Annotated in this window: 49 protein-coding genes, 3 tRNA genes and 2 pseudogenes (2 of these 54 running past the window's edge); 36 read left to right on the forward strand and 18 right to left on the reverse strand. The window is 66.8% G+C overall.

Features of this window, described 5'->3' with window-relative positions; genetic code table 11:
* Positions 1-599, forward strand: the 3' portion of a protein-coding gene (locus tag J7I92_RS02295; protein ID WP_214836805.1) for a 3-hydroxybutyrate dehydrogenase. Its footprint begins 151 nt before the window's first position; 599 of the gene's 750 nt are visible here — the last part of the coding sequence; its start codon lies beyond the left edge, outside the window; it ends in the stop codon at positions 597-599.
* 209 nt (positions 600-808) lie between these two features.
* Here J7I92_RS02295 and J7I92_RS02300 read toward each other — a convergent pair whose 3' ends face one another.
* The 3 genes from J7I92_RS02300 to J7I92_RS02310 all read right to left on the reverse strand — a co-directional run bounded on the left by J7I92_RS02300 (position 809) and on the right by J7I92_RS02310 (position 3471).
* Complete coding sequence (locus J7I92_RS02300; RefSeq protein ID WP_214836808.1) at positions 809-1444, reverse strand: LysE family translocator; 636 nt, start codon at positions 1442-1444, stop codon at positions 809-811.
* 60 nt (positions 1445-1504) lie between these two features.
* A complete protein-coding gene (locus J7I92_RS02305; protein WP_214836811.1) occupies positions 1505-1783 on the reverse strand; it encodes a hypothetical protein in 279 nt (92 codons plus the stop codon).
* 179 nt (positions 1784-1962) lie between these two features.
* Positions 1963-3471 carry an amino acid permease gene (locus tag J7I92_RS02310; RefSeq protein ID WP_214836814.1) on the reverse strand — a complete coding sequence of 503 codons (1509 nt, stop codon included), beginning with the start codon at positions 3469-3471 and terminating at the stop codon, positions 1963-1965.
* Between the two features lie 235 nt (positions 3472-3706).
* Between J7I92_RS02310 and J7I92_RS02315 the strand changes: the two genes are divergently transcribed.
* The 7 genes from J7I92_RS02315 (at position 3707) to J7I92_RS23695 (ending at position 10317) form a co-directional block, all read left to right on the forward strand.
* On the forward strand, positions 3707-4135 hold the full coding sequence (locus tag J7I92_RS02315; RefSeq protein ID WP_214836817.1) for a hypothetical protein: 429 nt from the start codon (positions 3707-3709) through the stop codon (positions 4133-4135).
* A complete protein-coding gene (locus J7I92_RS02320) occupies positions 4129-4362 on the forward strand; it encodes a helix-turn-helix transcriptional regulator (RefSeq protein ID WP_214836820.1) in 234 nt (77 codons plus the stop codon). The genes J7I92_RS02315 and J7I92_RS02320 overlap by 7 nt, the downstream gene beginning before the upstream one ends.
* Positions 4359-5330: an NAD(P)-dependent alcohol dehydrogenase gene (locus J7I92_RS02325; RefSeq protein WP_214836823.1), complete on the forward strand. Its 972-nt coding sequence runs from the start codon at positions 4359-4361 to the stop codon at positions 5328-5330. Before J7I92_RS02320 ends, J7I92_RS02325 begins: the two co-directional genes overlap by 4 nt.
* Before the next feature lie 224 nt (positions 5331-5554).
* Positions 5555-6391, forward strand: coding sequence for an IclR family transcriptional regulator (locus J7I92_RS02330; protein WP_214836826.1), 837 nt, complete (start codon positions 5555-5557; stop codon positions 6389-6391).
* Positions 6392-6607: 216 nt separating this feature from the next.
* Complete coding sequence (gene hutU, locus J7I92_RS02335) at positions 6608-8305, forward strand: urocanate hydratase (RefSeq protein WP_214836829.1); 1698 nt, start codon at positions 6608-6610, stop codon at positions 8303-8305.
* 3 nt (positions 8306-8308) lie between these two features.
* The gene (gene hutH, locus J7I92_RS02340) at positions 8309-9901 is read left to right on the forward strand and encodes a histidine ammonia-lyase (protein WP_214836833.1); all 1593 of its coding nucleotides are present in this window, start codon (positions 8309-8311) and stop codon (positions 9899-9901) included.
* Between the two features lie 164 nt (positions 9902-10065).
* Positions 10066-10317 carry a hypothetical protein gene (locus tag J7I92_RS23695; RefSeq protein ID WP_251039370.1) on the forward strand — a complete coding sequence of 84 codons (252 nt, stop codon included), beginning with the start codon at positions 10066-10068 and terminating at the stop codon, positions 10315-10317.
* Here the strand turns inward: J7I92_RS23695 and J7I92_RS02345 are convergent.
* The 5 genes from J7I92_RS02345 to J7I92_RS02365 all read right to left on the reverse strand — a co-directional run bounded on the left by J7I92_RS02345 (position 10314) and on the right by J7I92_RS02365 (position 15001).
* On the reverse strand, positions 10314-10550 hold the full coding sequence (locus J7I92_RS02345; protein ID WP_214836836.1) for a hypothetical protein: 237 nt from the start codon (positions 10548-10550) through the stop codon (positions 10314-10316). The genes J7I92_RS23695 and J7I92_RS02345 overlap by 4 nt on opposite strands.
* A 131-nt stretch (positions 10551-10681) precedes the next feature.
* A complete protein-coding gene (locus tag J7I92_RS02350) occupies positions 10682-11695 on the reverse strand; it encodes a cation transporter (protein WP_311380046.1) in 1014 nt (337 codons plus the stop codon).
* Positions 11692-12165: a transporter substrate-binding domain-containing protein gene (locus J7I92_RS02355; RefSeq protein ID WP_214836839.1), complete on the reverse strand. Its 474-nt coding sequence runs from the start codon at positions 12163-12165 to the stop codon at positions 11692-11694. The genes J7I92_RS02350 and J7I92_RS02355 overlap by 4 nt, the downstream gene beginning before the upstream one ends.
* Positions 12158-12334 (reverse strand): hypothetical protein, encoded by a 177-nt coding sequence (locus J7I92_RS02360; RefSeq protein ID WP_214836842.1) that lies wholly within the window; start codon positions 12332-12334, stop codon positions 12158-12160. Before J7I92_RS02360 ends, J7I92_RS02355 begins: the two co-directional genes overlap by 8 nt.
* 138 nt (positions 12335-12472) lie before the next feature.
* The gene (locus tag J7I92_RS02365) at positions 12473-15001 is read right to left on the reverse strand and encodes an AMP-binding protein (RefSeq protein ID WP_214836845.1); all 2529 of its coding nucleotides are present in this window, start codon (positions 14999-15001) and stop codon (positions 12473-12475) included.
* A 230-nt stretch (positions 15002-15231) separates the two neighbouring features.
* Between J7I92_RS02365 and J7I92_RS02370 the strand changes: the two genes are divergently transcribed.
* Positions 15232-17139, forward strand: a complete 1908-nt coding sequence (locus J7I92_RS02370; RefSeq protein ID WP_214836848.1) for a hypothetical protein — start codon at positions 15232-15234, stop codon at positions 17137-17139.
* A 27-nt stretch (positions 17140-17166) separates the two neighbouring features.
* On the opposite strand, the gene hutG is transcribed toward J7I92_RS02370, so the two are convergent.
* Positions 17167-18165 (reverse strand): formimidoylglutamase, encoded by a 999-nt coding sequence (gene hutG / locus J7I92_RS02375; protein ID WP_214836850.1) that lies wholly within the window; start codon positions 18163-18165, stop codon positions 17167-17169.
* 178 nt (positions 18166-18343) lie between these two features.
* On the opposite strand from hutG, the pseudogene J7I92_RS02380 reads away from it, so the two are divergent.
* Positions 18344-19647 (forward strand): annotated as a pseudogene (locus tag J7I92_RS02380) (cation:proton antiporter).
* An 11-nt stretch (positions 19648-19658) separates the two neighbouring features.
* Here the strand turns inward: J7I92_RS02380 and J7I92_RS02385 are convergent.
* On the reverse strand, positions 19659-21101 hold the full coding sequence (locus J7I92_RS02385) for an NCS2 family permease (RefSeq protein WP_214836853.1): 1443 nt from the start codon (positions 21099-21101) through the stop codon (positions 19659-19661).
* Between the two features lie 113 nt (positions 21102-21214).
* On the opposite strand from J7I92_RS02385, the gene J7I92_RS02390 reads away from it, so the two are divergent.
* Positions 21215-21838 carry a copper resistance CopC family protein gene (locus J7I92_RS02390; RefSeq protein WP_214836856.1) on the forward strand — a complete coding sequence of 208 codons (624 nt, stop codon included), beginning with the start codon at positions 21215-21217 and terminating at the stop codon, positions 21836-21838.
* 46 nt (positions 21839-21884) lie between these two features.
* Here the strand turns inward: J7I92_RS02390 and J7I92_RS02395 are convergent, their stop codons facing one another.
* Positions 21885-22517, reverse strand: a complete 633-nt coding sequence (locus tag J7I92_RS02395) for an FAD-dependent monooxygenase (protein ID WP_214837097.1) — start codon at positions 22515-22517, stop codon at positions 21885-21887.
* A gap of 460 nt (positions 22518-22977) precedes the next feature.
* Here J7I92_RS02395 and J7I92_RS02400 point away from each other — a divergent pair, with 460 nt between their 5' ends.
* The 5 genes from J7I92_RS02400 (at position 22978) to J7I92_RS02420 (ending at position 30013) form a co-directional block, all read left to right on the forward strand.
* On the forward strand, positions 22978-24009 hold the full coding sequence (locus J7I92_RS02400) for a universal stress protein (RefSeq protein WP_214836858.1): 1032 nt from the start codon (positions 22978-22980) through the stop codon (positions 24007-24009).
* A 161-nt stretch (positions 24010-24170) separates the two neighbouring features.
* A complete protein-coding gene (locus J7I92_RS02405; protein ID WP_214837099.1) occupies positions 24171-26834 on the forward strand; it encodes a PEP/pyruvate-binding domain-containing protein in 2664 nt (887 codons plus the stop codon).
* Positions 26835-26962: 128 nt separating this feature from the next.
* On the forward strand, positions 26963-28102 hold the full coding sequence (locus tag J7I92_RS02410) for a hypothetical protein (protein ID WP_214836860.1): 1140 nt from the start codon (positions 26963-26965) through the stop codon (positions 28100-28102).
* Positions 28099-29082 (forward strand): ABC transporter ATP-binding protein, encoded by a 984-nt coding sequence (locus J7I92_RS02415; protein WP_214836863.1) that lies wholly within the window; start codon positions 28099-28101, stop codon positions 29080-29082. The genes J7I92_RS02410 and J7I92_RS02415 overlap by 4 nt, the downstream gene beginning before the upstream one ends.
* A gap of 106 nt (positions 29083-29188) precedes the next feature.
* On the forward strand, positions 29189-30013 hold the full coding sequence (locus J7I92_RS02420; protein WP_214837101.1) for an ABC transporter permease: 825 nt from the start codon (positions 29189-29191) through the stop codon (positions 30011-30013).
* A 51-nt stretch (positions 30014-30064) separates the two neighbouring features.
* Here the strand turns inward: J7I92_RS02420 and J7I92_RS02425 are convergent, their stop codons facing one another.
* The 5 genes from J7I92_RS02425 to J7I92_RS02445 all read right to left on the reverse strand — a co-directional run bounded on the left by J7I92_RS02425 (position 30065) and on the right by J7I92_RS02445 (position 35110).
* On the reverse strand, positions 30065-31507 hold the full coding sequence (locus J7I92_RS02425) for a C40 family peptidase (protein WP_214836866.1): 1443 nt from the start codon (positions 31505-31507) through the stop codon (positions 30065-30067).
* 212 nt (positions 31508-31719) lie between these two features.
* Positions 31720-32652: a cation diffusion facilitator family transporter gene (locus J7I92_RS02430; RefSeq protein ID WP_214836869.1), complete on the reverse strand. Its 933-nt coding sequence runs from the start codon at positions 32650-32652 to the stop codon at positions 31720-31722.
* A gap of 14 nt (positions 32653-32666) precedes the next feature.
* Positions 32667-33098, reverse strand: a complete 432-nt coding sequence (locus J7I92_RS02435; RefSeq protein ID WP_214836871.1) for a metallopeptidase family protein — start codon at positions 33096-33098, stop codon at positions 32667-32669.
* Positions 33099-33107: 9 nt separating this feature from the next.
* A complete protein-coding gene (locus J7I92_RS02440; protein ID WP_214836874.1) occupies positions 33108-34103 on the reverse strand; it encodes a DMT family transporter in 996 nt (331 codons plus the stop codon).
* Between the two features lie 125 nt (positions 34104-34228).
* Positions 34229-35110 (reverse strand): ArgP/LysG family DNA-binding transcriptional regulator, encoded by an 882-nt coding sequence (locus J7I92_RS02445; protein WP_214836877.1) that lies wholly within the window; start codon positions 35108-35110, stop codon positions 34229-34231.
* 69 nt (positions 35111-35179) lie between these two features.
* Between J7I92_RS02445 and J7I92_RS02450 the strand changes: the two genes are divergently transcribed.
* Both J7I92_RS02450 and J7I92_RS02455 read left to right on the forward strand, forming a co-directional pair.
* Positions 35180-35782 (forward strand): LysE/ArgO family amino acid transporter, encoded by a 603-nt coding sequence (locus J7I92_RS02450; protein ID WP_311380047.1) that lies wholly within the window; start codon positions 35180-35182, stop codon positions 35780-35782.
* A 65-nt stretch (positions 35783-35847) separates the two neighbouring features.
* On the forward strand, positions 35848-36393 hold the full coding sequence (locus J7I92_RS02455; RefSeq protein ID WP_214836883.1) for an isoprenylcysteine carboxylmethyltransferase family protein: 546 nt from the start codon (positions 35848-35850) through the stop codon (positions 36391-36393).
* 32 nt (positions 36394-36425) lie between these two features.
* On the opposite strand, the gene J7I92_RS02460 is transcribed toward J7I92_RS02455, so the two are convergent.
* Positions 36426-37445, reverse strand: coding sequence for a PHP domain-containing protein (locus tag J7I92_RS02460; RefSeq protein ID WP_214836886.1), 1020 nt, complete (start codon positions 37443-37445; stop codon positions 36426-36428).
* Positions 37446-37608: 163 nt separating this feature from the next.
* Here J7I92_RS02460 and J7I92_RS02465 point away from each other — a divergent pair.
* The 18 genes and pseudogenes from J7I92_RS02465 (at position 37609) to J7I92_RS02550 (ending at position 56009) form a co-directional block, all read left to right on the forward strand.
* Positions 37609-37681, forward strand: a tRNA-Glu gene (locus J7I92_RS02465).
* Between the two features lie 95 nt (positions 37682-37776).
* A tRNA-Asp gene (locus J7I92_RS02470) sits at positions 37777-37850 on the forward strand.
* A gap of 48 nt (positions 37851-37898) precedes the next feature.
* Positions 37899-37974: transfer RNA gene (locus J7I92_RS02475), tRNA-Phe, on the forward strand.
* Between the two features lie 341 nt (positions 37975-38315).
* Positions 38316-39398: a LacI family DNA-binding transcriptional regulator gene (locus tag J7I92_RS02480; RefSeq protein WP_214836889.1), complete on the forward strand. Its 1083-nt coding sequence runs from the start codon at positions 38316-38318 to the stop codon at positions 39396-39398.
* Positions 39399-39475: 77 nt separating this feature from the next.
* Complete coding sequence (locus J7I92_RS02485; RefSeq protein WP_214836891.1) at positions 39476-41155, forward strand: ABC transporter substrate-binding protein; 1680 nt, start codon at positions 39476-39478, stop codon at positions 41153-41155.
* Positions 41156-41292: 137 nt separating this feature from the next.
* Positions 41293-42270 carry an ABC transporter permease gene (locus J7I92_RS02490; RefSeq protein ID WP_214836894.1) on the forward strand — a complete coding sequence of 326 codons (978 nt, stop codon included), beginning with the start codon at positions 41293-41295 and terminating at the stop codon, positions 42268-42270.
* Between the two features lie 12 nt (positions 42271-42282).
* Positions 42283-43316: pseudogene (locus J7I92_RS02495) on the forward strand (ABC transporter permease).
* The gene (locus tag J7I92_RS02500) at positions 43313-44248 is read left to right on the forward strand and encodes an ABC transporter ATP-binding protein (RefSeq protein ID WP_214836897.1); all 936 of its coding nucleotides are present in this window, start codon (positions 43313-43315) and stop codon (positions 44246-44248) included. The pseudogene J7I92_RS02495 and the gene J7I92_RS02500 overlap by 4 nt, the downstream one beginning before the upstream one ends.
* The gene (locus J7I92_RS02505; RefSeq protein ID WP_214836900.1) at positions 44245-45366 is read left to right on the forward strand and encodes an ABC transporter ATP-binding protein; all 1122 of its coding nucleotides are present in this window, start codon (positions 44245-44247) and stop codon (positions 45364-45366) included. Before J7I92_RS02500 ends, J7I92_RS02505 begins: the two co-directional genes overlap by 4 nt.
* Positions 45363-46985: a glycoside hydrolase family 32 protein gene (locus J7I92_RS02510; RefSeq protein WP_214836901.1), complete on the forward strand. Its 1623-nt coding sequence runs from the start codon at positions 45363-45365 to the stop codon at positions 46983-46985. Before J7I92_RS02505 ends, J7I92_RS02510 begins: the two co-directional genes overlap by 4 nt.
* Positions 46986-47091: 106 nt before the next feature.
* Positions 47092-50886 carry a glycoside hydrolase family 32 protein gene (locus tag J7I92_RS02515; protein WP_214836904.1) on the forward strand — a complete coding sequence of 1265 codons (3795 nt, stop codon included), beginning with the start codon at positions 47092-47094 and terminating at the stop codon, positions 50884-50886.
* Between the two features lie 394 nt (positions 50887-51280).
* Complete coding sequence (locus J7I92_RS02520; protein ID WP_214836907.1) at positions 51281-52876, forward strand: glycoside hydrolase family 68 protein; 1596 nt, start codon at positions 51281-51283, stop codon at positions 52874-52876.
* A gap of 282 nt (positions 52877-53158) precedes the next feature.
* Entirely contained in the window at positions 53159-53608 is a 450-nt protein-coding gene (locus tag J7I92_RS02525) for a hypothetical protein (RefSeq protein ID WP_214836910.1), read from the forward strand.
* 116 nt (positions 53609-53724) lie between these two features.
* Complete coding sequence (locus J7I92_RS02530; protein WP_214836912.1) at positions 53725-54186, forward strand: Asp23/Gls24 family envelope stress response protein; 462 nt, start codon at positions 53725-53727, stop codon at positions 54184-54186.
* On the forward strand, positions 54183-54374 hold the full coding sequence (locus J7I92_RS02535; RefSeq protein ID WP_214836914.1) for a hypothetical protein: 192 nt from the start codon (positions 54183-54185) through the stop codon (positions 54372-54374). Before J7I92_RS02530 ends, J7I92_RS02535 begins: the two co-directional genes overlap by 4 nt.
* Positions 54371-54751: a hypothetical protein gene (locus J7I92_RS02540; RefSeq protein ID WP_214836916.1), complete on the forward strand. Its 381-nt coding sequence runs from the start codon at positions 54371-54373 to the stop codon at positions 54749-54751. Before J7I92_RS02535 ends, J7I92_RS02540 begins: the two co-directional genes overlap by 4 nt.
* Positions 54748-55401, forward strand: a complete 654-nt coding sequence (locus J7I92_RS02545; protein WP_214836918.1) for a DUF6286 domain-containing protein — start codon at positions 54748-54750, stop codon at positions 55399-55401. Before J7I92_RS02540 ends, J7I92_RS02545 begins: the two co-directional genes overlap by 4 nt.
* A complete protein-coding gene (locus tag J7I92_RS02550) occupies positions 55398-56009 on the forward strand; it encodes a hypothetical protein (RefSeq protein WP_214836920.1) in 612 nt (203 codons plus the stop codon). Before J7I92_RS02545 ends, J7I92_RS02550 begins: the two co-directional genes overlap by 4 nt.
* Positions 56010-56030: 21 nt before the next feature.
* Here J7I92_RS02550 and J7I92_RS02555 read toward each other — a convergent pair whose 3' ends face one another.
* Positions 56031-57438: the 3' portion of an alpha-amylase family glycosyl hydrolase gene (locus J7I92_RS02555; protein WP_396020344.1), read on the reverse strand. 485 nt of this gene lie beyond the right edge of the window; 1408 of the gene's 1893 nt are visible here — the last part of the coding sequence; its start codon lies off the right edge, out of view; its stop codon occupies positions 56031-56033.

The raw sequence follows: 57438 nt of genomic DNA on the forward strand, positions 1-57438 counted from the left end.
TGGGCGGAACGGTGTGGACCGTGGACCTGCTAGACGTCGATGCCCTGGCAGCGCTTAGCCTGGACTGCGACATCCTGGTCAACAACGCCGGGATCCAGCGCATCAACCCCATTGAGGACTTCGAGCCGGTCGATTTCCGCAAGCTCATCACCCTGATGCTTGAGGCGCCGTTCCTGCTGATACGCGCCGCGCTGCCGCACATGTATGCGAACAACTTCGGACGGATCATCAACCTCTCCTCGGTGCACGGACTCCGGGCCTCCCCGTTCAAGAGCGCGTACGTTTCCGCCAAGCACGGCCTGGAAGGGCTCAGCAAGGTGACGGCACTTGAGGGCGGGGAGCATGGCGTCACGTCCAACTGCATCAACCCGGGCTACGTGCGCACGCCCCTGGTGGAGGCGCAGATCGCGGACCAGGCCAAGGTCCACGGCATTCCCGAGGACGAGGTGCTGGCCAGGATCATGCTCACGGAATCGGCCATCAAACGGCTGGTGGAGCCAGAGGAAGTTGCCTCGCTGGTGGCCTGGCTCGCCTCGAACGACGCCGGCATGGTCACCGGCGCGAGTTACACCATGGACGGCGGCTGGTCGGCCCGCTAGCCCCGCCTCCCGATCCAAGGCGGGGCCCACCCCCCGCCCCCTCCCGATCCAAGGCGGGGCCCACCCCCCCCGCCCCCTCCCGGGAGAGTTTTTGTCCAGATAACGTGCCCAAAAAGCTCTCCAGCCCGCGATATCTGGACAAAAACTCCCACGGTTGGGGGCAGCGTGCGCCGGTTAGTTACAGGTGCCCGTTAGTTCTTAGTACCCGCTTAGTTCTTGGTGCCCGTCAGGGCCAGGGTGCCGCCGAGGGCGATCATCATTGCCCCGCCCGTGGTGCTGAGCGTGGAGATGCGCTTGGGGGAGCGGGCAAACCACTGGCGGGCCGTTCCCGCTGCCAGTGCCCAGACGCTGTCCGAGACCAGGGCAATCAGCAGGAACACTGCACCCAGGGCTGCCAGCTGCAGCGGGATTCCGCCGGCAGAGTACTCCACGAACTGCGGAAGCACGGCAACGAAGAACACCAGAGACTTCGGGTTGGTGGCGCCCACAATGACGCCTTGCCGGAGGACACGGAAGGCGGAGGCGGAACGCGACGGGTCGGCCGCCGTCGTATTTCTTCCGCGGTGCCTGATCGCCTGGAAACCGAGGAACACGAGGTAGGCGGCGCCGGCGAATTTCACGATGGTGAAGAGCAGGACCGACTGCGCCAATGCAACACCGACGCCGAGCGCCACCGCTGCGATCTGTGGCACCATCCCCAGCGCATTTCCGAGTACGCTCAGCAGCCCGCCCTTGCGGCCCAGGGCGAGACTCCGTCCAATCACGAACAGGACGCTCGGCCCCGGGACGGCAATCAGGACGGCGGCGGCCACGGCGAAGGCCAGCAGATTACTGAGCGGAACCATGCCTGATTTTAGCCCCGGGCCCCGTGGTTGGGCCCCCGAACCCTTAGTCCCGCCGAATTCCTAGTCCGGCGTCCTCACCTGACGGTAGTCGTAGTAGACCACTTCGGGTACAAGGTCCGGGTGGGCGTCGGCCGCCGTCCGCAGGCCGAGCGAGGAGCCGCGGATCACCGCCACCACACCGAGCCGGCGGCCGTTGAAGGGGTCGTCGCCGAGCACAACATCGCCCACCCTGAACGGCACGGCGGCCGTGCGCACTTTCTCTGCCGCATCGCTTAGCCAGGAGATCAGTCGGCGTCGGTCGCGGGGGAAGGCGGGCCGGGAGGCTGGAAGATCCTTCATCAAAACCACTCCTTTGCAGTGCCAGGACCGGCAAGGACTTGCAGGCGGCCCGGAAGCTGCAATATGGGTCTCAATTCGTCCGGTCTGCGCCTTCCACCAATCTAGAGCCCAAACCCCATGCGTCGCATGCGTAACATATACCCCTTCTGTCCCGCCGGACACTCGCAATTTTTGCGGGACTACTTGCTTCGTTCCACCACCGGGATCGCCGCCGTCTCATCGACCAGCTGGGCACGGGAGCGGCCGTGCCCGCGGACCCACAGGCGATAGGCCACAACCAGCACGCCCAGCCACACAGCGCCGACGTAGAGGGCGACGCGGGAGTCTTCGAATGCCCCCAGCACTGCAATGACCAAGGCCATGAATGCAATGGTCAGGATCGATGCGGCGGGCCACCATGGGGACGGGAATTCCGATGCCGGCAGCCCCTTCCGTGCTATCTCCCGCTTCATTGCCACGTGGGACGCCAGGATCATCACCCATACCCAGACCGTGGCGAAGGTTGCGATCGAGGCGATCAGCAGGAAGACGTCCTTTGGCATGACGGCGTTCAGGACCACGCCGACCAACAGGACCACTGCCATCATCACCACTGTCATCCACGGCACCCCGTGGCGGGAGACTTTTCCGAAGCTGGCGGGGGCGTGGCCCTGCTTGGCCAGGCCGAAGAGGATCCGTCCGGCGCCGAAGATGTCGCTGTTGATGGCCGACAGGGCGGCGGTGATCACCACGGCGTTGAGGATGTGCGGGGCGGCGGGAATGCCGAGGCCGCTGAAGATCTGGACAAACGGGCTGCCGTTGGTGCCCACTTCGTTCCACGGGAACAGGCTCATCAGGACGGCAAGGGTCAACACGTAAAACAGCAGCACGCGCACGGGCACGGTGTTGACTGCCTTGGGAATGACCTTCTTGGGGTCGGCCGCTTCACCGGCCGTAACGCCGATGGTTTCGATCCCGCCGAAGGCGAACATCACGACGGCGAACGAGGCCAGGAGCCCTTCGAAGCCGTTGGGGAACATGCCGCCGTGCTCGACGAGGTTGCCGATGCCCGGCGCCACGGTGGCCCCGCCGGCCTGGAAGCCGAAGATGATGATGGCCGCACCGCCGGCGATCATGGCGATGATGGCCACCACCTTGATCAGCGAGAACCAGAATTCGAGCTCTCCGAACACCTTGACGCTGAGCAGGTTCAGCGCGGCCAGGAAGAAGATGATGGCCAGGACCCAGATCCAGCGCTCTACCTCCGGGAACCAGAACCCCATATAGATGCTGAAGGCCGTGACGTCCGCGATGGCGACGATTGCCATCTCGAACACGTACGTCCAGCCGGTGACGAAGCCCGCGAGAGGGCCGAGGTAGCGGCTGGCGTACTGGCCGAAGGAGCCGGAAACGGGATGGCGGACGGCCATCTCGCCGAGGGCGCGCATCACCATGAACACGGCGGCGCCGCCGATCATGTAGGCGAGGAGGACGGCCGGGCCGGCCTTCTGGATGGCGGAGGCTGAGCCGTAGAAGAGCCCCGTGCCGATGGCAGAGCCAAGGGCCATGAAGCGGATGTGGCGGACGTTCAATCCGCGGTTCAGGACGGTGTCGACGGCGGTGCCGACGGCGCCGCCGATCGATCCGGCGGACGTTCCGGCAGGTTTTCCGGCACGGTCCGTCTGAGGTGCTGTTGGGGCTTGTTGCATGCGAATACCTTCTCGTCATTGGGAGGGGGATCGCTATCCAGCAGACCACTTTGGCGCCACGCGTGAGGAGGCTCACGCTGCTTTGGTGTCTTTCATCTCAGACTGTGGCGGTACCGCAGGGTGCTGGCCGGCCGGGCCCCTCCGTCTGAGTACGTTTAGCACTATTGACGTCATGTAAAACTTTCTTTACTTTGAGCATGTCAGGTTTGTTTTACAACGCAGCCGGGGAGCGGATATGCCGTTTGAGGAAAAGAGCGCCTGGATCATGGGAGGGCTCGCCGTTGTGAGCTACGCCGTGTATCTGGCCATCGTTCTGGGATTGTCCGGTTCGATGCCCCTCACCGAAGTGCCGTACACCGGACCCCTGCCGTGGACGGTCGGGGGATCGATCGTGGCGTCGATCCTGCTCCATATCGTTGTCCGCGCGTTCTCTGCGGATGATGCCGGGAGGAAGGATCAGCGGGACCGTGAGATCTACCGTTTCGGCGAGTACGTCGGCCAGTCGTTCCTGGTGATCGGGGGTGTGTCAGCCCTGGTCATGGCAATGGCAGAGGTGGAGCATTTCTGGATCGCGAACGCCATCTACCTCTCCTTCTTCCTTTCGGCGATCCTGGGCTCCGTTGCGAAGATCATTGCCTACCGCAGGGGCTTCCAGCCATGGTGAAGCCTACGCGCGTCACCAACTCGATCCGCCGCCTCCGGTTTGAACGGGGCGAAATGACCCAAGCCGAACTCGCGGAGCGGACCGGCGTCACCCGCCAGACCATCATCGCCATCGAACAAGGCCGCTACTCGCCGTCCCTGGAGATGGCATTCCAGATTGCCCACGTCCTGGGCGTGCCGCTCGATGACGTGTTCCAGTACCCCGGCAGTGAAGAAGGAGCATCATGAAAGCGGTCATGCAGGATGTTTATGGTTCCGCGGATGTACTGGAACTGCGGGACATTCCCCGGCCCGTGCCCGGCGACGGCGAGGTGCTCATCCGGGTCCGCGCCGCCGGCGTGGAGCAGGGAGTCTGGCACCTCATGACGGGGCGGCCGTACCTCATCAGGCTGTTCGGCTTCGGCCTGACCAGGCCCAAAGTGCACGTCCGGGGCCGCGAGGTGGCCGGTGTCGTGGAAGCTGTGGGGGCGAACGTGTCCCGCTTCCAGCCCGGTGACGAGGTGTTCGGTACCTGCGATGGATCCTTTGCGGAGTTTGCCTGTGCCAAGGAGGGCAAAGTGGCGCGGAAACCTCGAGCGGCCACCTTTGAGGAAGCCTCGGCCGCACCGATTTCAGGCGTGACGGCGCTCCAGGGCCTTCGGGATGCCGGCAAGGTGCGACCTGGCCAGAAGGTGCTGGTGATCGGTGCCGGCGGAGGAGTCGGGACCTACGCCGTGCAGCTGGCGAAGGCCTTCGGAGCGGAAGTCACCGGCGTCTGCAGCAGCGGCAAGGTGGAGCTGGTCCGCCGGCTAGGCGCGGACCACGTGATCGACTACGCCGTGGAGGACTTTGCCCGGCAGGGAGTGTTCTACGACGTCATCCTGGATACTGCCGGCAACCGCCCGCTGTCGGTCATGCGCCGGGCGCTCGCGCCCACGGGCAGGCTGGTGATCGTGGGCGGTGAAGCCGGCGGAAAGCTGACCGGCGGTTTTGAGCGCTCACTCGGTGCGCCGCTGGCTTCCCTGTTCTCCGGCCGGAAATTCACAGGGCTCGTCTCCACGGAAAATCATCAGGATCTGGAGGCCCTCGCAGGCCTGATCGACGCCGGGAGCGTGACCCCCGCCGTCGACCGGGTCTTCCCGCTGGCCGAAGTCCCGGCAGCGATCGCCTACATGCGTGCGGGGCGGGCGCAGGGCAAGGTTGTTATCAGGATCTGACTGCTTGCCGGCTTTCCATGCCGTTTAAGCCTCCGCAAGCTGCCGGACCGCCGGCTCTCGTCTGTCCGCCTAACGCAGCTCCAAGGGGCTATGTCTGGTATACCGTACAGTAGTGTGCTTCGATTGCCTCCCGATGTCCCTATCAGGGCTCACGCTTAAGTACGGGATACCGGACACTTTCGGAACACCAGGCCGGGGGCCGGCTAGCGAACTATGGAGGACACATGGCGAACGGCGACGCCGCCGCACGGACGGCAGCAAAGACGGCGGCAACGGCAGTAAAGGTGGCGTCGAAAGTTCCGGCGGCAGAAAACACCCTGCGCATCCTCAAACTGCTGGCGTCCAAGCGTGGTCCCATGGCGGCGTCGAACATTGCCACCGCACTGGGCCTGCCGCGCTCCAGCGTTTACCACCTGCTGGGCGTTATGGAGTCAAACGGCTTCGTGATGCATCTGCACGAGGAGCAGCGGTACGGGCTGGGTATCAGCGCCTTCGAGCTCAGTTCCGCGTATTCACGCCAGGAGCCGCTGTCCCGGCTTGGCCGGCCGATGCTCGCCTCGCTCGTGGACGTCATCGGCGAAAGCGCGCACCTGGCGGTGCTCCACGGCCGCGATGTCCTGTACATCGTGGAGGAGCGTGCCAAGAACAGGCCCTCCCTGGTGACCGACGTCGGTGTGCGGCTGCCTAGCCATCTCACCGCCAGCGGTCGGGCGATCCTCGCGGCGCTGCCGAAGTCGCAGGTCCGCGCGCTGTACCCGAACGCCGCGGCGTTCACGGCCCGGCATGAGGTGGAGGGCGCCATCATGAAGTACTCGGCGCTGTCCTCCCACCTGGACCAGGTCCGGCAGCGCGGCTACGCCACCGAACACGGCGAGGTGACCCCCGGCTTCGGCTCGATTGCCGCCGCTGTGACGGACCATGTGGGATGGCCGACGGCGGCGGTCGCCGTGACGTTCCTGGAGGACAAGCTCGAGGCGGACCAGTGGCCTGCCCTGGCGGCCCGCGTCCAGAAAGTGGCGGACGAACTCTCCGTGCGCATCCACGGCCGCCCCGCCAAGTAAATCGAGCCCCATCAACACAACCCAGCAGCAGGTGTCGTTTTAAGCACCCAAAACGACACCTGCTGGTACCTGGTTGGGGGACGGGAGCACGTCTGGAATCCCGGACAACACCCTTCCGAAAGCCCTGTCCGGCCAGTCCTGGACAGGCTTTAGTTGATACAGAACTTCAATCACAAATTATCAAGCACGAACCACAAAGCACACGAAGGAGCCCCCATGGCACCCGCCGATTTCACCACCGGTGCCCGCCCGGTCAAAGCAGCCCGCGGCACCGAGCTCACGGCCAAGAGCTGGCAGACCGAAGCCCCGCTGCGCATGCTCATGAACAACCTGGACCCCGAGGTCGCCGAACGCCCCGATGACCTGGTGGTCTACGGCGGCACCGGGCGCGCAGTCCGGTCCTGGGCCGCGTTTGACGCGATCACCCGCACCCTGGAAACCATGGAAAAGGACGAGACCCTGCTGGTCCAGTCGGGCAAGCCCGTGGGCGTCTTCCGCACCAACGAATGGGCGCCCCGGGTCCTGCTGGCCAACTCCAACCTCGTCGGTGACTGGGCGAACTGGCCCGAGTTCCGCCGGCTCGAGGCCGAAGGCCTGATGATGTACGGCCAGATGACCGCCGGCTCCTGGATCTACATAGGCACCCAGGGCATCCTGCAGGGCACCTTCGAAACCTTCGCAGCGATCGCCCGCAAGCTCACCGGGGACGAGAACGGCACCCTCGCCGGCACCCTGACCCTCACCGGCGGCTGCGGCGGCATGGGCGGCGCGCAGCCGCTCGCCGTCACCCTGAACGAGGGCGCCTGCCTGATTGTCGACGTCGACGAAACCCGCCTGCGCCGCCGCGCCGGCAAACGCTACCTTGATGAGGTCGAAACCGACCTCGACGCCGCCATCGCCAAGGTCCTGGCGGCCAAGGAGGAACGCCGCGGCTGGTCCGTTGGCTACGTCGGCAACGCCGCCGAGGTCTTCCCCGAAATCCTGCGCCGCCACAACGCCGGCGAACTGAGCGTGGACATCGTCACCGACCAGACCTCCGCACACGATCCCCTGTCCTACCTTCCCGAGGGCATCAGCGTGGCCGAATGGCACCGCGAAGCCGAGGCCGACCCGGACGGCTTCACCAAGAAGGCCCAGGCCTCGATGGCCAAGCACGTCCAGGCCATGGTGGAATTCCAGGACGCCGGCGCCGAAGTCTTCGACTACGGCAACTCGATCCGCGACGAGGCCCGCAAGGGCGGCTACACCCGGGCCTTCGAATTCCCCGGCTTCGTCCCGGCCTACATCCGCCCGCTGTTCTGCGAGGGCCTGGGCCCGTTCCGCTGGGTCGCACTCTCCGGGGACCCCGAGGACATTGCCGTCACGGACAAGGCCATCAAGGAGCTCTTCCCCGAGAACAAGCACCTGCACCGCTGGATCGACGCCGCGCAGGAACGGGTCGAGTTCGAAGGCCTGCCGGCACGCATCTGCTGGCTGGGCTACGGCGAACGCGCCAAGGCCGGGCTGCTGTTCAACCAGCTCGTCAAGGAAGGCAAGGTCAAGGCACCCATCGTCATCGGCCGCGACCACCTCGATTCCGGCTCCGTCGCCTCGCCCTACCGCGAGACCGAAGCCATGGCCGACGGCTCCGACGCCATCGCCGACTGGCCCATGCTCAACGCCCTGCTCAACACCGCCTCCGGCGCCACCTGGGTCTCCCTGCACCACGGCGGCGGCGTCGGCATCGGCCGGTCCATCCACGCCGGCCAGGTCTCCGTGGCCGACGGCACCGACCTCGCCGCGGAAAAGCTCGAACGCCTCCTCACCAACGACCCCGGCATGGGCGTCATCCGCCACGCCGACGCCGGCTACGACCGCGCCCTCGAAGTCGCCAAAGAACGCGGCGTCCGCATCCCGATGAATGAGAGTAAGTAAGACATGACCGCCATAACCCACGAACCACTGACCGTCACCCTCGGCTCCAGCGGCGTAACGCCCGAAGACGTCGTCGCCGTCGCCCGCCACGACGCCAAGGTGGCCATCTCCCGGGAAGCCCTGGACACGGTGGCGAAGGTCCGCGCCCACATCGACAGCCTGGCCACGAGCGAGGTCCCGGCCTACGGCATCTCCACCGGCTTCGGCGCCCTGGCCAACCGGCACATCCCCAACGAGCTGCGCACCCAGCTGCAGAAGTCGCTGATCCGCAGCCACGCCGCCGGCATGGGTCCGGCCGTGGAACGCGAAGTGGTGCGCGGCATCATGTTCCTGCGCGCCAAGACCCTGGCCTCCGGCCGCACCGGCGTCCGTCCCGTCGTCCTGCAGACCATGGTGGACGTGCTCAACGCCGGCATCACGCCCGTGGTCCGGGAATTCGGCTCGCTGGGCTGCTCCGGCGACCTCGCCCCGCTGTCCCACTGCGCCCTGGTCCTCATGGGCGAAGGCGAGGCGACGGGCCCCGACGGCGAGCTGTACGGCGTGCCCGGACGTCCCGCCGTCGCCGATCTCCTTGCCGAACACGGGATCGAACCCGTTACGCTCGCCGAAAAGGAAGGCCTGGCGCTGGTCAACGGCACCGAAGGCATGCTCGGCATGCTCCTGATGGCGATCGCTGACATCCGCCAGTTACTGACGACGGCGGATATCACCGCTGCGCTCAGCGTCGAGGCGCTTCTCGGTACCGATCAGGTGTTCCTGCCGGAACTGCACGCCGCACTCCGGCCGCATCCCGGTCAGGCCGCGTCTGCGGACAACATGCTGCGGGTCCTGTCCGGCTCGCCGATCGTTGCCTCACACCGGGTGGGCGATTCCAAGGTGCAGGACGCGTACTCGTTGCGCTGCGCACCCCAGGTGGCCGGCGCAGTCCGTGACACGGTGGACCACGCGGACCTTGTCGCCTCGCGCGAACTTGCCGCAGCCATCGACAACCCTGTGGTCCTGCCGGACGGCCGGGTCAGCTCCAACGGCAATTTCCACGGCGCCCCGGTGGCCTATGTCCTGGACTTCCTGGCCATCACGGTTGCCGACCTGAGCTCCATCGCGGAGCGCCGCACGGACCGCATGCTGGATCCGGCACGTTCACACGGTCTGCCGGCGTTCCTGGCGGCGGATCCCGGAGTGGATTCCGGCCTGATGATCGCGCAATACACGCAGGCCGGGCTGGTCTCGGACAACAAGCGGCTCGCCGTACCTGCCTCCGTGGACTCCATTCCGAGCTCGGCCATGCAGGAGGACCACGTCTCCATGGGCTGGCACGCGGCCCGAAAGCTCCGGAAGGCCGTGGAGAACCTCCGCCGCGTCCTGGCCATCGAACTGGTCACCGCGGCACGCGCCATCGACATGCGCACCCAGCTGTCCGGGGGAGAACTGACCCCGGGGCCGGCCGGCACCGCAGTGCTCGCTGCACTCCGCAATGTGGTGGACGGACCTGGAACCGACAGGTTCCTGTCGCCCGAACTGGAAGCAGCGGACCGGCTCGTTGCCTCGGGCGAGGTCCGCGTAGCGGCCGAATCCGCCGTCGGGATTCTGGCCTGACGGTGAATATTGTGCATTACGCATGACAAATTCCCGGTGCCCCCGAAATACTGCGCGACACAACAGGCGGGGGCCCGGGAAGTGTAGTAGAACTAAAGATGTAGTGACAAAGCCCACACCAACGATGTTGTGGCAAAGAACATATACAAAGGGGTAGAAGTTCAATGAAAGCACGGGGGACGGTTCTGTCCAGGCGGATGGCATTTGCGGCCACGGTTTCCGACTGGAGGAGCCTCAAGGCAGGCGAACGGGTTGAAATCCTCAAGCATGCGCATGTTGTAGCCGCAGGTGAGGTTGAGGAAGTTTCCGTCAGCGGAAACGTTCTCTGGCTGGTGCCTTCAGGAGGCCCGTCCGAAAACCAGCTTTTTATGAAGTCCGACGGCGTCCAGGTCCGCAGGACATGGCGCCAGAGTTAAGCGGCGATGTCCTCGTAGGTCTCGCCGAAGGGGACGGAGTCGTCAAGGGCGACTGTGTAGGCCCCGGGCTCGTGGCGGGTGACGCGGATACCGCAGTTGCCCTCTTCGACAGCAGCTTCGATGAGTTCGTTTACGGCGCTTTCCAGGCCGGTGTGAATCTCTTCAGCGGTGGAAAAGGTCAGGTGGATAGACCGGGCGTCGGTGGTCTGGGTTTCCATGATGGCTGAGCTCATTGCAGGACTTTCTCTAAACTGTTTGCCGGTTGGCCACAGTCCAGTCTACCGGCGTTGTCAAAAAAGATAAGATGTCTGGCATTTGTCCCTCCGGATTTCGGTACCGCCGAAGCCGGAGGGGCAGCCTATTTCTAGCTCTCACCGCCGCTGGCGGCGCCTCCCGGAAGGTACTCCGCCGGCAGTTCCGCGACCGGGACAATCACCATGTCCTGGACCTTCCAGTCAAGGTCAATACAGGCGTTCCGGGCGCTCTCCAACTGCTCCATGGACGGCATCTTTCCGTCCTGGGGGACCACGAAGGACTCAACGTGGAACACGTGCCCTTCGTCCCGGATCCTGGATTTGGCCGTGTCCGCCCAGTCCAGGCCCGAAAGGTAGGCGTCAATCCGGCTCCCCAGGGGATGCGGTTCGGCGTCGTCGTAGGTCCTGGCCCGTTTATCCATGAGGCCGGAAATTGCCGCCCGGGTGTTGCGGACGCCGTCGTGGAGGATGCTGGCGGAGATGACCAGTGCGGCCACCGCGTCAGCCCACCACCAGCCCAGGCCGATGCCCGCCACGCCGACAGCAGCCGCGACCGCCGTCATCCAGTCCGCCTTGTTCATGTCCGCGTCCGCGTAAAGCACCTTGTCGTGCAGCTTCTCGGCCAGTTTCATCTTGACGTGGCCCAGATAGACGGGCGGTCCTGCCGTCAGAAGCATGGCAAGGATCATCACCCAGCCCAGCCAGACGGTCTGCCCGAAGAGGTCGAAACCGCCGATGGTCGGATGCTCCGCGGTCACCAAACCGATGCCGGAGTCCACGATCAGGTAGGCGCCCATCACGGTCAGGGCCACCGCGGCCACCACATGCGCGATGCCCACCGCACGGTGAAAACCGTAGGGGTGTTCCTCACTGGGGCGCCGGCGGATGGTGCGGGAAGCAATCAGGAAAGACAGCGGCGGCAGGAAGGACAGCAGGTCCTCCACCCACGCAGCCTTCATGGCCTGCGAGTTGCCCAGAACCGCGTAGACCAACGCCGTGCTCGCGGCCAGGAAGCCCAGCGTGATCCACTCGAACTTCACCGCCTTGCGCAGGGCGGCCCGTTGTTCCTCAGGCAGCTCGGTGTGGCCGAAGCGGACGGCACCCCGGGCAGCGGACGGTTTCACTTCGGAGCCTTGGCCATGAGGAATCTGTCCAGCTCGAGCAGGAAGGCGTTCTCTCCCTTGGCCACGAGCATCACGTGCTTATGCGTCTTGCCGCGGCTGTCTTTCGACTCCGTGTACGGGCGGGTGAGCCCGGCCTCCTTCTCCCAGGGGGTTTCGTCGTTCAGGCCCCCGATCACCAGGTCCAGCTCACCGTGCTTCAGGTCGGCAGCCAAAACATGCTCGGTGCCGACTGACCACTTGATCTCAGCGCCCAGCCGTGACGCGAACTCCCGGATCAGGGCGGGCTCACTGCCCTCGGGTTCCCCGCTGGCAGCCACGGTGACCCAGTCGTCGTTTTCGCTGGCGCCGACCCGCAGGACGCCTCCGCTAACCCGGTCGAGCGTGCCATCCGGGTCCGCGGGGAAGGAGGTTCCGCAGGACGTCAGCGTCAGGGCGGAGATCAGCACCGCGGCTGCGAACGGCTTATTCACCTGCCTCTTTGGCAGCCTCGGGGTCTTCCTCGGGTTCAAAGGTATTGCCTTCGTCGGTGGCACCAATCCCTACGCCCTGATCGGAGTCGGGAATTGTTCCCTCACGGCCCCGGCCATGGCTGGCCTTGTCCTTGCCCTCCGCCGGCTGGCCGGATTTATTCACGTCCATCGTCCCTCCTTAACGCCGTTGGTTTCTTCAAAGTAACAGCTTGGACCCCAAAAGATAAGGCTACTGACCTTCCCCGGTGAAGGTTCAGGAGGTGGTACCAGGGGGCCTTAGGCTCCCCGCCGCAAGCCCGCGCGGGCCCTAAGCTCCCCGCCGCAGGATTTTGCGGCACAGGCGTTCGGCGGCGCCCATGGCCCGGACTGACACAGCCCAATAGACAACGCCAACGGCGAGGGAGGCCGCCACAGCCAGCATCTTGTCGATTTCCCTGACATCCTGGAATACGGCCCAGTGAGTTACGTATGCGTACAGTGAGGCGCTCGCGAGCACGCCCACGAGGCGGTGCAGGATCGCTGGCAGGGGAATCGCGGGCAGCCATGCGAGCAGCAGGATGCCGGCGACGATCGTGGCCTCGCGCCAGGGGTTGTCGAAGTACCCGGGCAGGGTGGCGGCAGTGAGAGCGGAAAGCACCAGCCGCTGCGGCACGGTGCGGGCCCGGGCAAAGGCCCAGCCCAGGGCAAACAGCCACAGCACCGGCCGGGTATGCAGGATGTCGACGCCCAGCAGGCCGTACCTCGCCAACAGCCCCGCCCCGAAAAGTGCTACGGGGAAGACGAGCGGGAAACGCTTCTCCGCCCGGTCCGCCCAGGGAATGGCCAGAAGCGCGATCATGCCGACCAGCACGTACACCAGTACTTCCACGAACCAGAAGTGCCACGCGTCGGTCCAGTTTGCGGGGCCGATCATGGTGTTAAGCAGCACGAGGTTCGCCGGCGTGTAGTTGATCCTGTCCGAGAAGAGCATCACCGCGCCGATGAACGCTACGGTGGGGATCACCACGCGGGCAAGGCTGCGCAGCTGGCGCCGAAGCCGGGGGATGCGCTCGCCGCCCAACTGGAAGCGGGCAAAGTTGTAGCCCGCCAGTGCCATCAGGATGTGGGCCGTGCCCGGCCATTGGATCAGTTCCACATGGGTGCTGATGATGACGACGATCGCGACGGCCCGGAGCACAATGCTGGTATCCAATGGTGCGAGCAGCCTCGTCCGGCGGCGTTCCGGCTGCCTGCCCATCAGGTCCCGCACCGGCGTGACGTGCCAGTTGGAGGGGAGGCGTCCGCCCAACGCCTTCTCGAGCCGGACTGAGGCTGCAACGTAGGACAGCGAATCACCGCCCAGTGAGACGAACGTGTCGTCGTCGCCGATGTCATCCCGCTCCAAGGCGTCGGCGAAGATCCTGCGGACATCGGCGGGGCCGTCGCCGTCGGTCTTGGGACCGGCGGCCGCGAATGACTTCGCGGCCGCCCCGAGTGCAAGGACGGCCTGGTAGTCCGTCTTGCCCGTGCCCAGGCGCGGCAATTGTTCGACGCTGTGAACCTCCACTGCGTCCCGCGGGAGCCCGAACTCGCGCGCCAGCAGTTTTGCCAGAAGCCCCGGCTCGTGGTTGCCAGTAACTGCAACTACAAGCTGCCGGTCCGTGCCGGCGCATGCGGCGGTAACGCCGAGGCCGGCAAGGTTTTTCTCCACCTGGCCGAGGTCGATCCGCAGGCCCACGATTTTCACGAAGCGGCTCCGCCGGCCCACCACTTCGTACAGCCCGTTCCGGTGCCGCCGCGCGAGGTCACCCGTGCGAAGTTCATCGACGGTCCGGCCGGCCGCCAGGTCCGCAGGCCGTTCCGCGTAGCCCAGCATGACGTTCGGACCGGTGTACACCAGCTCGCCGTCTTCCAGCCCAGGCACCGGGTCGATCCGGAAGTCGCCGCCGGGCACGGGCACGCCGATGGTTGTGGGATAGGCCGCAGCCAACGACGGCGGCAGGTAGGCCATCCGGGCAGTGGCCTCGGTCTGGCCGTACATCACGTACAGCTCCCAGCCGTCGCGGCGTCCCTGCGCTGCGTAACGCGTGACCGTGGCCGGGTCAAGGCGGCCTCCTGCCTGCGTGATGTAGCGGAGGCCCGGGAGGTCCTTCCCGGAGAATCCGGCACGGTCCAGCAACTCGAACGTGTAGGGCACGCCCGCGAAGGAAGTGGCCCCGGAGTCGCTGAACAGCTGCCAGAAGCAGTCATCCACCACGGAGAGGCTGGTCAGCACCAGGCCGGCGCCCTGGAGGAGGTGGCTGTTGATGACGGAGAGCCCGTAGCAGTAGTACATCGGCAAAGTCGTCATGGCCCGGTCGGCGCTGCTGATGCTCAGATATTCGGCGATGGATGCGGCGTTCGACTGCAGGTTCGCCTGCGAAAGCCGCACCAGTTTGGGGGAGCCGGTGGACCCCGATGTACTGAGCAGCAGTGCCAGGTCCGGGTGCAGTTCATGGCGGCTCACGGGCCGAAGCTCCTGCAGCTCTGCCCCGGAAGGCCCCGGCCTGACAATGACGTCAGGGTCGTAGGCCGCCACCAGCGACCGGACGGCGGAGTCATTTTCGGCCGGCGCGAGGATCAGCGGGTGCCCGGCCACCAAGGCGCCAAGGTAAGCCACCAGGGATTCCAGGCTGTTGTCCGCGGCAAGGAGGGCAAGCCGCCTGGCCGTGCCCAGCCTTGCGGCAAAATCGTCCACGCGTTGGGCCAGCTCACGGTAGCTGACGGCACGTCCGCCGGTGAGGACGGCGGTGCGGTCGCCATGCGCGGCAAGATCCGAGGCAAAGGCGACCCCGGCGAATTCTAGGGGGAGAGTCACTCAGTCAAGGTAAAAGATAGGCTTGCCTAACTTCAACTGGACTAACGCATTCGCCCGTACTTTACACGGGTTGGTCGTATTTCCGGTGGACCTCGCAGGGCGCGGTTATGGCGTACGGCCGGCGTAGCGGACGGCCATTGAGCCGCCGCGCCCCATCCGATATCGTCAAGGCGACAGGACCGCCCTGGGTCAGCTGGGTGCAGTCACCGGCCACCAGAGAGCAGCCTCCCGTGTCTACCGAGCACTCCGCAACACTGTCCGCCCAGGCGGTTTCCGACCCGCGTCCCCCGCTCGAACAGCGCCTCGATCCGGCGATCCGTAAACTCGCGGTGGGCGTCTGGACCGCGGAACTGATCGGCGATGAACTGGCGAACGTCAGCTATGCGGGCCGGCCCGTGCTGCGTGCGATCAAGGCCGTGGTCCGGGACCACGAATGGCGCACCTTTGCGCCGTCGGTCCGGGATATGGCGGAAGTGAAGGACGACGACGGCATCAGCCTCAGGCTCCACGTGGACTACGCGGCACCGGGCACAGCAGGCCCCGCCTTCGAGGCCATGCTGTTGCTCCGGCTCACCCCCGCCACCGTGGAGGTGACGTTCTCAGGACGGGCGAAGGTCCCGTTCAGGCGGAACCGCATCGGACTGGTGGTCCTCCACTCCACCAGCGAAGCCGGGCGGGAAGTCAGCGTGGTCTCGCCGGACGGCATGGTGACCACAGGGGCCTTCCCCACGGATATCCGGCCGGACCTGGTCTTCACGGACATCTCCTCCATGGAGTGGGCCGACGCCGGGACCGCCTTCGACCTGGGTTTCTCCGGGGACCTCTTCGAGACCGAGGACCAGCGGAACTGGAGCGACGGCTCCTTCAAGACGTACAGCACCCCGTCGGCATTGCCCATCCCTGTCGACGTTGCCGCGGGGGACACCGTGCACCAGTCGGTCAGCCTTGAGGCCCTCAGCATCGAGGCGCCGGACAGCCCGGCCCCCGCCGTCGACGAACCGGCGGCCTTCACGGTCGGAGAGCAGGCGGGAACGGTCCCGCCGCTGGCGCTGTTCGTCGACTCGGCAGAGGCAGGTTCCGGGTCTTCCGGTGAGGATGCGCAACTGCAAGGCATCGACGCCGTCCTGGTGGAACTGTACGAGCCGCGGGAAGCGTGGCCTGCCAAGCTTGCCGCCGCCGTCCGTCAGGCCGACAGGCATGGGGCAGCCCTCGACGTCCGGATCGTGGCGGCTTCCGCCGACGCCGTGGCCGAAGCCCTCAGCGCAGCAATGGGCGGATCGCTGTCCCGGATCGCCCGGCTTGGCCTGTTCAATCCCGATACCCACTGCACGGATCCGGTAGCGTGGACTGGGCTGAAAGAGTCGCTGAGGGAGACGGACTTCCGGGGACAGCTGCTGGCCGGCACCCGCTCACACTTCACCGAACTCAACCGCTGGGCCGCCGGCGGCACTCCCGTTCCCGCGGGTGCCGATGCAGTGACATTCAGCCTGTCGCCGCAGGTTCACAGCACGGAGATCGCGCACATCGTTGAGACTGTGCCCGTCCAGCGGCTCGCCGCGGCCAACGCGCTGAAACTCGGGGAAGGGCGCCCCGTGCATGTCGGACCCATCACGCTCAAGCCCCGGCTGCACGCCCCGGACCAGCCGTCCGACGGCGATGAGCTCCAGGACCACAGCTTCACGGCGGCGTGGACACTCGCCAGCTTGCAGGCCCTGACGCTGGACGGCGTGGCCTCAGTAACCTATTTTGAAGCTGCAGCGCCGCGGGGCATCGCGGCAGCGGACGGCACACTCAATCCCGTAGGGGAGCTGCTCCGGAAGCTCGCGGCGTGCCAGGGGGATCCGGTGCTCGCCGCCGGGCTCGACCCGGTGCCGGGTTCTGCAGCCAAGAGCCCGGTCACGGTCTACCCGGTGCAGTCCGGCGCCGGCCTGCAGCTGTTCCTGGGCAACCTCAGTCCCCGCGAGGCCACGGCGAACCTGTCCCTGCCGGGCGGTGCCAGTCCGGTGGCGGCGGACGTTGCGGTGATCGGTGCTTCCGCCGGTGCGCACGCGCACGCAACTCCTGCGGACGACGGCGCCCTGGCAGTAACGCTGGGACCGTGGTCCACCGCCGTCGTCACCTTTCCCGGCCGCGCCTAGCTCCTTCGCAGCAAACCCGATTAGCGCCTAGCCCAGGAGCGTGTTGACCAGCCGCGCGGCCACCCTGGCCGTGCGCTGGTCGATGTCGAACTTCGGGTTCAGCTCCGCCACGTCCAGATGCAGCAGTTTCCCGCTCGCTGCCACCTGCCGGCACACGGCGCTGATCACCGGGAGCGGAACCCCGTAGGCCGCCGGCGCGCTGACGCCCGGTGCCACGGCGGCGGGCAGTACATCCAGGTCGATGGTCAGGTAGAGCACGTCCACGGTGTCCAGGAAACCGGCCACGAACTGCCGGGTGGCCTCCTCGGTGCAGTCCTCATCCAGGAGATACTTCACGCCCAGCTGCTCGGCCGTATTAAACAGGGTGCGGGTGTTGTTGGGTTCGGAAATCCCGACGACGGCGTAGTTCAGCCTGCGCTCGGCGGCCTCCTCCGCACGGGCCATCTGCAGGAAAGGAGTGCCCGAGGAAGGTTCGGGTGCATCGCGAAGGTCGAAGTGCGCGTCCAGGTTCAGCACGCCCAGGCGCTTTCCGTCCCGGAGAGCCGCGGAACCGGCCAGGCCGAGGTAGCTGGCGAACGCTGTCTCGTGGCCGCCGCCCAGCACCACGGTGAGGTTGCCGGCGTCGAGCATTTCGGCGACTGCCAGCCCGGCGCGGGCCTGGCCTGCTTCGAGCGCATTGTCCCTGACAGTGACGTCGCCGGCGTCGAACACCTCGCGGGGGAGGTGGAAGGCGTGCGGGCCTAAGGCGGCACGGATGGCGGCGGGGGCGGCGGCGGCACCCACCCGGCCCTTGTTGCGGAGCACGCCGGTGTCGCTGCTGAAACCGAGAATGACGGCGGGTCGGCCCTGCGCGGCGTGGCCCGGTTCCGCCGTGCTCGATTCCGCGGCTTGCGGGTGTGGGGCGGCTGGTTCGTGGCGGTAGGGCTTGACGGCCTGCCACCAGCGGCGGTGTTCGGCTTCGTCGCCGTCGAACCGGCCCCTCCAGGTGAGCGGGGGGATATCAACTGTCAGGGCTGTATGGGGCATAATCCAAGCTCACCGCAGCGGAGCCCCGAAAACCAGCCCGGCAGCCGTCGTCATGTCTGGAATTCAAGAACCTCCGCATCCGTGAACGGCAGGCGCTATGGTGGAGCAATCACTCTCTGGGACCGGGTCACGTGGGCTGTTCCGGACCGTGCACCCGTCGAGGCCGGAGAACAGCACCATGTTTGAAGCCCCCAATTTACTGTTTGCCGCCGCGGGCATTGCGGTTTTCATCGCTGCCGTGCTGCCCAAGCTGTTGAGCAACATGCCTTTTTCAATGCCCATGGTGTTCCTCGGCGCGGGGATGGGTGCCTTCGCCCTGATTCCCACTCTTCCCGATCCGGACCCGATCGCGCACAGCGACTTTGTCCTGCACCTCTCGGAAGTCTGCGTCATCATTTCCCTCATGGGTGCAGGGCTGGCGCTGGACCGGCCGGTAGGGCGCAAGCGCTGGTCCACCACCTGGCTGCTCCTGGGGATCGCCATGCCGCTGTGCATCATCGGCCTGACCTTGCTGGGCCTATGGTTCCTGGGCCTTGGCCTCGGTGCTGCGCTGCTGGTGGCATCGAGCCTGGCGCCCACGGACCCAGTGCTCGCCTCGGAGGTGCAGGTGGGCGAACCTGCCGACCACGACGATGGCGCCGAAAAGGAGGATGAGGTGCGGTCGGCCTCACCTCCGAGGCCGGACTGAACGACGGGCTGGCTTTTCCCTTTGTCTACCTGGCCATCGCCATCAGCGTTGCGGGTTCGTCGCCGTCCGCCTGGTTCCCGCAATGGTTCGGGGTGGACGTGCTGTGGCGGCTGGCCGTCGGGCTGCTGGTGGGCTTCCTCACCGGCAAGGTGCTGGCGCGGCTCTTCTTCTCCGCACGCCGGGAAAGCCTGCGGCTGTCCAACCATTCGGAAGGCTTCGTGGCGCTCGCCGCCACCTTCCTGGCATACGGCCTTGCCGAAATGCTTGAGGGCTACGGCTTTATCGCAGTATTCGTTTGCGCGGTGACCATCCGCGCCGCTGAACACACCCACGGCTACCATCGCGTCCTGCACTCCTACGTGGAGCAGTTGGAACGGCTCCTGACCGTGGTGATCCTGGTCCTGCTTGGTGGGGCCATAGCCCGCGGGCTGCTGGCCGGGATCGGCTGGGGAGAGCTGCTGGTGGCTCTGGCGTTCCTGATAGTGGTGCGGCCGCTGGCCGGCTGGGTGGGACTGCTGGGCGGCAAGACCGGGCCGCGCGAGCGGATCGCCCTGTCGTTCTTCGGAATCCGCGGGATTGGCTCGCTCTACTACCTCTCCTACGCTCTTAGCAAAGGTGAGTTCGGCGGCCAGGCGGAGTGGCTGTGGGCCTTCATAGGGCTAGTGGTGGCATTGTCCATCGTGATCCATGGTGCCACCACTTCACCCCTGATGAACCGCCTGGACCGGCTCCGGGTAAAGAAGGCGCGCGCCGTTGCCGGTGACGAAGGCCTTGCCCCTAACACTCCGGTGTAGCCCCGACACTTCTAGTGCATGCCGAGTGCCTGCTCCACCGGGCCAATGCCGAAGAACAGCAGGAAGGCGGCGGCCACGGCCCACATGAGCGGGTGCACGTCGCGGGTCCGGCCCGTGAAGGTGCGGATCAGCACGTAGGCGATGAACCCGGCGCCCAGGCCGTTGGCGATGGAGTAGGTGAACGGCATGAGGGACATGGTGAGGAACGCGGGAATCCCGATGCTCCAGTCCTGCCAGTCGATCTTGCCCACCTGCGAAACCATCATGAAGCCGACCACCACCAGGGCGGGAGCCACGGCCTCGAACGGGACAAGGTTGATCAGCGGGGTGAAGAACATGGCCACGAGGAACAGCAGGCCGGTGACGATGGAGGCCAGTCCGGTGCGTGCGCCCTCGCCGATGCCCGCGCCGGACTCAACGAAGAGCTGGTTGGAGGAGACGGACGCCCCGCCGCCCACGATCGCGCCGAGCGCGTCAACCTGCAGCACGCGGTCCACGTTGGGGATGTTGCCGTGTTCATCAACCGTTCCGGCCTCGTTGGCCAGGCCCACCATGGTGCCCATGGCGTCGAAGAAGATACTGAGCAGGATCACGAACGCCAGCAGCGCGGCGCCCACGAAGCCCAGGTGTTCGAACGCGCCGACGGGATTGGCCCTGCCGATCAGCGACAGGTCCGGGGCGGACCACTCAGAGAACGCGGGGGCCACCAGGGACCAGCCCTGCGGGTTGAACTTGCCGTCGCTGACGCTGGGACCGATGTGGAGCGTGAATTCCAGGACCATGGCCAGCAGGGTGGAGGCAACAATCCCGATCAGGATGGCGCCCTTGACCTTGCGGACCACCAGTGCGATCGTCAGGATCAGGCCGAACACGAACACCAGCGTGGGCCAGCCCAGGAGCTTGCCGTCGAACCCGAGTCCGACCGGAACCGTGGTGTTGGCGGCGTCAGGGATGCGGCGGACAAAGCCCGCGTTGACCAGCCCGATCAGTGCGATGAACAGGCCGATGCCCACCACGATGGCCGTTTTGATCCCGTCCGGAACAGCCCGGAAGACCGCGGTGCGGAAGCCGGTGAGGACCAGGATCAGCATCGTGACGCCGGAGATCACCACCAGGCCCATCACATCCGGCCAGGTCAGGCCCGGGTTCGTGGCCACCGTGACAGCAACGAAGGCGTTGACGCCCAGCCCGGTGGCCAGCGCGAACGGATGCTTGGCCCAGGCTCCCATCAGGATCGTCAGGACGCCTGCCACGAAGGCGGTAACGGCCGCGACAGCGGGGAATCCGAGGGTTGCGCCGCTGGAATCTGCACCGGAGAGGATCAGCGGATTCAACACCACGATGTAGCTCATGGCGAAGAACGTGGCAAAACCTCCGCGGATCTCGCGGGAGAAGTTTGACCCCCGTTCGGAAATCTTGAAGTACCGGTCCAGTGCAGAGCCCTGCTTAAGCATTAGTCCTCCGGGGGAAGTGGTGGGGATTACTTGAATCCTAGTAGCTTGCCGGGTTCCACTCCCGCGATTTCGCCTAGGCTGTAAGGAAGCCAACACACAGGAGTAGCCCCGCCATGCGTCCCATCCGCCAGCTGCTGAGCGCCCTTCTGGGGGCGCTGCTTTTTTCGGCCGCTCTGCTGTCCGCCGCCGCGCCCGCCTCAGCCCACGACGCCGCTGAATCGAGCAGCCCGGCCCAGGGTGCCACTGTGGCCACCCCGCCCGAGAAGGTCTCGGTCACGTTCAGCAACGATCCCCTGGCCCTGGGTTCCCAGATCCAGGTGAAGGATGCGGCAGGGGCCAACTGGGCAGAGGGCCCCGTGGAGATCGTGGACAACGTGGCGTCGCAGAAACTGCGCGCGGGCGCCCCGGCGGGCGAGTTCACCGTGCTGTGGCGCGTGGTCAGCTCCGATTCGCACCCCATTGAGGGCACCTTCACCTTTACGGCCACCGCCGGAGCCGCAGGTTCAGCGCCGGCAAGCACGGGGACGGGGAGCACGACGGCGGCGGGTCAGGTCCCGACGGCAGGTACTGCCGAGCCCGGCACTACAGCGGCCCCCGAGCCGGCCCCCGATGCTTCGGAGCCATTCCCGTGGAGCCTGGTGCTGTTCGTTGGAACTGCCGTGGGCATCCTGATCGCGCTGGCTGTGCTGGCGAGGCGCAACCTCAAGTCCCCCGACGACGAGGTCGACCAGGAGTAGTAGGTTCGCGAGCCGTAGGCTCCCGCCGGCCTAAGCCGGGGATCCCCTACGCGGGCGATGGCAGCGCGGCGAAGCTTCCCGTGAGGACTGAGGGGACGCTGTCCGGGTGGACCTTGGCGGAAATGGCCTGCCCAACAACCTTGGCCTGGCGCAGCACTTCCCGGGGCGTGGGAGTGATGAGTTCGCCCACTCCCACAAGATAAATGCCGATGGCGCGCATGGCGGCCGCCAGGTTCTGGCCCAGGGCCAGACCCAGTCCGGCGAGCATCCGGCGGAGCTGGCTGTGCGCGCCCCGGGTCAGCACGATGTGGTGCGCCAGCAGGATGCCGTCGGGAGTGTGGACCGCCCACTGGTGCACGGAAGGTCCGGACAATTCGGTCCCCAGCAGGTTCAGTCGGACGGCCCGGGTGTTGCTGCGGATGTCCAGGTTGTGGCTGCTCGCGTAGTTCCGCAGGTGCCGGAGGATTTCGTTCCGTTCATGCAGGGAAGCCGAGTTCGGGGCATCGCAACGGGGGAGGGCAACGGGGTTGGCGGACTGTGTCCCGCCCAGGGTTTCGAGCGCGTCCACGGTGATGGAGTCCACGCCCCGCCGCCGGAGCTCACTGGCAACCGCCAGGCCCGGCAGCCCGGATCCGATGATCACCGTGGTGGTCTGTTCGGTCCCGGCACAAGTTGGCATGCTCGACACTGCTGGCTCCTCCTCGAATGGTTCACTGTGCAGATCTCGTCCTTCTGCACCTTCCGAAACCCCCAAAGTCCGGCTGCCGCGCACAAAGCTGGAATGTGTTCTGAAACACATATCTCAGATTCGCAACGCCTCGACAATACAGAACTTTCGGGGCTCTGGATAGCCTTTGCCGGACATTCGCTAGCCCAACAATCTCACACCCGTAATTCTCTTCATGGGAGGTGGGATCTCTATGTTTCCGTGGGGTTAAAAGTGGGAGCAAACTTGTCTGTACAAAGGCTCTCCGGGCGGCGCGGGAGGGCGCTTGATTACTGTCGGGCAACCGAGAATAGTGGGTTAAAAGAGCGGATCTTCAGCCAGTAGCGGCCCGCGGCCTCCGGTGCACCCGGCAGAGGGCCACTTCTGGCAGAATAGCGGCAACATCAGGCAGTATCGCGAGGAGGCGGACCCCATGGGCCGAGATCAGGTGCACCCGTCAAAGGATGACGACGGCGGTTCTGCCGCCCCCGAGGGGATCGTTGTGGGCGTGGACGGCTCCGACCATAGCCAGTGCGCGCTCGTCTGGGCCGCCCGCGAAGCTGAACGCCGCCGTCGTCCGCTCCATATCGTCACTGTCTACTCCGTGCCGATCTTCGCGGCGTCCGGCCTGGACGGCGGCTACGCCACCGTTGACGACTCGGTGATCCGCGAAGGCGCCGAGGCCATCCTGAAGCAGGCACTGGACAAGGTGGCTCCCTACGACATCGACGTTGACGCCTCCGTGGAGAACGGCGACGCCTCCGGCGTGCTGCTGGAGATGTCCGAATCCGCCGAGCTGCTGGTGTTCGGGACCCGCGGCAGGGGCGGTTTCGTAGGCAGGCTCCTGGGATCCGTCAGCAGTGCCCTCCCGGCCCACGCCAAGTGCCCCACAGTCACTGTGCCGCTGATCTGCGCCGACCGCCTGGGTGAGACCACGGATGACAAACACATCAAGGCCGAGCAGGCCAAATCCGGCCACCAGCCCGTTGAACACGTGGTGGTCGTAGGCGTTGACGGTTCCGAGCAGGCCCGCGTTGCAGTGCTGGAGGCCGCCGACCAGGCCGAACGGCTCGGCGCGCCGCTCCGCGTGGTGTGCGCCGTGCCGCAATACAGCGGTTCGCTGGCGTGGGTCCCCGCGCCCATGGACAGGGAAGCCCTGTTTGCTGATATCCGCGTCCAGCTCGATGCCGGCGTCGCCTGGCTGAAGAGCCACTATCCCAAGTTGACGGTGGAAACCCAGCTCGTGGACGGATCCCCCGTCGACGTGCTGGTCGAAGCCAGCCGGCACGTCGAGCTGGTGGTTCTGGGAACCCGCGGCCGTGGCGGCTTCACCGGAATGCTGCTGGGGTCCACGTCGGACGGCGTCCTTCACCACGCCAAGGGGCCGGTGCTGGTTGTTCCGGACCGGGAGGATCCGCGGCTGGCGGACCGTGCCAGCTTCGGGCCCATGCTCGGCGCAGCCTAATTATTCGGCGCAGCTAGACAGTCGGTGCAGCCCGCCAGCCGGCGCAGCCGTCCGTCGATAACACCAGGAGGTCACCGGTGAATGAGGTCAGCAATCCGGAAGGGTCCTCGGACGGGTCTTCAGACGGGCTTGTGCTGAATCTTGACCAGGTGGACGCCGGCATGCTCGCCCGGGTTGGTGGCAAGGCCGCCAATCTGGGCGAAACCACCGCCGCCGGGCTTCCCGTTCCGCCTGGATTCTGCCTCACCACGGACGCCTACCGCAGCGCCGTTGTGCCCGCAGGGCTGGAGGACGTGCACCGCGCGCTCGCCGCCACCGGGACGGACGACCTGGAAACCCTGGCCGGGCTGGCCGCGACAGCACGCGAGCTCATCCTCGGCGTCGACATTCCGGAGGACATTGCCGACGCGGTCCGCGCCTCCTATGCCGCTCTGGGGACCGACGTTCCGGTTGCCGTAAGGTCCTCGGCAACGGCCGAGGACCTTCCCTTCGCGAGCTTTGCCGGCCAGCAGGATACCTACCTGAACGTTGTGGGCGCAGACGCCGTGCTGGCGGCCGTCCGGAAGTGCTGGGCCTCGCTGTGGACGGACCGCGCAGTGACCTACCGGGCCACGCACGGCATCAGCCCGTCAACAGTGGCCCTCGCTGTTGTGGTCCAGCGCATGGTGGACGCGTCCGTTGCCGGGGTCCTGTTCACTGCGAACCCGGTGACCGGCAGGCGCCCTGAGGCCGTCATCGATGCCAGCCCCGGACTGGGCGAGGCAGTGGTCTCCGGAGCAGTGAACCCGGACCACTTTGTAGTGGACCGGGCGACCGGGGAAATCCTGGAACGCCGGCCAGGGGACAAGGGCATCGCCATCAGGCCGCTGCCCGGAGGCGGCACAGAGCGGGTCAATCTTGCACCGGCTTCCGGCCCCTCTTTGAGTGACTTCCAGGTAAGGACACTGGCATCTTTGGGCAGCCGGGTGGAGCGGCACTACGGGGCGCCGCAGGACATTGAGTGGGCCATCGACGGTACGGACAAGGTCTGGCTGACGCAGTCCCGTCCCATCACCACGCTGTACCCCCTTCCGGAGCCCCGTCCCGACCTGCCGGCAAGGGAGGGCACACGCCTCTACCTGTGTTTCAGCCTGGCCCAGGGGCTCACGCGCCCCCTGACGCCGATGGGCCTGGCAGGCTTCCGCCTGATCACTTCCTCGGCGGCCCGTGCAGCCGGCTTCGACGTGCCGGATCCCCGCAACGGACCGGCCCCGTACAGGCAGGCAGGGCTGCGCCTCTTCTTCGACCTCACCGCGGTTATCCGCAGCAGTGTGGGCCGCGCCATTGTGCCCCGGGTCTTCGACGTCATGGAAGCCAGGTCTGCCGCCGTGCTCCGCGGGCTGTTTGCCGATCCCAGGTTCACCGTCACCATCAAGTCGCCGTGGCGGCTCGTGAAGCACGTTGGCCCGGTCGCGGTCAAGGCCAGGCTCCCCGAATCGCTGCTTCGGGCACTTTTACGCCCGGAAGCCGCACTCCGGCGTGTGGACGGTTTCGGCGAGCGGCTCAGGGATGCCCTCGTGGTTCCGGCCAACGCCACGGCAACGGAACGGCTGAACCATGCCGAACGGATCCTCGGCGAGGAGCTCTTCCCGATCGTCCCGGCCGTGCTGCCGCTGCCGGCCCTGGGTTTCGCGTTATTGGCCTTCGCCGGGAAGCTGGCCGGTGGCGGCGCCGAACCGGGTGCCCTGCAGGCTGTGCTGCGCGGTCTTCCCAACAACGTGACCACGGAAATGGACCTTGCCCTGTGGCAGCTTGCCACGGACATCCGCTCCCACCAGGGGGCCGCCGCAGTCTTCGAGGAGCTTTCCCCGGCGGAGCTGGCGCGGCGGTACCGCTCCGGTGAGCTGCCCGACGTCGTTCAGTCCGGCCTGGCCGGATTCCTTTCGCGGTACGGCCACCGGGCTGTCGCCGAAATCGACCTCGGCATGCCCCGCTGGTCCGATGATCCCGCGCATATCCTCGGAGTCCTGGCGAACTACCTCAAACTCGACGATCCCACCCTGGCTCCGGACCGGCAGTTCGCCAAGGCGGCCCGTGAGGCGGATGCCCGGATCGAGCAGCTCGTAGCACGGGCGGGGAGCAGGGGCGGTGCGGCGGGCCGGCTCCGCGCGCGGCTGGTGCGGGGCGCACTGCGGCGTACCCGGATGTTTGCCGGATTCCGCGAACTGCCGAAGTACCACATCGTCGAAGGCCTGGCGTCCGTGCGGCAACAGCTTGCGGCTGTGGGGGAGGAGCTCGCCGCCGCCGGCCGCATCAACGACGCCGAAGACATCTTCTTCCTCGATTTTGCCGAAGCACAACGCGGCCTGACCGGGGAACCCATGCAGCGGCTTGTGGCGGAACGCCGGGAAATTTACGACGCCGAACTGGGACGCCGGCGAATCCCGCGCGTGCTGCTTTCGGACGGAACTGAACCCGAAGCTGAAGGGATGCGGGCGGCCCGGGCCGGCGACGGCGCGGCGGCCGGCGTCCTGACCGGCACCCCCGCCTCGGCGGGAACAGTCACCGCCAGGGCCCGCGTGATCATGGACCCGCAGGGCGCGCGGCTGGAACCCGGTGAAATCCTGGTGGCCCCGTCAACTGATCCAGGCTGGACTCCGCTGTTCCTCACCGCCGGCGGCCTGGTGATGGAAATGGGCGGCCCTAATTCGCACGGCGCGGTGGTTGCCCGGGAGTACGGCATCCCGGCGGTGGTAGGGGTCCCTGATGCCACTTCCACCATCACGTCCGGCCAGGTCGTCACGCTCGACGGCGGGGCCGGCACCGTTGTGCCTGCGACGGGCTGACGGCCGACTCGGCTGGCACCACAGTGCAGCCCCGGAAGCTGTCCCGGGCGAATTCCGAAGGGGGTGTACCGGACAGGTCCGAGGCGTACTCTGGAATCAATAAGCTGCGATGCCGGAGCGGAGTTGTCATGACCAGAAAGTGGTTACGGTGGATGCCCGCCGTGGCCGTGCCCGCCGTAATTGCCGCCGCTGCCTTGGCCGGGTCGTTGCCCGCGAGCGCCGGCGACCCGTTGCCCGCCAAAACCCCGGCTGAAGTCCTGGCCATGGTGGCGCAGCACAGTGCTCCGTCCCTCTCCGGGACCCTGGAGCAGACCTCGCAGATCGGGCTTCCCGAGCTGCCTAAGACGGGGCCGTCGTCCGGCGGCGGCGCTGCCTCCGCCTTGGAGCTGTTGAGCGGCCCGCACACCGCACGGGTCTTCCTGGACGGAACCAGCAACATGCGAATCCAGGTACTGGACCGCCTCGCTGAACGCAACGCGGTGAAGAGCGGCGACCAGGTGTGGCTGTATAGCTCCCGGGACAACACTGCCGCCCATCTGACGCTCCCTGCCGGTGCCGGCCACGCCAGGGATTTCAGCGACTGCAGGCATCCGGCAGCGGGCGCGGACGGTGTCATGCCGACGCCGGAGGCACTGGCCGCGAGGCTGCTGGCTGTCGCTGACCCCACGACCGAAGTTTCCGTAGGTCCGGAGATCAACATTGCCGGCCGGGCTGCCTACAACCTGATGGTCACACCACGGACGGAAGGCACGCTGATCGGATCGGCGGCCATTGCAGTCGACGGCCAGAGCGGCCTGCCGCTCAGCGTTGAACTGAAGGCACGCGGCCAGGAAGAACCGGCCTTCAAGCTGGCGTTCACCAGCCTGTCCCTCGAAGCGCCCGATGCCTCCCTGTTCGCCTTTACTCCGCCGCCCGGCGCCACCGTTAAGGAAATTGAGGTGCCGGCCCACGGCACGGGAAGCTGGCCCGGACACGGAACGGAAAAGGGTGTTGTACCTGACTCGCGGGATCCCAATGGCGGGCTCCCGCGGCCTGAGGTGACCGGTACCGGCTGGGAAACCGTGGTTGAATTCCCTGCCGGACCGGCGTCAGCGGAAGCCGGTGCGATGGCGTCCGGCGATCCGCTGATTCAGCAGGCCGCTGTTGCGGTGCCGGGCGGGCGGCTGTTCAGTACCGCCGTCGTGAATGTCCTGTTTACCGATGACGGGCGCGTTTTCGCCGGGTCTGTTCCGGCCGAGCGCCTGCTGACCGCTGCTGCCGCGAGGTGACAGCCGCGGGCCGGGGCGCAGAGCTCGCCATTGAGACGCACGGCCTGAGCAAGCGGTTCGGCCATCAGTTGGCTGTGGACGGCGTGAACCTTTCCGTTCCGAGTGGGTCCGTCTTTGGGTTCCTGGGTCCGAACGGCTCCGGTAAAACCACCACCATCCGCATGATGCTGGGTCTCGCGGGGGCCACTGCAGGCTCCGTCAGTGTGCTGGGGCTCGAGATGCCGGACCGTTTCCACGAGGTCCTGCCCCGGGTGGGTGCGCTGGTGGAAGGTCCGGCGTTCTATCCGTTCCTGTCAGGGGAAGCCAATCTTCGACGCCTGGACGCCGCGGATCCGCACGCATCCTCGTCCACCCGGCGTGCCCGCGTGGGGACAGCACTGGAACGTGTCGGTTTGACGCACGCGGCCGGGAAGAAGGTCCGCGCGTATTCACTGGGCATGAAGCAGCGCCTGGGCATTGCCAACGCACTCCTCTCGCCCCGGGAACTGCTGGTGCTCGATGAGCCGACCAACGGCCTGGACCCGCAGGGCACCCGTGAAGTGCGTTCCCTTGTCCGTTCGCTCGCTGCCGACGGCGCCACCGTTTTTGTCTCCAGCCACCTGCTGGCCGAAGTTGAGCAGATCTGCACGCATGCGGCCGTGATGAGCGCGGGCAGGCTGGTGGCGCAGGGAACGCTGGCTGAACTGCGCGACGCGGGCAAAGCCCGGATCCGCCTGGTAACGCCCGACGCCGGATTGGCCGAGGGCGTTTTTGCCAGGCTGGGGATGACTCCCGCGGGAGGACTGAACAACGGTACGCTGGTGTATTCGGCGTCCGGTGGAGAAACTAACGGGCCGGTTCGTGATGACGTGGCGCCGGAGGCCGTCGTGGCCGCCATGGTGGCGGCGGGCGTTCGCGTCCGCGGGTTTGCCGTGGAACAGGGGAGCCTGGAGGACCGCTTTGTGGCGCTGACCGGGGAGGGCTTCGACATTGCCCAATAGAGATGTGGCCAAGGAAGGTGCAGCGGGTAAGGCCGCACCCGTCGAGGTCCGCGAAGCAGCAGGGTCGTCGGCAGCAGAGTCGCCGGCCACCGGGCCCATAGACGGAATGCAGCCAGGCAACGGGTGGTCGCTGCTGGCCTCCGAACTGAGCGTCCTCTTCCGTCGGCGCCGGACCTGGGCCATGCTGCTGGCCCTCGCCGCCGTGCCGGTGCTGATGGCGGTCGCCGTCCGGGCTTCCTCGTCCGTACCGCCGGGCCGCGGGCCCGCCTTCCTGGACAGGATCACCCAGAACGGGCTGTTTGTGGGGGTGACGGCGCTCCTGGTGTGCGTCCCGCTGTTCCTGCCGCTCACGGTGGGAGTGGTGGCCGGCGATACGATCGCCGGCGAAGCCGGTCTGGGAACACTGCGCTATCTGCTCGTGGCTCCGGCGGGCCGCGTCCGGCTGCTGCTGGTCAAATACGCGGGCGCTGCCGTCTTCTGCATAGTTGGCCCGCTGGTGGTGGCGTTGGCGGGAGCGGGCATCGGCTCGGCGCTGTTTCCGGTGGGGCCGGTGACGCTGCTCTCCGGCGACGTGATCGCTCCCGGAGAGGCCCTGGTGCGGCTGGTGCTCGTGGCCGCCTACCTGACTGTTTCGCTGTTGGGACTCTCCGCCGTCGGGATGTTCCTGTCCACGCTGACGGACGTTCCGGTGGGGGCAATGGCGGCCACCATTGTGGCGTCGGTGGTGTCCCAGGTGCTGGGGGAGCTGCCCCAGCTGGAGTGGCTGCACCCCTGGCTGTTCACCCATTACTGGTTCGGATTCGCCGACCTGCTGCGCCAGCCGGTTGCCTGGGATTCCTTTGGCAGCAATGCGCTGCTGCAGGCCGGGTACATCGCCGTCTTCGGGGCGCTTGCTTACGGCCGTTTCGTCACGAAGGACATTCTGTCCTGACTGCCGCGGTGTCCTGCCTGCCGTGGTTTAGTGGCGGGAACGGCAGCCGGTCTAGTACCGGGCCGCCGTCGGGTGCAGCTGCATTCCGGCCATCCAGGACAAATCCGTCACGGTGATGCCGTCCTCCGGGTTGAGGCCCTGGACCACGCGTCCGCCGCCGAGGTAGATCGCCACGTGATAAAAGTCGGGGGCCGACCCCCAGACCAGGAGGTCACCGGGCTGCGCCTGGGAGAGAGGCACGTGCACGGGTGCCTGGGCATACTGCTGGGCTGCCGTGCGGGGAAGATACTTGCCGGCGGCGCCGAAGGCGTTCTGCACCAGGCCGGAGCAGTCGAAGCCAAGCGGGCCGGAACCGCCGTATTTGTAGAAGTACGGCGAACCGACTTTGCTCAGTGCCACCGAAATGGCGGTCTGGTTCGACCCGCCGGGGGAAGGAGCAGGAACCGGGGCAGGGGCCGGAGCCGGGGCTGCCGGCGGAGGGGTTACTGGCTGTGGTTCCGCGGGAGCGGGCTCAACAGGCGGGGCAGTCTGCGCAGGAGGAGCCGGAGCGGGCGGGGCTGGATTTTGTGGTGCCGGGGCAGCAGGTGCCGGCGCCGCGGGGGCGGCGGGCGCCGCCGGGGCGGCCGGGGTTTGGTCGGCGGCGCCGTCCTGCGCGGCGGCCTGGGCAGGCTGGGATGTTGCCGCGGTGACTGCCGCCAACCGTTCCTGGGCGCGCTGTCGGTCCAGGGCGTCCACCCGGGCGGACTCGAGCGCCACGGTCGTGTTCTTGAGGTTCGCGAGCTGGTCCACCAGCACTGTCCGCTGGGACTTCGCTTCGGACGCTGCCTTCGCCCGGGCGGCGTTGGCGCGTTCGGCTTCAGCCTTGCGGTCTTCAGCGGCCTTGGCGGCGTCATCGGCGGCCCGGTTGGCGTCGTCCGCGGCGGCCGTCAGCGACTTGGCAGCTGAGGCGGCGTTGTCGGCTGCCTCAAACGCCCGGCTACGGCCGGCGGAGATGGCTTCAAGGGTGGCAGCCTGCTGCAGTGCTTCACCCTTTCCGCTGACGAAGGTGCTCAGGGTTGGGTTGAGTCCGCCGTTGCGGTACAGATCTCCGGCTAGCTGTCCCACCTGCTTGCGGGTCTTCGCCTGTTCCGCCTCGGCAGAAGCGGCCCTCGCAGAGGCAAGCGTGGCTGCATCCCGCCGGATTTCGAGGGTGACCAGGGCATCGCCATAGGCATTGTTGGTCTGCATGGCAGCAGCGAAGCTTGCCTCCTGGGCTGCGGCGGCGTCGGCCAGGATCCGATCGATCCTGGCCACTTGGTCCGCCGTCGCGCTTTCACTGGCCTTGGCAGCAGCTATCTCTTCCGGCGACGGAATCTCCGGTGAGCCCGGGAAACTGATCGCGGGCGCCGTTGCACGGGGAAGCGGTGCCGCCTGGGCAGGAAGGACCAGGGATCCGAGGAGTACGACGGCGGTGCACAGCACTGCCGCATTGCGGCCGGATCCTGGCAAACCCATCAATAAACCTCGCAGCAGTCGGGCTGGAATGAGCGAGGAGTTTGAATTTTTCACACGGAATGCCCCGCTGCGGGAAGACCCAGCGCACACGAGGCTACGTGACCCGAAGCAACATTGGCAACACTAGTCACATCAATAACATAAACAACAACACTGTGATTCCGTTGATTGACGTCCGCGTGTCGGGGGTTTGGTTCAACTTACTGGCGCGCTCAGGCGTGCTGGTGGGACTCGTGCTCCGAGTGGCTCTCGGGCTCCAACTGGAAGGTGCAGTGCTCGGTGTCGAAGTGTGAGCCCAGGCAGGTGGTGAGCTTGTCCAGCACCTGGTCCGCTCCGCGGGCGCTCAGGACCTCGTCTTCCACCACCACGTGGGCGGAGAACACGGGCACGCCCGAGGTGATGGTCCAGATGTGGATGTCGTGCACGGACACCACGCCCGCGACGGACAGGATGTGCTCGCGGATCATTTGGACCTCGACGCCCTTGGGCGTGGCCTCCAGAAGGACGTCCACCACGTCCCGGAGCAGGTGCCAGGCCCGGGGCAGGATCATCAGTGCGATGACCATGGAGGCAATGGTGTCTGCCGCCCGGAAGCCCGTCACCATGATCACCACGGCGGCGACGATCACGGCGAAGGAACCCAGCAGGTCCCCGAGTACCTCAAGGTAGGCGCCGCGGACGTTGAGGCTTTCCTTCTGGGCGCTGCGCAGGATCAGCAGGGAGACCAGGTTGGCCACGGCCCCGAGGACGGCGGCGTAGAGCATGACGTCGGTCTGGACTTCGGGGGCCGAACCGATCCGGCGGATCGCTTCGGTGAAGATCACTACCGAGATCACGATGAGCACCAGCGCATTAGCCAGGGCGGCCAGTACCTCTGCGCGCTGGTATCCGTAGGTGCGCAGGTCGCTCGGAGGCCGGGCAGCGATCCAGGCGGCCAGCAGGGCGATGAACACGCCGGCCGCGTCGGACAGCATGTGTCCGGCGTCGGCGAGCAGCGCCAGGGAGCCGGAGATCACGGCGCCGACGATCTGGATCAGGACCACGGCCAGGGTGATGCCGAGGACGGCGATCAGGCGTTGCCGGTGCTTGGCAGTGCCGGTGGCCGAGGCCATGAGCCCGTGAGAGTGGCTGTGGTCGTGTCCCATGCCTACAAGGCTAACTAGTCCCAGCCGAGTTCGTGCAGCCGTTCGTCGCTGATGCCGAAGTGGTGGGCAATCTCGTGCGTCACAGTGACGGCCACTTCGTGGATCACACCTTCCCGGGACGAGCAGATGTCCAGGATGGGCTGGCGGTAGATTGTGATGCGGTCCGGCAGGGAACCCGCGCCCCACCAGGAGTCACGCTCCGTCAGCGGCACGCCTTCGTAGAGTCCCAGCAGCACGGTGTCCGGGTCCTCCCCAGGCTGTGGAACGTAGTCGTCGTCGATGAACACGGCAACGTTGTCCATGGCCCGGGCCACTTCCGGCGGGATGAGGTCCAGGGCGTCGCTGACGGCCGATTCGAAGTCCTCATCGGTCATGGGGAAGGGCGCGTCGTCGTCGTCCGTCCCGTCCGGGACGATCGGCAGGCCGGGCGGGAGGTTGGCGGGCATATCAAGACTTTAGCGGGATTTGCGCCTTGTCAGCCCCACGCCGACCAGGCAGATCACGCCGCCCAGCAGGCCCCAGGCAGTGGGCACTTCGCCGAGCAGCAGCCACGAGATGATGATGGTGGTTCCGGGGACCAGATAGGTGGTGGCGGCCAGCTTTCCGGCGTCAATAAGGGACAGCGCGTACGCCCAGGTGGTGAACGCAATCGCCGTCGGGAAGATCCCCAGGTAAACCAGCCCCAGGGTGGCCGGCAGGGGTGCCGCCTGCAGCTCGCCCGCCAGTTGGCCGGTGAACGGCAGGCAGCAGACCGCGCCCACCATGATTCCGAACCAGGTGGCCTGGGCCGCCGGGAATTTCCGCAGCACCGGCTTCTGGACAATGACGCTGACGGCGGCGAGCACGGCGGCCAGGAGGCAGAGCAGCACGCCGGCCACATCCGCCGTCGACCGCTGGCCCGAGCCCAGCGCGATGACTGCGACGCCCGCGAACGCGATCAGGCTTCCGATAATCAACCAGCGCGGGAAACCCTCTTTGAGTATCAGGCCGGCCATCACGGCGACCAGGATGGGATTGACGTTGATCAGCAGGGCGGCGGTGCCTGCGTCAAGCATGTGTTCGGCGGCGTTGAGGGCCACGTTGTAGCCGCCGAACCACATCACGCCATACGCAAGAATGGGCCACCACTCACGGCCCTTGGGCAGCATCCGCAGCTTCGGCAGCACCACCAGACCGAGGACGACGGCGGCAATCGCCAGCCGCCCCAGCGTCAGGGAGCCGGGAGAGAAGCTTGGTCCCACCGCCCGGATGCCCACGAAGGCGGAGGCCCACAGGACCACGGTGATCACGACGGCGGCGACGCCCAGCTTGTTGACCGGCGTCTTCCTGCCAGAGGTGCCGGGAGCCGGCGGCTGGGGTTGCGGTTGCGGGGCGGGTGCTGGGGCAGCGTGCGGAGACCCTTCGTGGGGGCCTGCGAACGGGGTGGGGCCGGGTTCGGCGGTGGTAGCCATGCTGCCAATCTAGCCCTTGGCCCGGCCTCGCGGCTGGCGGAAATCGGCCACGTCTAGTCGAGATCCTGCCAAATCTTCTTAGGCAAACGGCGGTTCCGGTGCTGCCTCTCCGCGGCCTGCCCGGCTTACCGGAGGACGCGCGCAGCGTCCTGGATGGCTGCGGCGACACCGTCCAAGACGGCCGAACCGTAACGCCATTGCTGCCAGTGCAGCGGGACGTCCACAAAGGACTTGGCGGCAAGGGTCCGCAGAGTCCGCTGGTCCAGGTCGTCATCGATTTCAATCTCCGGAAGCAGGCCCCAGCCCATGCCCAGCCGGATCGCTTCGCCGAACTCGTGCGCTGCGGGCACGTAGTGCCGCGGCGGCTGGAGGATTTTCCGGCTGAACCGCCGTAGGTAGCGGTCCTGCAGGTCGTCCTTGCGGTCGAAGATGATGACAGGGGCATGGGCGAAAGCCTCCGCCGTCGGGCCGCTGTCGAACCAGGTTTCCGCAAACTCCGGCGTGCAGACCGGCAGGTAGCGCATGACGCCGAGCCGGCGGGACGTGCAGCCGGGGGCCGGCTTGGCCGTGGCCGTGATCGCCGCGGCCGCCGCGCCGCTGCGGAGCAGGTCCAGCGAATAATCCTGGTCTTCGCGCAGGATTTCCAGCTGGACCGTGCCGGCCACAGCGGCCAGCCCGGCGAGCGCCCAGGTATGCAGCGAGTCGCTGTTGATCACCAGCGTGAGGCGGGTGTCCGGCCGGGTGCTGGTGGGCTGCAGTTCATCGGCGAGGTCTGCGGAGAGCATCTCAAGCTGGCGCGCGAACCGCACCACCGCCTGGCCGGACTCGGTGAGTTCAATCGGCCTCGTCCTTCTCAGGACAGGACGGCCGACGGCCACCTCCAGGGCCCGGATGCGCTGGCTGACAGCGGAGGCGGTGACCGAGAGGTGGCTGGCGGCGGCGTCGAAACTTCCGTGCGCAACGATGGCGGCGAGCGTGCGCGCCTGATCCGGATGAACGTCCATCATAAGAAGATCTTACTATCACCAAAAAACTTTAACTGGTTTCATCTTCGCGGGCCTCCTACCGTTGAAGGCGTGATCCTTCCCGTGTTTTCAGGCCTGGCCAGCGGCCTCTCGCTCATCGTGGCTATCGGCGCCCAGAACGCCTTCGTGCTCCGGCAGGGCCTTCAACGCTCGCATGTCGCCCTCGTTATTGCCGTGTGCGCCGTTTCTGACCTGGTGCTGATCCTGCTGGGCGTGGCCGGCATCGGCGTCGTGATTGAACGGGCGCCCGCCGCCCTCGAAGTGGTGCGTTGGGCCGGCGCTGCCTTCCTGGCTGCATACGGGGTGCTTGCCGCCCGGCGGGCAATCCGCGGAGAGGCGGTCGGGCAGCTGGGAACCGGGCAGGCCGTGAGCTGGGTGGCCGTCCTGGGAACCGGGCTGGCCTTCACCTGGCTGAACCCCCACGTTTATCTCGACACGGTGCTCCTGCTCGGGTCCCTCGCCAGCACGCACGGCCCGGACGGCCGCTGGTGGTTTGCCGCCGGGGCGGGGCTTGCCAGTATTTCCTGGTTCACGGCCCTGGGCGTCGGCGCACGGTTCCTGACTCCTGTCTTTCGGCGCCGGAGCGCGTGGCGCATCCTCGACGCCGCCATCGCCGTCGTCATGGTGACGATGGCCATCATGCTGGTCATCTGAGTCCCGAACCAAATCAGGACCGTCGACCCTTGCTAGGCTGACGCCCCACGCCCACGATTGCTGGTATGACAGCATCTGCAGCCTCGGCGCGGGAAAGAAAGCGGGCAGCCATCGGGACGGCGGCCTTCGCCGTTGCTCCGGCAACCGCCGCGGGGGTGATTCCGTGGCTCCTGACCCGCTGGGAAGTGGAGGCCCCGGTTCCCGGCGGCTTGCCCGCGCAGGTTACCGGCGGCCTGCTGATCGGCGCGGGCGCGGCGGTCATCGCAAACTCCTTCGTGCGTTTCGCCGTGGAGGGCCCGGGAACACCCGCGCCCTTCGCTCCGCCCAAGCACCTGGTGGTGGGCGGGCTCTACCGGTATGTGCGGAATCCGATGTACGTGTCCATAGCGGCAGCCGTCGCCGGGCAGGGGCTGCTGCTTGGCCAGCCGAAGCTCTTCGCGGCGCTGGCGGCCGGCGCCGTCCCGGTGGTCGCGTTCGTCCGGCTGTACGAGGAACCTGTCCTGGCCCGGAAATTCGGCGCAGAGTACGAGGAGTACAGGGCGAATGTCCCGCGCTGGCTGCCCAGGCTCAGGCCGTGGCGGCCCGGCGGGAAGGGCGGGTCCGGACGGTAGATCGTCCGGACCCTGGTAGCCGGGGCTTGGCGTCAGCGGCCCCGGCGGGACCACTCCAGCAGCCGGTCCAGCGGCCAGGTGGTGACTATCCGCTCGGCGGGGACGCCGTTGAACGCCGCACGCTCCGCACCGTATTGCAGGAAATCCAGCTGCCCCGGCGCATGGGCGTCACTGTCGATGCTGAAGAGGCAGCCGGCGTCGAGGGCAAGCTTGATCAGCTCGTCCGGCGGATCCTGCCGCTCTGGACGGGAATTGATTTCGACGGCGACATCCCGCTCGGCGCACGCCGCGAAAACCCGCTTGGCGTCAAACTCCGACTGCGGCCTGGTTCCCCTGGATCCCTGCAGCAGCCGGCCGGTGCAGTGGCCGAGCACGTTCATGTGCGGATCCTGGATGCCACCCAGCATGCGTTCGGTCATGGTTCGCCGGTCCGCCCGCAGCTTCGAGTGGACACTGGCCACCACAACGTCCAGACGGTCCAGCATCCCGGGGGACTGGTCAAGGGTTCCGTCCTCCAGGATGTCCACCTCGATGCCGGCCAACAGGCGGAAGCCATCGCCGTCGGCGTTGATGCCGGCGACGACGTCGAGCTGTTCCGTGAGTCGCTCGGCGCTGAGGCCGTTGGCGATCTTGAGGCTGGGGGAGTGATCGGTCAATGCGAGGTACTCGCGGCCCAAGGTCCGGGCTGCGTCCGCCATGAGCTCGATCGGGGACCCGCCGTCGGACCAGTCGCTGTGGCTGTGCAGGTCGCCGCGGATAGCCGAGTGCAGTTCCCCGCCTCCCGCGGCCAGCGGCTTCTGCCCGCGCTGCCGCAGGTCCTCAAGGTAGTCGGGGACGCCGCCGTCGACCGCTTGCCTGATCACGTCGAAGGTTCTGTCCCCGATCCCCTTCATGCTCTTCAGCCTGCCGTTGCGGGCCCGCACGGCAACCTCCTCCGGATCCAGGGCCGCGATGACCCCGGCTGCCTTCCGGAAGGCCTGGACCTTGAAGGTGGGCGACAGTTCGCGTTCCAGCCAGAAGGCGATTTCATTGAGGGCATCAACGGCATCCATCTGTCCATCTTGCACCCACCTTTGCACCGGCGGGGCGCCGATTTTGGATATTCCGGAACTAGGCTCTATAGTTTTAGAGGTCCAGTTCGGAGCAACTCGAACGGACAAGAATGAAAGGCTTCGGCCCTTTATTTTTGCCCGGAATGAGCCGTACTGAGTTCAGGCCCCCATCGTCTAGCGGCCTAGGACACCGCCCTTTCACGGCGGCGGCACGGGTTCGAATCCCGTTGGGGGTACGCAAGGAAGTGGTCAAACCGGATGAAAAAGTCTGGTAGGCTAAAGGCCTTGAAAAATTGCGGTAGCGATACTGCAGACAGCAAGAAAATAGCAAGGCCCTGTAGCGCAGTTGGTTAGCGCGCCGCCCTGTCACGGCGGAGGTCGCGGGTTCAAGTCCCGTCAGGGTCGCTCTGATTGCCAGAAGAAATTCCGGCTGTCAAGGTGACATGTCACCTAGGCTCTGTAGCTCAGTTGGTAGAGCGTTCGACTGAAAATCGAAAGGTCACCGGATCGACGCCGGTCGGAGCCACCACTGGGAAGCATCAGTTCTTCGGAACTGGTGCTTTTCTTCTTTAAGCGTCGCTGCGCGGGCGTGGTGCCAGTGCCAGGACACCGAATCGGAACCGGGACGCGCAAAATCCGGTGTCCTCAATCCGTTTCCGTGTCCCAAGCCGTTCACATCCCCTCCTCCTGGTCTTTTTCGTCCGGGCCCGCGGGGAAGAAGACCCTCCGGCGGGGAATCCCAAAATTGACCGTTGACAGCATCGAAGTAACGCGCGTAACCTAAATCACACCCTCGAAGTAACGCGCGTTAGTAGTAGCACTTTCGACTGGTCAGGGCGGCCAGTGTCGGCAGAATTTTCGGAGCATTCAATGGCGAACAGCACACAGGCGGCATCGGAGAGGAAGCCGACCGTCCCCGTACACCGCGGGGTCACGATGGCAGACGTTGCAAAGCATGCCGGTGTGTCCCGCACGGCGGTGTCCTTCGTCCTGAGCAACCGCGAGAACGCCAGCATCTCCGAGGAAACCCGCACCCGGATCCTCGAAGCCGTCCAGGCGCTCGGCTACAGGCCCAACGCCGGTGCCCGCGCCCTGGCATCGCAGCGCAGCGACTGGTACGGCATCGTTACGGAGATCGTCACGGCACCGTTCGCCGTCGACATCATCAAGGGCGCGCAGGACCAGGCCTGGCTGGACCGCCGGTTCCTGCTCATCGCCCCCTCCGACCAGGCCGATGCAACAGGACTAAACCAGGGCATGGAAGATGCGGCCGTTGAAAAGCTGCTGGAACAAAGAGTGGAAGGACTTCTCTACGCGGCCACTTACCACCGGGCCGTGCACGTTCCGGAAAGCGCCAACGAGGTACCCACAGTCCTCATCAACTGCTTCGACGCGGACGGGAAGCTGCCCTCGATCGTCCCGGACGAGCGCGCCGGGGGACGCGTTGCCATCGAACGGTTGCTCCAAGCCGGCCACTCCAGAATCGGTGTCATCAACCTGGATCCGGACATCCCCGCCGCCGTCGGGCGTTTGGCGGGGTGCCGCGAAGCACTCGCCGAAGCGGGCCTGGAGCTGGATCCTGCCCTCGTCGTCTCGGGACACGCGACGGCGGATGGCGGCTACGAGGCCGCCTGCGAAATTCTTGATAAATATCCGTCCGGGGCAGGCAGGCCAACTGCCCTGTTCTGCCTCAACGACCGGATGGCTATGGGCGCTTACGACGCCATTAAGGAGCGCGGGCTCGCCATCCCCCAAGACATCGCCGTGATCGGCTTCGACAACCAGGAACTCATTGCGGCCTATCTCAGGCCCAAGCTGACCACGGTTGCGTTGCCCTTCGAGGAGATGGGTGCGCTGGGTGTCCAGACACTCGCAAGCCTTACAGCAGGACAGCCGATCACCGCACACCAGCAAATGGTCGACTGTCCGCTGCTAGAACGCTATTCAGTCTGACGGCAAATCAACTACTGAACAGCAACCCCACCACACCTTCACCTTCGACAGCGAAGACGAGGAAAGAGATATCCATCATGACACAAGCACGATTCCTGAGGTCTGCCCGCATTGCGGCGGCCGGCCTGGCCATTGGCGCCCTGGCACTGACCGGCTGCTCGGCCAACGCCGGAAACACCGGTTCTGCCAAGGCTGATGCCTCGGCCAAAAGCGCGCTCCTGACCATTCCCCGCGAGGACATGGGCACGTTCGTCCGGAACTTCAACCCGTTCGCACCCACCGTGACGCCCATGACCCAGCAGGCCATCTACGAATCCCTGCTGGTTTACAACCCGGCCAATGGTGACACCACGCCGTGGCTGGCCAGCGAATGGACCGCAGCCGAGGACGGCAAGTCCGTCACCTTCACCCTCCGTGAGGGCGTGAAGTGGTCGGACGGCCAGCCCCTGGTCCCCGCCGACGTGGTCACCACTTTCGCCCTGCAGAAAAAGATCAAGGGCGGCTACGACTACCTGGACACCGTCACAGCCGAGGGCACCAACCAGGTGAAGTTCAGCTTCAAGACCGCCTGGTCTCCGGCCCTGTTCGACCTGGGCCAGCTGAGCATTCTGCCGGACCACGTCTGGTCCAAAATTGCCGACCCCGAGAAGGACCCCAACGAAAAGCCCGTGGGCACCGGCCCGTACACCGAGGTGGACACCTTCCAGGCCCAGTCCTTCGTGCTGAAGAAGAACCCCAACTACTGGCAGCCGGAGAAGCAGAAGATCGCCGGCATCAAGATGCTCGCCTTCGCAGGCAACGACGGCGCCAACCTCGCCGCAGCGAACGGCGACGTGGACTGGGCCCCGCAGTACATGCCCAACATCGAGAAGACGTTCATTTCCAAAGACCCGGACCACCGCAAGTACTGGTTCCCGCCCACGGGCTCGATGATCAACTGGCAGCTCAACACCACTAAGGCACCGTTCAACGACACCGACGTCCGCAAGGCACTCAGCATGGCCGTGGACCGCGAGCAGGTCACCAAGATCGGCATGAGCGGCTACACCAAGCCGGCTGACTGCACAGGACTGTCCGGCAACTACGAAACCTGGAAGAACAAGGAAGTCCAGGACAACTGTGAGTGGACCAAGCTGAACGTCGACGAGGCCAACAAGCTCCTGGACAAGGCAGGCTACGCCAAGGGCGCCGACGGCAAGCGCACCCTGAAGGACGGCAAGCCCTTCGAATTCAAGATCTCGGTAGGCGCCGCATCGTCTGACTGGCTCTCCGTGGCCGACGTCATCGCCCAGAACCTCGCCGAGGTTGGCGTCACCGCCAAGGTTGATTCCCCTGACTGGGCAGCGGTGGTTGCAGGCTACGAGACCGGCGACTTCGATTCCGGCATCGTGTGGAGCGCCAACGACCCCAGCCCGTACAAGTACTTCGCGGGCATGATGGGCACCAGCACGGTCAAGCCGGTGGGTGAGAAGGCATTTGAGAACTACCACCGCTTCGGCGATCCCAAGGCGGAGGCCCTGCTGACGGAATTCGCGGCCGCCGCCGACGAGGACAAACAGCACGACATCGCGGACAAGCTCCAGGAAGAGTACAGCGCCGTTGCCCCCGCCATCCCGCTGTTCGCAGGCCCGGAGTGGGGCGCCTACAACGACACCCGCTTCACCGGCTGGCCCACGGAAGAAAACCCGTACGCCACCCTGTCGGTCCGCGCCCCCACCACGGTGCTTGTGCTGACCTCGCTGGAACCGCGCGCCTGACGCACGCCGCCTGACGCACACCGCCTCACGCGCTGCGCTGCCGCAGATCCGGCACTCACCAACGGCGTGCCCGGGGCGTCCAAGCACGCACCGGGCACGCCGCCCAATCTTCCGCAATTCCCGAATGGAGGGAAACCGTGCGCTTTATCCTGCGCCGCCTGGGTTTCTACCTGATCGCCTTCTGGGTGTCCATCACTTTGAATTTCCTGCTCCCGCGCTTTATGCCTGGGGACCCCGTATCCCGCATGTTCGCCCGAACCCAGGACCGCATGCAGCCCGAACAGATCGAGGCGCTGCGCAAGCTGCTCGGCGTCGACGACAGGCCCATCTGGGAGCAGTACGTCGGCTACCTGCACAACATGGTCACCGGCCAGATGGGCGTCTCCATCTCCCGCTTCCCCACCCCCGTCACCGAGGTCATCGCCTCGCAGGTCGGCTGGACGCTCCTGCTGGGCGGGACCGCGCTGGTGATTGCCGCCGTCGTGGGTAACCTCCTCGGCATCCTGGCCGCCTGGCGGCGGGGCGGGGCCATTGACTCGGCACTGCCGCCCCTCCTGATCTTCATCGGCTCCTTCCCGTACTTCTGGCTGGCCATGGGCGCCCTCTACCTGTTCGGCGTCACGCTGGGCTGGTTCCCCATCCGGCACGCGTTCAGCGACACCATTGAGCCCGGCTTCAGCTGGGAGTTCATGTCCGACGTCGGAATGCACCTGGTGCTGCCGGCCCTCACCATCGTGCTGGTTTCGGTGGGCGGCTGGATGCTGGGGATGCGCAACACCATGATCGCCACCAACGCCGAGGACTACATCACCATGGCAGAAGCCAAGGGCCTGCGCCCGGGCCGGATCATGTTCCGCTACGCCGCCCGCAACGCCATGCTCCCGTCCGTGACGAGCTTCGGCATGTGCCTGGGCTTCGTGGTGGGCGGTGCACTGCTGACCGAGGTGGTGTTCGCCTACCCCGGCGTGGGCTACCAGCTCCTGAACGCCGTACAGGGCCTCGATTACCCGCTGATGCAGGGACTCTTCCTGACCATCACCGCCGCCGTGCTGCTGGCGAACTTCCTGGTGGACATCCTCTACGTCCGCCTCGACCCGCGCGTGCGCGCCAACTAGGAAGGACGGACCATGACCACTTCCATCGCAACCACCGCCTCCACCGTCCCGGGGGAAACCCTTGCCGGCGGCAGTCGTCCGGGCGGCTTCGCCGGAAAAACCGCAGGAACGCCCGACGGCGGCACCGGACTTACGCCCGGAGCTTCCGTTCGCAGGCCCAACCGCAGCCTGCTGCACGGACTGCTGGGCAACAAAAAGGCCATGACCGGCGCGGCCATCCTGTTCATCTTCGTCGCCCTCGCACTCCTGGCGCCCGTCCTGTACCCGGACAATCCCTCGAAAATCACCGGCATGGCGTCGCAGGAACCGGACGCCGAATTCTGGCTGGGCACCACCGCCAAGGGCCAGGACGTCCTGGCCCTGACCATCCACGGTGCCCGCAGCTCCCTGCTGGTCGGCCTGACCGTGGGCTTCGCCTCCACGTTCATCGGCATCCTGGTGGGCTCGCCTCGGCCTACTTCGGCAAGTTCATCGACGAGGCCCTGTCCCTCACCACCAACGTGTTCCTGCTGCTGCCCGGGTTGCCGCTCCTGGTGATCCTGGCCGCGTTCCTGCCTCCGGGACTGGGCACGGTGATCCTGGTCCTGGTGGTCACCGGCTGGGCGGGCTCGGCCCGCGTGCTGCGCTCGCAGGCCCTCTCGATCCGGTCCAAGGACTTCGTGGCCGCTGCCGTCGTCACCGGGGAACGGCCCCTGCGCATCATGTTCCGGGAAATCCTGCCCAACATGGCCTCGATCGTGATGGGGACCCTCCTGGCCTGCATCATCTACGGCATCGGCGCGCAGGCCGGCCTTGAATTCCTGGGCCTGGGCGACGTCAGCACTGTCTCCTGGGGCAACAACCTCTACTGGGCCGGCAACGAAGGCGCCCTGCTCACCGGTAGCTGGTGGGTCTTCGTCCCCTCGGGCCTGTGCATCGCGCTGGTGGCGTTCTCGCTGTCGCTGATCAATTATGCGGTGGACGAGGTTACAAACCCCCGCTTACGGAAGATACGCAAGCCCAAGTCCGGCAAGCCCGCAACACCTGGAAAGCGAGCATCGGCATGACTGTCTCCCAGACCTCCTTCGGTTCCCACGAACCGGTCCTGGAAATCAAGGACCTCACTGTGAAGTACCGCGGCGACACCCGCTCCACCACCGCCGTCGACCGCGTCTCCTTCAGCATCGGCACCGGGGAAATCTTCGGCCTGGCCGGTGAGTCCGGCTGCGGTAAATCCACTATCGCCAATGCGATCATGCGCCTGCTGCGCGACCCGGCGGAGATTGCCGGCGGCAGCATCCGTTTCGGCGGCAAGGACGTCCTGGCCATGAAGCCGGAAGAGCTGCGCCGCTTCCGCTGGCAGGACGTTGCCATGGTGTTCCAGTCGGCCATGAACTCACTGAACCCGGTGATGACCATCGGAGACCAGATCGTCGACATCTACACCACCCACGCCGGCTACACCCGCAAGGAGTCGCTCCGGCGGGCAGCCCAACTGCTGGAACTGGTCCGGATCGATCCCGCCCGGCTGAGGTCCTACCCGCACCAGCTCTCCGGCGGCATGCGCCAACGGGCTGTCATCGCCATGGCGGTCGCCTTGAAGCCGTCGCTGCTGATCCTGGACGAACCCACCACCGCACTGGACGTGGTGGTGCAGCAGGAGATCATGGCCCAGATCAAGGACCTGCAGCGGGAACTGGGGTTCTCTGTCCTGTTCATCACCCACGACATGTCCCTCATGGTGGAACTCTCGCACCGGATGGCCGTGATGTACGGCGGCCGGATCGTCGAGACGGCCAAGGCCAAGGACATCCACGGCTCGCCGCTGCACCCCTACACGCAGGCCCTCATGGGTGCCTTCCCTCCGCTCACCGGCGCCCGGGTTCCGCTGACAGGCCTGGCCGACGGCGTGAAGTTCAGCAACATCGCCGACCTCCGGGAAGTCTCGCCCGGACACTTCGTTTCCCCCCTTCCCGTTCTCGAAGGAGCACAGCAATGAGCAGCCACGTCGTAGCTCCGGCGCGAATTGACAGCACCACCACCGTGCCCGCCCTCGAAGTGAAGGGCCTGGTGAAGGACTTTCACAGCGGCGGGCTGTTTTCCCGCGCTTCGGTGCGGGCTCTCGGCGGCGTGGACCTCGCCATCAGGAAAGGCGAGATCGTGGCGCTCGTGGGTGAGTCCGGCTCGGGCAAGAGCACCCTGGCCCGCTGCGTTGCCCGGCTGGAGAAACCCACGTCGGGCCGGATCCTGCTTAATGGCACGGACGTGCTAAAACGGGACCGGTTCCAGGCATCGAGGGAATACCGGTCACAGCTGCAGATGGTGTTCCAGGATCCTTTCGGCTCCCTCAACCCCGTCCACCGGATCGAGCACTTCCTCACCCGCTCGCTGACCCTGCACGGAAAAGCGGGCAACCCCGCGCAGCTGTGCAGCCGCTTGGACGGGCTCATGACCACCGTTGGCCTCACCCCGGACATGCTCAACTCCTACCCGCACGAACTCTCCGGCGGGCAACGGCAGCGCGTGGCCATCGCCCGGGCGCTCGCCGTCGAACCCGAGGTGATCCTTGCCGACGAGCCCACGTCCATGCTGGACGTCTCCGTGCGGATCGGCATCCTGAACCTGATGCGGCAGCTGCGGGATCAGCAAGGCATCTCCATGCTCTACATCACCCACGACCTCGCCTCCGCGCGCTACCTGGCGGACCGCATCGCCGTGATGTTCGCCGGCGAGCTGGTGGAGGAAGGCGAATCGCTGGACCTGCTGGCAAACCCCGCCCACCCGTACACCCGGCTGCTGGTCTCGGCCGTACCCGATCCTGCGCGCACCGGATCCTACGACCCGCACGAGCGGGCGGCGCTGCGTACCGCGGTGATGGAGTCGGCGTCGTGCGCGTTCGACGGCGACCCGGAGCAGCAATGTTCCGCCACCGAACCCGTCCGGCACCGCGTGGGCGAGCCCGCCAACCAGCACTGGGTGCGCTGCCACCTCTACCGGCCGCCGGCCGCGGCGGCGAGCCATGCCCTGTCAGCCGAGCCCCTCGAACCCAAGCTTCAGATAGCAACGGAAGAGCCGTCAACGGCCGAATCCCGCACAGAAAAACAGGCTTCCACATGACCGAACTGACCCATCCCCTGGCCACCGTGCCGCAGGATCAACTGGTGGCACGCGCCGAGGCCGACCCGCACCGGCCGCGCTTCCACTTCGTCTCGCCCGCCGGCTGGCTCAACGATCCCAACGGTGTTAGCCAGTGGGACGGCACCTACCACCTGTTCTACCAGTACAACCCCGAGGGGGCCTTCCACCACCGCATCCTATGGGGGCACGCCACCAGCACGGACCTGGTCAACTGGACCGACCAGCCCGTGGCCCTGGAACCGTCGGACGGCCCGGACGCGGACGGCTGCTGGTCCGGTGTGGTGGTGAACGACGCCGGCACACCCACCCTGGTTTACTCCGGCCGGCACGGCGAGCGGGAACTGCCCTGCGTGGCGGTGGGGTCGCCGGACCTGCTCAGCTGGACCAAGGCTCCCGAGAACCCGGTCATCCCCGCGCCACCGGCGGGGGTGGACATCACCGCCTACCGGGACCACTGCGTCTGGCGCGAAGGCTCCGTCTGGCGGCAGCTCGTGGGGTCCGGCATCCGCGGCCGGGGAGGTACCGCATTCCTCTACGAGTCCTTGGACCTGCGGAACTGGGAGTACGTCGGCCCGCTGTTCATCGGCGACGCCTCTGCCGGGAATCCGGCCGCTGCGGACTGGCAGGGCACCATGTGGGAGTGCGTCGATCTCTTCCGCGCAGGCTCCGGGGCTCTGGGTGACCAGGCGCAGCGTGAGCAGGCGCGGCGTGACCAGGCGCCGGGCGGCGGCAGTCCCGGCCCGGACGTCGTGGTCTTCTCGGCGTGGGACAACGGCGACACCTGCCACCCGCTCTATTGGACCGGCCGCTACGCAGGGGATTCCTACACGCCGTGGGCGCTCCACCGGCTGGACTACGGCGGCCGCTACTTCTACGCCCCGCAGTCCTTCGCGGACGAGTCCGGGCGGCGCATCATGTTCGGGTGGCTGCAGGAGGGCCGGTCGGACGCCGCCATGGTGGAGGCCGGATGGTCCGGCGTCATGAGCATGCCGCGGATCGCCACCCTCGACACCGAAGGGGAGCTGGCCTTCGCACCGGTGCCGGAGGTGGGGTCGCTCCGGCGCGACCGCGTCCGGATCGGTCCCCGGAGCCTTGGCCCCCGTGAGGTCCTCGCCGGTGTCTCCGGAAACCAGCTGGACCTGGAACTGGACGTCGAACTGCAGCCCGGGAGCGTCTTCCGGCTGGGCCTCCTGGGCTCCGGCGCGGGCAGCGGCGTGGCGAATACGGGTGGCGAAGGCACTCCCGCGGGACCTGCCGAGGAGACGGTCATCGAAATCGGCTGTGATGTGGGCGGCGGCGGATTCTCGCAGTCGTATCTGCTCCTGGACCGCACGCACAGCAGCTTGGACCCGAGTGTGGATGCCGAGGAAAAGTCCGGCCCCATCCTTTTGCCCGGCGGCAAACTGCGCCTGAGGGTGCTGGTGGACCGGTCAGCCCTGGAGATCTTCGCCAACGGCAAACCGCTGACGGGCAGGGTTTATCCGACGCTCGGCGGCGAAGCCGTCAGCCTGTCCGCGGCCGGTACCGTCCGGCTGCTGCAGCTGGACGCCTGGCGCATGGAAGGCATCTTCGGCGGACCCCGCCCGCTGTTCCCGTAGCCGGCATCAACGCCACGCGGCACCAACGCCGCCCGGCATCAACGCCACGCGGCGCCAACGCAGAAGGGCGCCACCGCAGCCCATGTCAAGATCAAAGGCGATCTGAATGTCCAAAAGGTTACTTGCAGGTTTTACCGCGGCCGCTCTCGGCCTTGGCACGCTCGGAGCAGGCTCGGTCCTGAGCTCCGCCATGCTGGCCCGGCCCGCCCAGGCCGTTCCCGGAACCGGTCCCATCACGCTGGGCAGCAGCACCAGTCCCATGCCGGATATGGTCCCCGTCAGCGGAACCTGGACCCGGGCATCCGACGGCGGCCAGTCCGCCGTCGCGCTCCAAGACCAGAACGCGGCCGCCATCAGTGAACAGCTCGTCGGCGGCACCGCGAGGTATACCGCCGGGGTGTCCGTCGACCCCGCCAGTCCCTATGCGGTAGGAGCCTTGCTGTTCCGCGGTGCCGCCGACGCCAGCAGCGGCTACGCGGCCGCCATCGATCCAAACCTGGACCGGGTCCGGCTCTTTGACCTGGCAACCGGCCAGGACGTGGCACCGGCGGCGTCGGTCCCGCTGGACACGGGCCGAAGCTACTCGGTGGACGTCCACGTGGACGGGGACCGGATCTACGTTGCCGTGGACGGTGTGGCCCGGATCGACACCACTGACCAGCGGTACCAGGACGGCCACGTGGGGCTGCACGCATACAACGGTTCGGTGAATTTCAGCCAGCCCCAGGTCCGCACCATCGACGCCAACGTCAGCGGCTGGGAGGCGGACGGGGCGGCATGGACAGCGACGGCAACCGGCTTTCGGGGCACCGCCGCGAAAGGGGCCAACATACGCGCCGTCGCCGCGGACCAGAGCCCCCAGGCCACGGATTTCACCGCTGACATCCAGGTCACCTCGGCGAATGCCGTGGGCGCCGTCCTGTTCCGCACGAACGCCGCCGGAACCGCCGGTTACGGGGCGGAAGTGGACCCCAACGCCGATAGGCTTCGGCTGTACCGGATCGAGGACAACGCCACCCTGGGCACATACTCCACGGCCATCACCGTCAATGCGGTGTACCGGTTGCGTGTAACGGCCGACGGCGGACAGCTCGCCGTGCGCTGGCAGACGGACCTGATGGATCCGAACGGCTACAGCCCGGTGATCACCGCGGCGGACACCGCCCACGGTTCCGGCCACGTGGGCCTGCTCGCCTTCAACGGCACCACCGTGTTCCAAGGAATGACCCTCAAAGGCCTGGACACTGCGCTGCAGGGCTGGCGCACGGCTGCCGGAAGCTGGGAACCGGACGTGCGCGGACTGCGCGGCGCCACGGATGGCCTGGATGCCGGCACCGACGCCGTACGCTTCATTCCGGCGGTGGCGTCCGACGTCGTCGTCTCCCTCGACCTGGACGTCGCCGCACCGGCGACGGCCGCCGTCGTGGTCCGGAGCAACACGGACGGCACCGGCGGCACCGAATTCAGGGTGGATCCCGGAGCGGGGACGGTTGTCCTGACGGACCGCGCCTCCGGAAGCGTGCTGGCCAGCGGTGCGGTGCCCCCGGACAGCTTCGCCGCGGGCCAGCTCAACCGTGTCCAGCTCACCTTCCGCGGCACAAACGCCGCGGTCCTGGTCAACGGCATCCAGGCCGTCGCGGGGCCGGCCGGACCAGCCGCAGGCAACGGCATCGTGCTGCGGGTAAGCGGCGGAGGAGCCTACTTCCAGAACCTCAGGGCCGACGATGTTGCCAGCTACATGAACGGCATCTACCAGCCCGGTTACCACTACAGCCAGAACTCCGGGAACAGCTCCGATCCCAACGGCCTGGTGTACTTCGAGGGTGAGTACCACCTCTTCCACCAGGACCGCGGCCGCTGGGCACACGCCGTCAGCACCGACCTGCTGCACTGGAAGCAGCTTCCCATTGCGCTGCCGCACTTGGCGGGCGGCGAATCCTGGTCCGGCTCCGCGGTGGTGGACGCCAACGATTCCAGCGGACTGTTCGACGGCGGCCAGGGCCTCATCGCGTTCTACACGAGCTTCGACCACGATGCGGCCAACGGCAACCAGTCCGTGCGCGCCGCCTACAGCAAGGACCACGGCCGCACGTGGGCAACGGTGCAGGCCGCACCGGTGGTGGAGAACCCCGGCGGGCCGGCCGGCAGCTGGGACTTCCGGGACCCGAAAGTCACCTGGGACGCGGCCACAGGCAGGTGGATCATGGTGGTGGCCGGCGGGGACCACGTGCGGTTCCACACCTCCACGGACCTGATCAACTGGACCCTTACCAGCTCGTTCGGCTACGGCGACTGGGTCCGCGGCGGCGTGTGGGAATGCCCCGACTTCTTTGAACTGCCGGTGGAAGGGCAGCCCGGAGTCAAACGCTGGGTGCTGTGGTGGAGCACCGGTGCGGCCAGGTCCACCCGGGGCTCGGCAGCGCAGTACGTCACCGGAATGTGGAACGGCACCACCTTCACGCCAGACACCGGGCCCGAACAGGTGCTGCAGGCCGATTCGGGCCGGGACTACTACGCGGCCATGAGCTTCTTCGGGGCACCGGACGGCCGGCGCATCATGCTGGGCTGGATGAGCAACTGGGACTATGCCTTCAGCCCGCCCACCGGCCGTTGGAACGGGCAGCTGAGCATCCCGCGGCAGCTCAGCCTGAGGGACGTTCCCGGCGCCGGACTCCGCCTGGGCCAGGAACCGGTGACCGAACTGGCAGGGCTGCGTACGTCCACGTGGCAGGCGTCCGAGGTCCCGGTGACGCCCACTTCCCCGAACCCGCTGGCCGCGGCCTCGGGCAGGTCCTTCGAACTGGAAGCGGAGGTGGCGATCCCGTCCACCGGCGGTGCCTCGGCGTTCACCTTCGGACTCCGGAAAGGCGGGGCAGGCGGCGTAGAGGAAACCAGGCTCCGCTATGCCACCGGCACTGGAACAGGCACCGGGACCGGTGCCGGCACAATGACCCTGGACCGGGGGCAGTCCGGGCGGGAGGACTTCAGCCGGTACTTCGCCGGCACTGCGGCGGACGACTCCAGCACCGCCTGGAGCTCCACCACTGTGGCAGCAGCCGGCGGCGGCACTGAACGGCGCGTCACGCTCCGGGCGCTGGTGGATTCGTCCTCGGTGGAGCTCTTCGGCGGCGACGGCACGGCAGCCATCACGTCCCTGGTCTTCCCGGATCCCTCCGCCACCGGGCTGTCCTTCAGCGTAAGCGGCGGCAGCGCACGGCTGGTGGCCGCCAAGGTCCACCAGTTGGCTGACACGTCGCGCCTCACCGCCGCACCACCGTCGGCCGTTCTGCCGTCGGCCGTTCTGCCGGCGGCAAGTGGAACGGCGGCAAGCGGAACAGCGGCAGGCGGAAGTGCGCGGCACAACCTGGGCTCCTATGCGGTGGTGCCCGGCGGCCGCTGGGAAAGCTCGGGGGCGGGCCTGGCAGGCACGTTCGACAAGGACTCCACGGCCATGTGCACAGCCACGTACTCCGATGTCCGGGTGGCGGCGACCGTGCGGTTCGGCGGGGAGCCTTACGCAGGGGCCACGCGCCTCAGCGGCCAGGTGCCGGCGCGGGGTTATGGCGGCGCCGGTTCGGTGCTGCTGCGGGCTTCATCCGACGGCTCCACGGCGTACTACGTCAATCTTGACCCGAACCTCCGGCTGGCCCGGATTTTCAAGCTGCAGGACGGCGTCTTCGATCCCGCCAGCAGCGTACTGGGGACTGTCCCGCTGCTGCTCAGCCAAGGCGTGAGCTACAGGATGGAGGCCGCGGTGGCGGGGGATCGGCTCACTCTGACGCTCGACGGCAGCGAAATCCTGACGGTCAATGACGCCTCCATTTCCTCCGGCAAGGTGGGCGTCAACGTTTTCGACGGCCGCGCGGCCTACCAGGATGTGGTTGTTGCAGGGTCGGGATGAGTGAACTCCGAATTGCAGAAGGTGGAGGCAGCATGGCCGGCGCGTGACATTTCACACTAAATCTGATTTGTCCTGCAACATTTGACTCAATAAAACTGATGTGGCACGCGCGCGCAATGGGCAATGTAAACGCTTGCACAAATGGAGTGAAACTCGGTTTTTTTGGCCCCGAAACCCGGTTTGATAAGCGGCCGCCGGCCTGCCTAGCGTAGGAAGCGGCGCAGGAAAAGATCATTTTCCAAGCCGCCTCCCGGGGCCCTACCCAAGCCCCGACTCCTTCGACACAAAGGCGTCCTCGATGACGCCTGCCGTGTTGTCGGGAACTCCGGAGCGTCGGGGGAAGGGCATATGCCCGTCTTCCACGAATGGTCTTAACTCCGCGAGAAGAGCAAAAATGCACAAGCACCCCAATACACCCCGGATGCTGCGGTGGCGCCCTGCCGCCGCAGCACTGGCAACGGCCGTGGCGGCCTCCGCTTTCCTTGCGGTTCCGTCGGCCCAGGCCAACGAACCGTCCGACCCGCCCTCGACGCAGCAGCTGCCTGCGCCGACCCCCGGCTTCCCCCTGCCGAGCACGCACAGCCAGAAGGCTTACGACCCGGCGGCGGACTTCACCTCCAAGTGGACCCGTGCCGATGCCAAGCAGATCATGGCGCAGAGCGATTCCACTGTTGCGCCCGGCGCGAACTCCATGAGCCCGGACGTCACCATGCCGGAAATCCCGGAGGATTTCCCCACCATGAACGACGACGTCTGGGTCTGGGACACCTGGTCCCTGACGGACGAGAACGCGAACCAGATCAGCTACAAGGGCTACGACGTCATCTTCTCCCTCGTCGCTGACCGTCACGCCGGCTACGGCTTCGACCAGCGCCACTGGAACGCCCGGATCGGCTACTTCTTCCGCAAGACCAACGCCGACCCGGCCAAGGACAAGTGGAACTACGGTGGACACCTGTTCCTGGACAACACCTCCATCGGCAACACCGAATGGTCCGGCTCCACCCGCCTGATGCAGGGCGACCACGTGAACGTGTTCTACACGGCCACCACGTTCTACGACGTGGCGGAGCGCAACGCAGGCGGCGGCGGCATCGCCCCCGATGCAGCCATCGCCAAGGCCCTGGGCAACATCCACGCCGACAAGAACGGCGTCACCTTCGACGGCTTCCAGCACACCAAGCTGCTCGAACCGGACGGCAAGATGTACCAGAGCAAAGCGCAGAACCCGGGCTTCGCGTTCCGCGACCCGTACACCTTTGCCGACCCGGCCCACCCGGGCAAGACCTTCATGGTCTTCGAAGGCAACACCGGCGGCAACCGCGGCGAATACGAGTGCAAGGACGAGGACCTGGGCTACCTGCCGGGCGACCCCAACGCCGAAAAGCTGAATGAAGTCCAAAGCACCGGCGCCTACTACCAGACCGCAAACGTTGGCCTGGCTGTAGCGGACAACAAGGACCTGACCAAGTGGTCCTTCCTGCCCCCGGTTCTCTCGGCCAACTGCGTGAACGACCAGACTGAGCGTCCGCAGATCTTCATCCAGAACGAAGGCGGCAAGAACAAGTACTACCTGTTCACCATCAGCCACCAGTTCACCTACGCAGCCGGCATGCGCGGCCCTGACGGGGTCTACGGTTTCGTAGGCGATGGTGTCCGTTCGGACTACCAGCCGATGAACAACAGCGGCCTGGCCCTGGGGTCCCCGACGGACCTCAACCTCCCGGCCAACGCCCCGGAGAGCCCCTCCGCGAAGCAGAACGGCCGCCAGTTCCAGGCATACTCGCACTACGTGCAGCCCGGCGGCCTGGTGCAGTCCTTCATCGACAACGTGAACGGCGTCCGCGGCGGCTCACTCTCGCCCACCGTGAAGATCAACTTCCGGAACGGCGTATCCCAGGTTGACCGCAGCTTCGGCCAGAACGGCCTCGGCCCGTTCGGCTACCTGCCCACCAACGTCAAGGTTGGCGGCGAGGGTCTCTACAAGTAACCCGCACCGGGGAACTTAACACCGCAGTAGCAAAGCAGGGGCGTCCGGAAACCTATCCGGGCGCCCCTGCTGTGTTGTCGATCTTTTCGTACGTCCATATTTCGTACCTCTATATACAGGGCAAACACGGAAACCATCCTGCTTGTACGCGGATCCGGGGCAGCCGCCGCGTGGAATCCCGGCGTCCATCCGGGCTAGACTCGCACGCCGGGGACAGAACGCCATTGCCGGCCGCGTCCTGAAACGGAGCAGCCGGCGCAATCTCAACCAGAAAAGTGACCTTTGAAAAACCTTGCACGCCCTCTGACCGCAGCCGCCCTCTTCGCCGCACTGGCACTCACCGCATGCTCCGCACCCCAAGCGGGCAGCGCACCGGCGTCGTCCGCTCCCGGAACAGCCACCGCGACGGCGACGCCCAGCCCCAGCAAGAGCTCCGGCGCATACGGGGACTTTCCCTCGGCGGCGGAAGCGTGCACAACCATCTCCGAGCAGGCCACCGGGGCCTCGCTGTTCCCGCTCTCGGCCGCGCAGGGCAAAACCGCGGAACTGGAAAAGCTCAAGGCGGAGCTCAGCGAAACCGCTGAACGCGTCCCGGACGAGCTCAAGGCCGACTTTGCAAACCTCAACGATGTGGCTGTTGCCGGCCTCACCGACCAGACCGTGTATTCCAGCGGCAAGTTCGACGCCGCCATGACTCCGGTTACTGCCTGGCTCGCCGCCAACTGCAAATAGCCCCTAGCGGCCCCCCCGGTGGGGCCGCCGGCAACGGCCCGGCTGATTTTCGCCGGCGTCCGGCCGCTTGTCCCGGCCAAGGGATAGGGTGGTGTTCAAGAGAAGGGGAGTGCCTGATGGAATACCAGAACCCACATCCCGCGCCGGGGGCCCATGCTGTACCTGGCCGCGCGCTGGCCGCCGCCACCGGACGTACCGTCATTGCCGAAACTGCGGTTGCCAAGGTGGCCGGCATCGCGGCCCGCGCTGTTCCCGGAGTGTATTCGCTCGGCACCGGGCCGTCCCGCGCCCTCGGAGCTTTCCGGGACGCCGTCGGGAGCTCGGACCATGCCGCCGGAGTCCATGCGGAGGTCGGCGAGACGCAGGTGGCCGTGGACATCAACCTCGTGGCCGTCTATGGCACCCCGCTGCACTCCCTGGCCGACCAGGTGCGCGCCGCCGTCTATGCCGCGGTGGAAGAGCTCGTGGGCCTTCAGGTCATCGAGGTCAATGTGGAGATCAACGACGTCTACGTGGCCGGTCCGGCAAAGCCCGGCCTGCCCGTGGAAGCCCGGACTGAAAGGGAGGCCCTGCAGTGAGCCTGACAGTGGTGGGAATAGCAGTGGGTGCCTTCGTAGCCTTTATGTCCTTCCAGTTCGGCGTCTGGGGTTTCCTGGGCTCGCTGCTGTTCATGGCGATCGGCGCCCTTTTGGGCCGCGCGGCGGAAGGGAAACTTGACCTGCGCAGCCTGTTCGATGCCATCACGGGCCGGCGCTCCTCCTCATGAGCAGCACGGCCGGAACCGCCGGTGGCTCCGTGATGGCCGGGCACAACCGCATCAGCACCCAGGCGCTGACCAGCCTCGCACGGGCCGCGGCGGCTGAGGAGCTCGGCGTCCCGCCGCACGATGTCCGGGCTGACTGGTCGGACGACGACGGCCTGCTGGCCCTGTCACTCGTCCTGCCCATCAGGATCCCGCCGCTCACCACGGTCCTCCGCGATCCCGCCCGGGTAGCCGGCTTCGGCGGATCCATCTGGGAGCGCGCCGTTGCGGCCAGATCCGTGATCCTGCACCGTGTTACGGAGCTTAGCGGGGCGCAGTTGAGCCGCGTGGACATCCGGATCAGCGGTGCCGCCATCAGCGAAGGGGGAAGGGTCCATTGAACAATGCCACGGACGTCCGCTCGAAGGGGTCCCATGCGGCGGGCAACAGCTCCGGTGCCCCCGCGCCGGACCCCCGCGGCGCCGGGATGCGCCGGATCCTGGACCGGGAAACACGCTCTTCCCGGGCCGGAGTGTCAGGGATCGCCGCAGTCCTGGTGGTGGTCCTGTGCGGGTATGGCCTCCTCGAGTCGGCCGTCCGCGCGATCGGGCAGCCTCCCTGGCTCATCGATCCTGAGACGGCCGCCGAGCGCATCATCGCACTCCCGCAGGGCATGCCGCCGCTGCTGCTCGGCTTAATTGGCGCGGTGACGGCAATGGTGGGGCTGTTTTTCTTCCTGAACGCCGTGCTGCCCGGCCGGCGTGCGCGCCACCTGCTCGCGGATCCGCGTGCCGGCGTCGTGGTGGATGACGAGGTCATCGCCTCCGCTCTTGCCCGGCGGGCCAGGGTGGCTGCGAACGTCATCCAGGAACAGGTGATGGTGGTGGTGTCACAGCGCCAGGTGACCGTCAACGTGCGGCCCACCTCGGGAGTGCCGGTCAGTGAGAACGCCGTCCTGGCCGCCGTTTTGGAGGAGCTGCGGGAGATGGACCCCGTGCCGATGCCCGAGGTGCGCGTCAATGTGGCCACGGCCGGGGTGATCGGGGCATGAACAACACTCCAAGGATCCTGAACCGGATCCTGATCGGAATCCTTGGCCTGAAGATGCTTGCCATTGGGTTGCTGCTGGTCCTGCTGGCTACGGTGCCGGCGGTCGGTTCCTGGTGGCAGCACTGGTCCGCCGGCGTGTGGAGTGGAATGAGCCGCCTGTTCCAGCGCACCGGCATTCCCGGCCGCGACGAAAGCTGGCTGTGGGCCGTCATGGCACTGCTGCTGGTCCTGGTCATCGCGGCGATGGTGGCATGGGTCGCCCAGCAGGGCAAGGGCCGTTCCAGCCTGCTTGTGGCCGAGGACGACGCCGGTGATTTCCCCGGGAGCGTGAGGATCGGCGGCGGCGTGGCAGAGCAGGCGTTGCGGGCGGCATTGGCTGAACGTCCGGACCTGGCCGGCGCCACGGTGGCCACTTACGAGATCCGGGGCGAGCCCGCTTTGAAGATCCGGCTGCAGCCGCGCCACGGCGTGGCCCCCCACCTCCTTGCGGCGGATGTTTCGGCCCTCGTGGAGGCGCTGGACGCCGTCGTCGGCCAACGCACACCTGTGCTGATCCACATCAGTGCCGGGGCCCGATCCCGGTTCAGCCGGGCGGAACGCGTCCGCTGACACGAGCCCCGGCCACGGGTATTAGCCTGCCAGGAGATACACGGCGGAGTTTGGCTCGAGTTTCCGGGCGCCGCCCGGATCGGTCCCGGAATCCGCGCGGCCGCCGGTTACTGCCTCCGGAGTACTGGCCAGGACAACGCGGTAGCCCTCCGGCAGGGCGGCAGCGCCGATGCCCATGTTGGCCACCACGAGCACGTCCCCGTTGTGGAAGGCCAGCACACCCTCTGCGGGTTCGTTCACGCCGGCCCAACGGAAGCTCCCTGCGCCCAGCCGGTGTCCACGGCGGAGTGCCAGGGCGGCGCGGTACAGCTCCAAGGTGGAACCGGCGACGCCATCCTGCCGGTCCGCTGCCAACTCGCGGAACGATTCCGGCTGGGGGAGCCAGGGCGCGGCCGGTGCTTCTCCTGCCGACGCGCCCTCTGCGGCGGTCGCGAATCCGTAGCCGGGTTCTTCCGCTTTCCACGGGAGCGGCACGCGGCAGCCGTCCCGGCCCCGTTCCACACCGTTCGTGCGGAAGAACGTCGGATCCTGGCGGGCTTCGGCCGGCACGGTCGTGTGCTCGGGCAGGCCCAGTTCCTCGCCTTGATACAGGTACGCCGAGCCCGGAAGGGCGAGCGCAACCATGGTGGCGGCCCGGGCTCGGGCGAGGCCCAGTTCGGCGTCGGGCTGCTCATCCTCCGCAGCGAGTCCCTTCGGGAAGGTGGTGGGGTCCGTCAAGCCGAACCGGGTGGTGTGCCGGACGGTGTCGTGGTTGCTGAGGACCCAGGTGGTGGTGGCGCCGACGGTGGCGGCAGCCCGCAGTGAATCCTCGATGGCCACAGCTGTCCGGGCAGCATCCCAGCCGGCCAGCAGGAAGTCGAAATTGAACGCCTGCTGCATTTCATCGGGCCGGACATACCGGGCCAGCCGCTCGGCCGGCTCCACCCAGGCCTCGGCCACAAGCATCCGGTCGCCGTCGTATTCGGCCAGCACCCGGTTCCAGTCACGGTAGATTTCGTGGACGCCGTCCTGGTCAAAGAACGGCGACGGCGGATACAGCGGCGAGACCGGCTGGTGCTCCTCGGCGGCCGTTGCGACGCCCGCACCAGCCGCTGCGGCACCCGCGGCGCCGTGGGCGCGGTGCGGTTCCTCCGCCTCGGTATGCCCGCCAGGGGAATCACCGGGCAGTTCGGTGGTTCCTTCCACCATGGCTGCTGAGCCTGCCCAGTCGGGCAGCCCCGCTTCCTTGACCATGCCGTGTGCCACGTCCACGCGGAAACCGTCCACGCCGCGGTCCAGCCAGAACCGCAGCACGGAGCGCATTTCTTCCTGCACCTCCGGGTTTTCCCAGTTCAGGTCCGGCTGCTTGGTGTCGAAAAGGTGCAGGTACCATTCGCCGGGCGTGCCGTCTGCCTCAGTGATGCGGGTCCATGCAGGTCCGCCGAAGATG

The sequence above is a fragment of the Arthrobacter sp. ISL-72 genome, assembly GCF_018613755.1.
In the GTDB taxonomy this organism is placed as follows: domain Bacteria; phylum Actinomycetota; class Actinomycetes; order Actinomycetales; family Micrococcaceae; genus Arthrobacter.

What these genes read in the sequence shown, in the direction of transcription:
- J7I92_RS02300 (WP_214836808.1), bottom strand. Translation starts at nt 1,444, where the DNA reads ATGGTTCCGCTCAGTAATCTGCTGGCCTTCGCCGTGGCCGCCGCCGTC.
- J7I92_RS02305 (WP_214836811.1), bottom strand. Translation starts at nt 1,783, where the DNA reads ATGAAGGATCTTCCAGCCTCCCGGCCCGCCTTCCCCCGCGACCGACGC.
- J7I92_RS02310 (WP_214836814.1), bottom strand. Translation starts at nt 3,471, where the DNA reads ATGCAACAAGCCCCAACAGCACCTCAGACGGACCGTGCCGGAAAACCT.
- J7I92_RS02315 (WP_214836817.1), top strand. Translation starts at nt 3,707, where the DNA reads ATGCCGTTTGAGGAAAAGAGCGCCTGGATCATGGGAGGGCTCGCCGTT.
- J7I92_RS02320 (WP_214836820.1), top strand. Translation starts at nt 4,129, where the DNA reads ATGGTGAAGCCTACGCGCGTCACCAACTCGATCCGCCGCCTCCGGTTT.
- J7I92_RS02325 (WP_214836823.1), top strand. Translation starts at nt 4,359, where the DNA reads ATGAAAGCGGTCATGCAGGATGTTTATGGTTCCGCGGATGTACTGGAA.
- J7I92_RS02330 (WP_214836826.1), top strand. Translation starts at nt 5,555, where the DNA reads ATGGCGAACGGCGACGCCGCCGCACGGACGGCAGCAAAGACGGCGGCA.
- hutU (WP_214836829.1), top strand. Translation starts at nt 6,608, where the DNA reads ATGGCACCCGCCGATTTCACCACCGGTGCCCGCCCGGTCAAAGCAGCC.
- hutH (WP_214836833.1), top strand. Translation starts at nt 8,309, where the DNA reads ATGACCGCCATAACCCACGAACCACTGACCGTCACCCTCGGCTCCAGC.
- J7I92_RS23695 (WP_251039370.1), top strand. Translation starts at nt 10,066, where the DNA reads ATGAAAGCACGGGGGACGGTTCTGTCCAGGCGGATGGCATTTGCGGCC.
- J7I92_RS02345 (WP_214836836.1), bottom strand. Translation starts at nt 10,550, where the DNA reads ATGAGCTCAGCCATCATGGAAACCCAGACCACCGACGCCCGGTCTATC.
- J7I92_RS02360 (WP_214836842.1), bottom strand. Translation starts at nt 12,334, where the DNA reads ATGGACGTGAATAAATCCGGCCAGCCGGCGGAGGGCAAGGACAAGGCC.
- hutG (WP_214836850.1), bottom strand. Translation starts at nt 18,165, where the DNA reads ATGCCCCATACAGCCCTGACAGTTGATATCCCCCCGCTCACCTGGAGG.
- J7I92_RS02385 (WP_214836853.1), bottom strand. Translation starts at nt 21,101, where the DNA reads ATGCTTAAGCAGGGCTCTGCACTGGACCGGTACTTCAAGATTTCCGAA.
- J7I92_RS02390 (WP_214836856.1), top strand. Translation starts at nt 21,215, where the DNA reads ATGCGTCCCATCCGCCAGCTGCTGAGCGCCCTTCTGGGGGCGCTGCTT.
- J7I92_RS02395 (WP_214837097.1), bottom strand. Translation starts at nt 22,517, where the DNA reads ATGCCAACTTGTGCCGGGACCGAACAGACCACCACGGTGATCATCGGA.
- J7I92_RS02400 (WP_214836858.1), top strand. Translation starts at nt 22,978, where the DNA reads ATGGGCCGAGATCAGGTGCACCCGTCAAAGGATGACGACGGCGGTTCT.
- J7I92_RS02405 (WP_214837099.1), top strand. Translation starts at nt 24,171, where the DNA reads ATGCTCGCCCGGGTTGGTGGCAAGGCCGCCAATCTGGGCGAAACCACC.
- J7I92_RS02410 (WP_214836860.1), top strand. Translation starts at nt 26,963, where the DNA reads ATGACCAGAAAGTGGTTACGGTGGATGCCCGCCGTGGCCGTGCCCGCC.
- J7I92_RS02420 (WP_214837101.1), top strand. Translation starts at nt 29,189, where the DNA reads ATGCAGCCAGGCAACGGGTGGTCGCTGCTGGCCTCCGAACTGAGCGTC.
- J7I92_RS02425 (WP_214836866.1), bottom strand. Translation starts at nt 31,507, where the DNA reads ATGGGTTTGCCAGGATCCGGCCGCAATGCGGCAGTGCTGTGCACCGCC.
- J7I92_RS02430 (WP_214836869.1), bottom strand. Translation starts at nt 32,652, where the DNA reads ATGGGACACGACCACAGCCACTCTCACGGGCTCATGGCCTCGGCCACC.
- J7I92_RS02435 (WP_214836871.1), bottom strand. Translation starts at nt 33,098, where the DNA reads ATGCCCGCCAACCTCCCGCCCGGCCTGCCGATCGTCCCGGACGGGACG.
- J7I92_RS02440 (WP_214836874.1), bottom strand. Translation starts at nt 34,103, where the DNA reads ATGGCTACCACCGCCGAACCCGGCCCCACCCCGTTCGCAGGCCCCCAC.
- J7I92_RS02445 (WP_214836877.1), bottom strand. Translation starts at nt 35,110, where the DNA reads ATGATGGACGTTCATCCGGATCAGGCGCGCACGCTCGCCGCCATCGTT.
- J7I92_RS02455 (WP_214836883.1), top strand. Translation starts at nt 35,848, where the DNA reads ATGACAGCATCTGCAGCCTCGGCGCGGGAAAGAAAGCGGGCAGCCATC.
- J7I92_RS02460 (WP_214836886.1), bottom strand. Translation starts at nt 37,445, where the DNA reads ATGGATGCCGTTGATGCCCTCAATGAAATCGCCTTCTGGCTGGAACGC.
- J7I92_RS02480 (WP_214836889.1), top strand. Translation starts at nt 38,316, where the DNA reads ATGGCGAACAGCACACAGGCGGCATCGGAGAGGAAGCCGACCGTCCCC.
- J7I92_RS02485 (WP_214836891.1), top strand. Translation starts at nt 39,476, where the DNA reads ATGACACAAGCACGATTCCTGAGGTCTGCCCGCATTGCGGCGGCCGGC.
- J7I92_RS02500 (WP_214836897.1), top strand. Translation starts at nt 43,313, where the DNA reads ATGACTGTCTCCCAGACCTCCTTCGGTTCCCACGAACCGGTCCTGGAA.
- J7I92_RS02505 (WP_214836900.1), top strand. Translation starts at nt 44,245, where the DNA reads ATGAGCAGCCACGTCGTAGCTCCGGCGCGAATTGACAGCACCACCACC.
- J7I92_RS02510 (WP_214836901.1), top strand. Translation starts at nt 45,363, where the DNA reads ATGACCGAACTGACCCATCCCCTGGCCACCGTGCCGCAGGATCAACTG.
- J7I92_RS02515 (WP_214836904.1), top strand. Translation starts at nt 47,092, where the DNA reads ATGTCCAAAAGGTTACTTGCAGGTTTTACCGCGGCCGCTCTCGGCCTT.
- J7I92_RS02520 (WP_214836907.1), top strand. Translation starts at nt 51,281, where the DNA reads ATGCACAAGCACCCCAATACACCCCGGATGCTGCGGTGGCGCCCTGCC.
- J7I92_RS02530 (WP_214836912.1), top strand. Translation starts at nt 53,725, where the DNA reads ATGGAATACCAGAACCCACATCCCGCGCCGGGGGCCCATGCTGTACCT.
- J7I92_RS02540 (WP_214836916.1), top strand. Translation starts at nt 54,371, where the DNA reads ATGAGCAGCACGGCCGGAACCGCCGGTGGCTCCGTGATGGCCGGGCAC.
- J7I92_RS02550 (WP_214836920.1), top strand. Translation starts at nt 55,398, where the DNA reads ATGAACAACACTCCAAGGATCCTGAACCGGATCCTGATCGGAATCCTT.